Genomic DNA, 57671 nt, shown 5'->3' with positions numbered 1-57671 from the left:
TAATTTTTCAATTCCCTCCTTATGATAGGGCATTAATTGATTTGCCGTTTGGAGATCCATCCATTTAATTTGTAAGATTTCCTCTTCACGTGAAATGACTAGATCTCCACCGATTATTTTTGCACTAAATGTAATCAAGATTGCATGATGTCCTCTTTCAGGAAAAAAGGCTTCATTAATCGCTACAATATTGCCTACTTCCACTTCTAATCCAGTTTCCTCAAACGCCTCTCGTACTGCTGCCTGTTTTAACGTTTCATTATCTTCAACAGCACCACCAGGTAAAGTCCATACTTCATTTTCATTTTGTACCATTAAAACACTTTTATTTACTTCATCATAGATAAGCGTATAGACCACATTGACCTTTTTCATTTTGTCACCTCTACTAGAACCTTAATATGCTTCGCACGGAATGCCATTATAACATCAATATTCAAACTTTTCAGTAAATCAAAGTAGCAAGTATTAAGAAACCGAACTTTCTGATGGATATGTTCTTTACACAAAAGTGGTAATTGGTATTGCCACAGTGGCTGTTACGATAATGGCGCTTGTTTTCTTTTTTTAAATTTTAATAAAAAAAAGCGTTCTTCGATAAAAAACGCTTTGTGTATTTTGAATTATATAAAAGTCTGTACAATCTTACCCTTTCCACCACTTACGTCTACTTCTGCAAATGCGCCATTAATTAATGTAATTTGAGGCGGCACATGCCCACAATCAATATCGTAAATTATTGGAATTTCTAATTCTTCCTTTAACTCATTATAAACATCTTCTATTGTATAGTTATCTACAGCTTGATTTGCAGCGCTCCGTCCAAATAATATCCCAGCGCAATTTTCAAACCATCCTGCAAGTTTCATTTGTACTAAGGATCTTCTTATATCAGTTGTATTCATTTCACAATTCTCGAAATACCAAATGATTGGTTCCTCTTCAATGTATTTACTTCTAAATGAACGTACATCTCCATAAGGAGTTCCGACAAGATGTCTAATCACATCTATACATCCTCCTAGCAATCTTCCTTTGATTTTCTCATCTTTATTCGATGTAGTTTTCCACTTTGTTTTTTCGGACAAATGAAATACATATGGTGTAGGATTTTCATGTTGCCATTTTGCTTGGAATAATTCTGAAGAAGTTTGAGTGATCGAGTCACCGGATTTAGTTTCTAATACCTTCTGCCACATAGCTGTTGTTTCATCGGAATATTCTCCTCTTAAATCGATTAAATTCGTTCCGTGTGCAGTAGCTACCCCAGTTGTTAAAGTAAATGCTAATAAAATGATACTTGTATCAGAATATCCTAATATCCATTTTTCTTTGAAGCTTCCGAATGCCAATTGATCAAGAATTTCGATTGCAAGCTCTCCACCCCATGGCGGAAAAATGAAATCTATTTTCTCATCATTCATCATTACATTTAATTCATTTGCACGTTTGTTAGCGTTCGCTGATTTTGCTTTGTCCTGCGTCCAAACAACTTCTCCACATTCCACTTTATATCCACCTTTTTCCATGCGGTTAATGGACTGCTTCATCAATTCATGGAACTGTTCTTTTAAGCCTGATGATGGTGCGGTCACCCCTATCGTTGCACCACTTTTTAAAACTGGATACTTGATCATCTTACCACCCATTTTCTTTTAATTGATTCTAATAGAATACGAAGGGATATACAACCAAAATTTCTAAATTCTGGATTATTCATAATTCCTACCCGATTTTCATTTTACTTTCATAAAACTTGTTTACATTATATTTAAATCCAGTAAGGAGGATTATGTAATGGAATCAATTGAACAAAAGCAAACAAATAAGACAACAAGTGCACCAATACAAAATATATTTAAAAAAGTTCCAGAGGTAACAATCTTTTTCTGGCTTACTAAATTGGTAACGACTGGTATGGGCGAAGTTTTTTCCGATTATATTGTAAAAACTTTAACACCAGTAATAGGTGTTGCAGTAGCTTTAATCGTCCTAATTCTATCTTTATACTTACAATTTAAAGTCCGTAAATATGTACCTAGTATTTATTGGTTAGTTGTCGTAATGATTAGTGTATTTGGTACAGTAGCCGCAGACGTTGTACACGTTGGTCTTGGGGTTCCGTACGTGATATCAACCGTATTTTTTGCAGTCTCGTTGGCAATTATTTTTATGATTTGGTATAAGATGGAGAAAACTCTTTCTATCCACAGTATATACACACGACGCCGTGAGATTTTATATTGGTCGGTCGTTATGGGAACTTTCGCATTAGGAACTGCAGCTGGCGATATGACTGCCTCAACAATGCATTTAGGTTATTTTACATCAGGTTTACTGTTTGCAGCTTTATTGGCAATACCCGTTATTGGTAGAAAATTCTTCAAGCTAAATGAAATTTTCTCATTCTGGTTTGCTTACATTATGACTAGACCTGTTGGTGCGTCGTTTTCTGACTGGAGTTCTGTATCTCAAAAGCACGGTGGACTTGGATTTGGTGGTGGGCCAGTAAGTCTAGTATTATCAATTATCATCATTATCCTAGTTGGATATCTTTCTTTTTCAAAGAAGGATGTACAAAATGAAGATGATGTTGTCGCCCAATCTACAATCGCTTAATAACATATTAAAGAAAAGAGCTGATGTTGAAATATTGTCATCAGCTCTTTTCTAATTTTATTATTATATTAGATTGTGTATCGCAATCAACACCAATATAATTCCACTAATAATGGAACTAAATTGTCCAAGCGACCATCCACCAATTTTCACATTGGCGACTTTTTTTCCTAACAGGACCCCTAACCAAATTGCCAAAAAGCTAAAAATACTGGCCGCTATCGATATTGCAAATGGTGAAAGTCCAATTAATCCAACACCTAAGCCGTTCGTAAGTGCATTCATTGAAACAGCAGTCCCTAATATGATTGCTTCAAAACTACTTATATCTCCTGAATGGTCAACATCGGCTTTCTCTGGTGAACTTAAATAATTTGTAACGATATTTGAAACTGATTCGTCATCATTATTTATTATGGTCTGTTTATCTTTTCTTGGAAAAGTAAGTAGAACAATTCTAAGTCCAATTACCAGTAAAAAAAATGCACCGATTACATTCGAAAGTGTTCCTGGAAACACTTTTGAAATATATTGACCTGAAACAATACCTGCTTCACTGAAAATAAACGCTATGATGGAAATAATTAAATTCGCTAATAAACCAACCTTTATACCTCGAATTCCATAAGTTATTCCTACTCCAAAATTATCAATACTAGATGAAAAGGCAAGAAATAAAACAGTGATCCAAATTGAATAATGCATAGTATATGCTCCTTACTTCATCCTTTTTCCGACAAAAGTTATTTGCCTAGCTTTTTATAACCTATGAAGAATTTATGATTAGTCAACTTGTTCAAAGTTTAAAAATTTACTAATAAAAAGATTATGAGAGTATAGACTTTTTAATAAACCTTATAAAAATGCTGAAACAAAAAGAGGTAAATGAGCTTTTACTCATTTACCTCTTTTTTTCTATATACTGATTTAGATGTTAATATACTTAGTTCATATAATAAAATTAACGGAATTGAGACAGAAATATGTGAAATAAAGTCTGGTGGTGAAATACAACACGCGACGATTACTAAGATAAAATATGCATATTTTCTCACTTTCTGTAAATAACTAGGCTTCACAATGCCGATTTTTGTTAAGAACATGATCACGACTGGCATATCAAAAAATGCAGCAAATGGAACGACTAGATTAAAAAGAAAAGAGAAATACTTATCAACAGTGTAGTTTTGTTCAAGCATACCTTGTCCCATTATCGTTAGGAATCTAAGGATATTAGGAAATACAAAATAATAGCCAATAACTAATCCAAAAACAAACAGAAAAAATAGCGCGGGGATATAATATCCTATCCCTTTTTGTTCAGAAGGATGTAAACCCGGTTTAACAAATAACCAAGTTTGCCAAGTTGCAACCGGTATCGTAAAAACGGCCGCAAAAACGGCAGATATCGAAAAATAGACCCATAATATATCCCCAGGACTTAGCACGACTAGTTTATATGTTAAATCCTTTGTTAAGAATTTATAAATGGGTTCTACATAAACGAGCCCAATTATAAATAGAACAATAAAAGTAACTGCTGTAATGATAATTCTTTTACGCAGTTCCTCAAGATGATCGACTACTTCCATTTCTTTATTCATATGAATTCTCCGCTTTGTCATTTACTAGAACAATTGTATTAAATACTTTTTTATCCCACTATGATTATTTCAAACAAATACAATTAGTTCAAATTAAAATTTCTTAATAAAAAACATGATATAAAAACAGATGAACTAATGATAGTAAAATGATTTTTAAATATGAGTAAGTCAGATAGGAAAATTAACTCAACAAAAAATCACTAATAAAAAAATAAGTGTAATGTATTTATTTTCACTTATTTTTTTATTAGTGATATTAAACTAAAATCACAAGTTAATTATCCCTTACCTAATGGAACGACTAGTGGTGTATTGGCAACTGGATCATCAATTATTATGCACTTTAGACCGAAGACTTCTTCGACTAGTTTTGCAGTGATAATCTCCCGTGGATCTCCTTGTGCAATCACTTGGCCATCCTTCATAGCGATAATATTATCTGCATATCTCGCAGCATGATTCAAATCATGTAAAACAGCAACTAATGTATTTCCTTGTTGATTTAGATCTTTAAATAACTCTAACAACTCAATTTGATGAGCAATATCAAGGTAAGTCGTTGGCTCATCAAGTAGGAGCATTGGTGTTTGTTGGGCAAGTATCATCGCGACCCAAACTCTTTGTCTTTGTCCTCCGGATAGTTCGTCTACGTATCGATGTGACAAATCGCTCGTATTTGTAAGCTCCATCGCAGATATTACTGCTGCTTCATCTTCATCAGTCCATTGTCTTATAAGACTCTGATATGGATATCGACCATGTGCGATCAAATTCGCCACCGTTATTCCGTCTGGAGCTGTTGAAGATTGAGGTAATAGACCTAGTTTACGAGCTACTTCCTTTGACTTATAAGATGTTATAGCTTTACCATCTAGTAAAATTTGCCCTTCAGATGGTTTTAACAAATTTGAAAGTGTTCGAAGTAAAGTTGATTTCCCACATCCATTAGGACCAACAATTACTGTAAATGATCCGTCTGGAATTTGTACTGAAAGGTTTCTGGATATTACCAGATTATCGTATTTGATTGTAATGTTTTCTGTCCAAAGTCTAGACTCTGTTTGTATTGTCTTTTGGCTTTGAATTTCTGCCGCTGTTAACTTCATAATTCATTTTCAACTTCTTTCAATCAGAATATCGTAATACTTGAAACCCCTTGTGAGAAAGGTCCTACTAAACCTTGTTCATTTTTATTTCGTTTAAGTTGCTGATCGAGCTTGACGAAATAATAGCCACACTAAATATATTCCACCTAATGATAAAGTTACCACACCTACCGGAAAAATTGTTCCTGGAATTACTCTTTGCGCGAGAACATCCGCTCCAAGCAAAAGAAACGCTCCCATCATTGCTGCTGGTAAAATACTCTCCTCTGATTTGGTGATACGTTTAGCGATTTGTGGTGCAACAAGCGCTACAAAACTAACTGGCCCAATAACCGCTGTCGGAGCAGCCGTCAATGCAACTGCAATAAGAATCAGTAATAGTTGGGATCGTTCAATTCGAACACCATGAGATTTCGCAGCATCCATGCCAAACTCCATTTCACGTAATGGTCTATTCATGATCCCAGCACAAATAATGAGAATAATGACAGCAATGGCTGGAGTAACTACTTGGTTCCAATTTATCCCATTTAATGAACCAACTCCCCAAGCCGCTGCAGTTAACGCAACCTCTGCATCACTTTTAATAAGGAGCATCGAATTGATACTTCCTAAGATCGCCGAAACTGCTATTCCGACGATAATAAGGCGAAAGTTCTGCGTTCCTTTTCGAAAAGCAAGCAAATAGATAAGGAGAGCCGTTGCGAATCCACCAATCAAAGCCCCACCAGCTACACTAATGTTAGAAGTCGACTTAGAAACAAGAAGAACAATAAGTGCTCCAGTATAAGAGCCTGAGGTAAAACCAATGATATCAGGAGACCCTAATGGATTCCGAGTAATTGATTGAAAGATCATGCCACTTATTGCTAAACCTGCACCAAAAATAATCGCAGCCACCACCCGTGGTAACCGCCATTCGACCACAACTGTTCTCGTCATCCCTGTCGCTTGGCCAATTAAAGCAGAAAAAACTTCATGAACACTCAATTTCAGTGTGCCTACCATTAATGCAAACATTGCAATTGCAATCGTGGCTATAAGAAGGATTGTCGTAACAATCATGCTCCTCACATCAATTCGCGCCTTTACAGGCCATTTCAGTTGTAGATAGTGCCTTCCATAATTAATGGGGCGCATAATATTCACTCCTTCTTACATTCAAACCTTTGCCACAAATCATTTTCATTTTATAATCCACTCGCTTTTCGTCTACGAACAAGAATCAGTAGAATCGGTGCACCAACTAGTCCCGTGATGATTCCTACTGGAACTTCTGAAGGTAACAATACAACTCTACCAATAATATCTGAAAGGATGAGTATGATAGGTGCTGCTACTATTGAGTATAGAAAAATCCAGAATTGGTCTGGACCGACGAACCATCGCACACAATGTGGCACCATTAAACCTATAAAACCAATTGGTCCCGCTATCGCAGTTGCCCCGCCAGCTAATAGTGTAATTGCAATCAAACCTATTGCACGAGTCACACCAACATTTACTCCTAAAGAGGATGCACGATCATCTCCAAAGGCAATCGCGTTTAATGCAGGAGTAATGACAAAAGCTAATAATGCACCAACGATTAAAATGGGTAGAACAAGCCAAAGGTCATCAAGACTTCTCCTAGCTAATGTCCCAACACTCCAGTTCAACATTCGTGCAAATGCCTTACTATTTATTAATGTCAATGATGTAGTAATCCCACTTAAGGTGGCCCCAAGTGCTACTCCAGCAAGTGTAATTTGTAGAGGTGTGGGAGCTTTTTTACCAGCTCCTCCACTTATAACATACACAGCAATTGTCGCAATTAATGCACCAATTAGTGCAAACCACATATAGGCAGACATCGATGTAACAGAAAATACACCAACTCCGATTGCAACTGCAAAGGCTGCCCCAGCATTTACACCGAGAATACCGGGGTCCGCTAGTGGATTTCTAGTCAGTACCTGAATTAATGCTCCAGCTAGTCCAAATGCAGGTCCAACGATTAGTGCAATAAGTGTTCGTGGTATCCTCGTATTATGAATGATTGTGTGGTCATAGCTATTGTTAGGTGAAAACAACGCATCCCATACTACTCCAAAAGGTATGGATTTAGCACCAATCATTAAACTTAAGAATACTACAGCTACCAAAAGTATTAGTGCTACAATGAAGCCCAAAAATCGTTGCAACCGCATTGAAGTAATTGTCTTTTTATTTTCCTCAACTACTTGAGTCGTTTTGTTTTTTGGTTGCTTCATCGCTGTCACTGTTTTACTCCCCGCCTTCTAATGCTTTTTTAAACTGTTGTGGTAAATTATCGATTGCCCATAATAATGCAGGAACCGTTCCTGTTGAAAATGCGTTTGATGAATTTGTATCAAGAATAATTGATCTTCCATCTGCTACTGAAGGAATCTTCTGATATAGTTTATTATTTGTTATCTCTTTTGGATCAACAAAAATAGGTAAAACAATCGTAAGATCAGCATTTAATAAGTCTAACTTTTCGTCAGCAACTTTAATAAAGAAATTACCTTTAGCTAATTTTTCAATCTCTTCCTTGTTTTTGAATCCAAGTCGCGTTACAAAATCAACACGAGAATCGCCTTTTACGTATGCACCAAAACCTGAAGAATCGTAAGCACCAACAGCAACCGTTTTACCTGCAAATTCAGGATTTGCCTTAGCTGCTTTATCAAATGCCACATCTACATCCTTAAGTAGTTCTTCACCTTTATCTACTTTACCAAGGGCTTGTGCAATCATTCGCACCTGGTCTGTAGTAGTCGTTAAATAATTATCTCCACCCTTAGGAACCCCTACCGTTGGAGCGATCTCTGAAAGGCGTTTGTATCGTTCTTCATCACCTGAAGATTTTACATCAAGAATTAAATCTGGTTTAAGAGAAGCAATTTTCTCATAATCAAGTTCCATTGTTCCAAGAATCGTTGGTGATTTTTTATATGCACCTTTTAACCAAGGTCCTACACCGTCACCACCAAAAGCAAGCCAGTCACTTGCACCAATTGGTTCAACTCCAAGACTTAGTGCCGTCTCTGCATCTCCCCAACCTAGAGCAACAACACGTTTCGGTTGCCCTTTGATCTCTACTTTACCGAATTTAGTATCAACTGTGACAGCCGATTCATTTGAAGACTTTTTATCAGACTTTTTACTTGAATCTGACGAACAGCCAACTAGACCAATCAATAAAAATAAAGACATAAAAATCCCAAGCAATTTGGGCATTTTGATATTACTAATCATTTCGTTCTCTCCTTAATTAACATTGAAGTTGATAATCATTTTCAATCATTAATTATACTAAAGCGACTTTTAATGTCAATATATTCCCATCATTGTTACAGAACTTTCAGAATTATCCACTTATCAGCTTTAATTATTTAATTAAGTGCCACTATTCTTATCTTCCATTTATTTACAACACTATGTACTTTAGCATTAACTTTTTATTTCATCTCATTATATTATAATAACATTTTTTTAACATAAAAGAATCAAAATTTGCTAAAATGGACCTCCCCATTATAAATAAGAAGCATTAATTAATTAGTATTAAGTAAATAGTTAAGAGCCTTTCAGTTAAAACACAATAAAAACAAAAGTCAGTAGCTGAACGGCCACTGACTTTTAAAAACTATCGAAAAACCCTTAATATCTTTACTTTCCTTGCTTAAGCTTAATGTAGTTTTCTTGTAGCTGCTCTAAACGCAACTTACCTTGTTCACGTTGAATTTTATTTTCTTCTTCAATCGCTTTCGTTTCTTGCATACCTTTCATAATGATATTCCAAGTTTCTTCCATCGTCTCGATCTTAATGCTAGGAGCTCCTGATAATTTAGCAATATCTACACTTTGCTGTGAAATTGTATTGGCATTACGTAATAATAGTTCGTTTGTTCTCTTATCTAACTCATTCATTGATTGAGCTACTAAATTTTGTCTCTTAGCTGCTATTGCATTAATTAATGCAGTTTTAAATATTGGAATTGTTGTTACAAAGGCTGAGTTAATTTTACCAATCAGTTTCGTATTACCACGTTGTAATAAACGAATTTGCGGAGCTGATTGATAAGCAACTTGTTTTGCCATTTCTAAATCGTAAGTACGTTGTTCAAGTAACTCAATCGCATTTTTTAATGAATCCAACTCCATCATAGCAAGTTGATTACCTGATCCAGCTCGTTCAGTTAAAGCAGGAAGCTGTGTTTTTAACTCTTCTGCTTTCATTTCTGCAGCTACAATATATTTTTCTAAGTCTATATAATATGCTACGTTTTGCTCGTAAAGTTGTTCTAATGTATTTGTAGATGTTTTCATTTCGTGTTCATACTTTGTAATTTCTACATAGACTTTATCAATTTCAGTACCCATTGATTGATATTTATCAAATAATTTATCAATTAACTTTTGACCACGATTAAAAATTTTTGAAAGAAACCCTTTTTCTTCTGCAAAATCTTTCGCATCGAAGCGGTCCATAATTTTCCCTAATTGTTTTAATAGAACGCTAGATTCTTCCATACTTGAAGCCTTAATTGTATTTAATATTTTACCTGAGAAGGTTGAAATTTCAGTTGCTGGTTCTTTCCCGTACTCCAATAAAGCTATTTGGTTTTTATGATCTATTGAACTAGCTAAACGGTGTACCTCAGGTTCATTTCTTAATTGCAATTTCATATCATTTGCATTCGCTTGTAAAATTTCATCTTGCTTTTCTAAACTAGTAAGTGTATTTATCGACATTTTAAGTTCCCCTTTTATTTAACTATTTTTCTAAATAGATTTTTAATTAGTGACTGTCCTGATGCTCGCAACACTTGAAATTCAGTATCAAAAGTAACTTCATCTAGCCAATGGGAATCGAATAATTTGTCATCTACAAATAATTCGATATCATTCTGACCCGTAGGATTAAGTAATACTAGATCCACTCCAAACTCATTTAATAATAGCAGTAGTGCTGCGTCGTTTCTATTTAGTTCACCATCTCTTTCTGTATTATAAATAATTAATTTTGGAACTTGTTGGGTGTAATCAAACTGTTGAAGTAATCTTAATATTTCATTTGGTATATTCATAGATTGGCTAAATAAAAATAGTTGTGTCTGAGCCTTTGTTTCATTTGGTAATAACTTAATATTTGCTCGGTCAACATATCTAGATATAGCAGAAGCTAGACCAAACTGTAATCCGCTTGGAAGTTCTTTATATCTCCACCAGTTACTAGCCAACATCTTATGGGGGTCAAGCAGCCCGTCACGTCCTAAAGCATTTTGATAATGATATTGTTGGTTGCCTTTAACTAATTGAGTAAATGGAAATTTATCTATTTTAAGGGTTAAACTGCTTTCAGTTAGTTGGCCAACCTTTTCCCAATATTCACGGTGGTTTTTCGTCACACCTAAAATCTTCATAAAGAAAACCGGTATTTCAACACTATTGTCTTTTACTTGAAAATTAGGACGTAACATTGCTCTTTCTTTATGTAAAATGAAAAGTTCATCAAAGGTTGTTTTTAACGTAATTGATCTTGGAGCATAATTTCTAAATTGCCATGGTTTAAATAATAGTGAATCCTCAGTATGCAATAATTTCTCAATTTCCTTTGTTGCTCTATGAGCAACTGTACTCTTCCTAACTGGCTTTTCTAGTGGAAAAGGTACTAAAGATGTCGTTGAAGGTAGTATTTTAATTCCGTCGCTATTAGTGCCTAATAAATGCGCTAATAAATCTTTACCTTCAGGGTGAAATATAGCTACATCAAACCCTAAAAGGATTAGTAAGTAAAGGAAATAGCTTTCACTTAACGTTGTGTCACCATACCATAAGATCAGTGGAGAACGATTAGGAAAACCCTCAATCCATTCATTTACATGGTTATGCAACCATTTCACTAAATCAACTATGATCCTTCTAAAATTGCTATCAAGGAATCCATTTTTTTGTGAATCTTTAAAGGTAGATAATACAGATTTAATTTGCTCTCGAATATGTATATGTATGTTCTGATTTTCGTGCTTCGGAATTAATCGCTCACCTTCAAGGAATGCAATTAGTCTGTTCACTGACAATCCATTTTCAGCAGTATTTATTGTGACTATTCTTTGAACTGCTTGCAACATATCATTCGAAATTGTCTTGTTTAAATCATCGCTTAATAGAATGACATTTAAAGATTCGTCATGTGCTAGTTCATATAAGTTTTCAAAATACTCGTCTTCATCAATGTTTGTTCCTAAAATTCGCCATGCAATTTGATTAAACTGTATGGTTTCACCTTCTACTTGATAAGATTGTCTTAATTTCAAAGGTTGTTTCAAGATACTCAACCACTCATGTTGATTAATATCTATTGCTTTTGGGTTGATCGCAGACATATAGATACTCCTTTCCGATGTTATTATTTCATTTTTGGTTGTCCGAAAACTGCTAACATACCTTCACGAGTTACTACCCAAGAGGAACCAAATTTACGTATCGTACCTTCTGGAAAATCATTTATTCGTTTCCTTAATGTTGAGTCATTGATCCCCCATTCTTGACACGCTTGACGCGAACTAAGTAAACTTGGATCATTTAAATTTATCGTATTACTTTGTTTATTCAAAATCCCACCCCGAACTTCCAAATAATGCAACATTACATTAGAAAAACTTTTTAAACTTAAATTACAATCTAGTACATCTTTAGAAACTTTTTTTCTAACATCGCATTTTCTAAAGATGTACTAAACGATAATAAAGGGGAAATATAAACACTTTCCCCTTTTAACTATTAACCTACTTTTTTGTTAAGTAAAATTAAGCGTCTAAGCCGTAATCTCTAACTAGTGAAATTAAACCGCCTTGGTAGCCGCTACCAATCGCATTGAATTTCCATTCGCCGTTATGACGATATAATTCACCAACTACTACTGAAGTTTCTATTGAGAAATCTTCACCTAGGTCATAACGAATTAATTCTTCACCATTCGTTTCATTTAAAATACGAACATAAGAGTTGCTGACTTGTCCAAAATTTTGGTTACGTGCATCAGCTTCATGAATCGTAATAGCAAATGCGATTCTTTCTACTGAGGCAGGAACGCTTGTTAGATTAACTGTAACTTGCTCATCGTCACCATCGCCAGCACCAGTTCTGTTATCGCCGTGGTGTTCAACTGATCCATTTCCACCTACTGTATTGTTGTAAAATACGAAATCTTTTTCAGTAGCACATTTACTAGCTCCATTTAATAAAAATACTGATGAGTCTAAGTCAAAGTCATTGCCGCCACTGTATTTATTAGTGTCCCAACCTAATCCAACAACAATGTTCGTTAAACCTGGATTTGTTTTCGTTAAATCTACCTTTTGTCCTTTTAATAAATTTACTGTCATTTTAAATGCACTCCTTTTCAATTATGTTTTTTATTTATTGAAAACGTTGAACAATTTTATCTAATGCTATATCTTTTGTTCCCTCACCAACTGCAGAGAACTTCCACTCCCCATTATGGCGATAAATCTCACCAGGGTATAAGGCAGTTAATCCTGAATAATTTTCAGTGATATTGTAGTTTACTAACTCTGTGTTTGCAGACTTGTCTACTACTCGAATAAATGCGTTTTTAATCATACCGAAATCTTGCTTACGTTGAACACAAGCATAGATATTTACAACAAATACAAGTTTATGTACATAAGATGGAACCTTATTTAAATTAACAAATACTTGCTCATCGTCACCGTTGCCATCACCTGTTAAATTATCTCCAGAATGAATTACGCTACCGCATAAACTTTTTTTGTTTCCAAAATAGATTACATCACTTGCACTTCTTAACTTGTCATTTTCATCTAACATTAAAACAGAAGCGTCACAGTCAATGTTTTCTTGTTTACCAAATCCGAAGAAACCACCACTTTTTTTCACCGGATCCCAACCTAAACCTACAATTAAAGAGGAAAGTCCCGCTCTTCCTTTTGTAAGGTCGACTTTTTGACCTTTTTGTAAAGAAATTGCCATATGCTATTAACACTCCTTATCATGTATTAATCACGCTTGCGTGATTTATATTTTCATATTATCATATAAACTTTGGAAATACTATCAATAGCTTGGTGTTTTATGGAATATGTTACAATTTCTTGTCATGATGGTGAGCTTGTCTTGAGTAGTCTCGTAGATCTTCTATCCCTTAATAGAATACAAGTTCAATTGAAGTTGAGTGGCCCTACAAATAAGGAGTCTATATGTACTTATAAACTGTGGACTGCAATTAAATTCTGAAAATCGCAATTAAAAATACCGAAACTGCAATTAAATTCCAAAGAATCGCAATTAAAATTAAATATTACCCATACCAGTTAAGGTATTACTAGATAAATGGTAGCTACTTTTCAATGGAAACCTTGCAAATATATTCCAACTCTTACTAAATTCGAATAAAAGTCTGTTAATTTCCTATAAAAAGAGCAATGATTTTAACTACAATTGATAATCTCAGCTGGATACCTCCCACTAAGCGAGGCATCCACATTATTTTTTGAATTAAAAAGGGGGCCGCCCTCATGTCAGTTATCCTGACTTATGAGACAGCCCCAATCTATTCCAGTACATTTTACCGATGAATATTATCTTTTTAAACTTTATTGAATTTGACAACAGTTATAGTAGTCGTAGGACTCACATTTCCACTCTTATCCGTAGATGTTATTGTTAAAATCGTTCCAGCTTTTAAGGTAGAATTAATTGTAATCGTAAATTTACCACTACTACTAGCAGTAGTAGTTACTTCCCCAAATTTATTAGAATCACTCTTAACAACAACTACAGATCCTGGTTCAGCTGTTCCTGTAATAACGTCAGTTTTATTCGTTACCGTATTAACAGTTGGTGCTGCTGGAGGTGTTTTGTCTATTACTGTTACTTCAACTTTTGCACTACTATTTCCTGCTGAATCAGTAGAAACAATTGTTAATACTGTTCCAGCTAATTGTTTTGGAATTAATACGTCAAAACTTCCATTACTATTTGTCTTTGCTGAACCAATAGCTTTATTTCCTACAGAAACGATAATTGTCGATCCTGCTTCGGCCGCCCCAGTTACATGTATGTCAGAATCACCCACTACATTAACAACTGGTTTGATAGGAGCTGTTTTATCTACTACAATTACTTCAGTTATTGAACTATTATTACCTGCTTTGTCTGTTGAAAAAACTGATAATATTGTTCCTGCACTTTGTTTTGAAGATAATAAAACAGTGAAGTCACCATCTTGATTTGTTACTGCTTGACCTAGAATGACAATCCCTTTTGAAACTGTGATTGTTGTTCCCGGCTCTGCTTTTCCTGTTACATAAGTACTATTGTCTTGTACTTCATTTACGACAGGAGCATTCGGTGCTGTTTTATCTACTACAATTACTTCAGTGATTGAACTATTATTACCTGCGTTGTCTGTTGAAACAACTGATAATATTGTTCCTGCACTTTGTTTTGTTTCTAATAAAACGCTGAAGTTACCATCTTGATTTGTCACTGTTTGACCTAGAATTACGATGCCCTTTGAAACTGTAATTGTTGATCCTGGCTCTGCTTTTCCTGTTACATAAGTACTATTATCTTGTACTTCATTTACAACAGGCGAATTTGGCGCAGTTTTATCACTTACGATTACTTCTACTCCGTCGCTTTCATTGTTTGCTGAGTCAAGTGCTGTTACTACAATTTTCGTACCAGCTACTTGTTTTGTAATCTTTATTTCAAAGTTTCCAGTATTATCCGCTATTGCATTAGCAATTTCATTACCATTTACTTTTGCAATTACTTTTGCTCCTACTTCAGTTGTACCGGTAATTTTCTCATCTTGATCAGAAATAGCATTCACTACTGGAGCTTTTGGAGCAGCAGTATGAGTTCCAACTAATTCTTTCGTATCCCTTACTCGTATACGATTTCCTTCTGAGAATTTACCTGCTAGACCAGTTGCTTCTAACGTATCCCCAATATTCAAGTTTGGTACAGGTCCGCTTTGGTTTACAACGTATCCATCTGTGAATACCAATGTTGGTCCTGAACCATCATCAATCACATAGGAATTATCGTCATACTTAGAAACGACTTTACCAGTTACTTTAACTAATTGACCTTGATTTTCTTCATTATTTGAATCTTTTGTACTGACAACCTTTGCTTCGACTGGGGTTCCTTTTCCTAGCTTTACAACGCTCTCTGTAAAACTACCAAACTCTAATTCGAAGTTATTTTCAAATATTTTTATATGACCATAAATGCGTATCTTATCGCCAACTTGTAAACTTCCTGCTGGCACATCATTAAAGGCCATAATTCCACCAGTATCATCTTGAATATAAGCAGCGTCAAAGAATGAAATTGCTGTAACAGTTCCTTCAACAACTGCGTTCGTACCTTCTGTAAGCTTACGAGCATCACCAATTGACTTTACTTTGGTATCAAGATGCGCTAACCAGTTTACAACGTTTACTGCAAACGGGTCATTTCCTTTTGGATTATAAGTTTGATCCATTTGTTTATCATTAAAGATATTCATACCTGAAACGAATACTCGACCATTACCAACTTGTTCAGAAGCAATAATCGGAATACTAGATCCACCAGTAACTTGATCTAATGCTGGACCATTTTTCCCATTAGATGTCTGAACATTATATTTTACAGTATCTGATTTGATAGTAGATATATCTTGGAATGTAGACTCATTCCCTTGAGCTAGAACTGTAACAGTATCACTGTCAGTTAATGGCACTTTATTGCCCGAACCATCATTTTTAGCTAGACTTGATCCACTATAATACTCAATCGTTGGAACAAAATCTGTTAATGTTGTTTTTTGATTTGGTGTTGGGTGTAATCTAACTGCATAATTAGCAGTCAGTGGTGTTCCCCAGAAGTTACCATCATGTGTTTCATCAAAAATTCCATCATTGTTCACTAGAATACTTGATCCTACACCAGATAAAATGCTATTTATGTTTTGATTTGTAGCACCAAAGTTACTCTTTTCTGTCGTCAATAAAGAACCGCCATTTTTCACGAAATTATTAATATCAGAAATTTCACTAGCAGAATATGCTGTAGCTGGATGTGTAATTACTAATACGCTAACATTCTTTAATACTTGCTCTGTAAGCGGTGAAGAATTTTCTGCTACAGTATAGCCTTGTTGCTTCATTAACGTTGTAAATAATTTAAAGTTATCTTTATATGTGCCTGTGTCTTGTTTCGAGTTCTCATTATTGTGAGATCCATCAATCATAACAACTTTGTTTAATGGAGCTTTAATTGTAAATGATTGCTCGTATTTGTTATTACCAAGATCATGTCCATCAGCTGCTGATAAAACAACAATGATCTTATGTGTACCTGGAACTGGATCCGTCCATGTAACACTAGCACTTGCTGATGAATTTGATGGAAGCGAATCGATTGAAGCATCTGCAATAAAATGATTAGCATCTATACTATCATAATAGAAATGAGCAGTTACTTGTTTAACATCTAATGATCCTTGGTTACTTATTCCCGCTGTTAAATTAGCTGCAAGTCCACCAATAATCGCGCCATCTTTTGTCGTAACATCACTAACTTTTACTGCTAAGTCTTTTTGTTGTGACCAAATTGGTGAAGAGTAAATTTGGTCGCCATCCTTTTGTGTAACTTTAACAACGAACCATTGTTGTCCGCCAACTACAGTAAAGCTTGGCTTCCAATTAAATGAAGTTGAATCGTTTGTTGGAACATATTTGTCTACTACTGTTCCATGATTTGTAATTAATTCTACTTTAGCGATTGCATCGTTAGAAGCAGTTTTAATATAACTATAATCAGGATCACTAGCCTGTTCTAAAACTGGGTCTTTACCTGAAATATTAAAATCTAACGTATCAGTATCCACTGTTGATCCCATATAAAAGCCACTTGCAGATACATCTAATGAAAAGTTTGGATCCTCTGACATATAAACACGTCTGTTTTTCATTGCATCAAGTAGAGCATCTTGACTTAAATCTTTTGCTACGATTACAGTACGTTTTTTGGTTTGACCCCATGTTGCATCATGGTTATCTTCACCATAAGTTGGTGCAACATGCCAGCCGATATCAAGCGCACCATAGTAGCTATCTTCTGCGTTCGCATAAGAGTATTTTCCTGATCCATTCCCTACTTCAAGCATTGTAAATAGCTTGTCTAAATTTTTGTTATAAGGGATGAAGTTATCAAAGGCATTTGCAGACATTTTTGGATGGTTAAATTGAGCAACGATATTGTCATATGTTAATACCCATCCATAATACTTTTGTAAATTTTGATAAGCGCCACCATCTACAACACGATCAATGAAATTTTCAGTTCCGAATACATTTGAGTGACCCCATGTAGTTGATGTCATTTCAAAAGCTGGGAATACAACAAATTTACCATCTTTTGTATACTGTTTTGCTAAATCCTTTGTTAACTGCCAATCAGTGCCACCTGTTCTCTCTTTAAAACCTTTATGATCAACAGTATCTTTATTAACAAGATTTGCATCGATATCGTGAGAGTGATCCGAGAATGCAAAGAAATCATAATGATACTTTTCAGCAGCTTTTAATGCTTCTTCAGGAGTACCTGCTGCATCATGTGAAATATTCGTATGGTTATGTGTCGTTCCACGGTAATGATTCCCACCAGTAAATCTTTCTGTAACTGTGAATTTCCATGTAAAGGTAGAAGGATTATTTAATTTATCCTTTGCAGACACTGTTATTGTATGCTCACCTTCAGTTAATTCATTAGCAGTTGTAAGATTTAATTTAATTTCTGTATCAGTAATTGTTGCATTTGAAGTTTTATCTTGACCATCGATTGAAATAGTTGCTGACGAAAGATTGATTCCACTTGGATCATCCATTTTCACAACGATTTCAGGATGTCTTGAATCAGTTTTATCACCATTTGCAGGTAACTCATTAAAAAACTTAGGACCATCCTGATCATCTACTACATTCACTTCAAATGGTTTTGAAGAACTACCTACAGCTTGTTTGCCTTCTGCATTTTCCGCCTCAATATAATAGTAGAAATTTCCTTTTGGAACATCTGCTTCTAAAATTTTTCCATTGTAATTAATATGGTCTGCAGTGTCCATGATTACTGAATGATAAGAAGTCTCGTTTTCTCCTTTATAATAAAGCGTAACTGAATCTGCGTTCTTTGCAGTCGCATTAAACGAAGCGTCCATTCCTATATAAGCTTTTGTAATCGGAGTATGAGTTAACACTAATTGACCTTTTACATCATTTGCGTTTCTAGGTATAAGTAGATATCCACTAGTAAAAGGTGCAGCTTTTTTATACTGATTAACAATACCTGTAAAAGTGTAAGTCTGACCTTGTTCAATATTCCCTAGAGATCCTTTAATACGTACGATCGCTAAATTATCGCCTGATTCATCGCTTACTGTAATATCATAATTTGGACCATCTGATGGAATATTTGTTACTTTTCCAGTGAATGATACTAATTTGCCTTCAGTTTCTTCATTTAACCCACCGATTGTAATATTTGTAGTTGCCGGTAAATGATCATTTCCAACAAAATGAATAGCTGTTGGAATAAATTGTGTCATCCCCGCCGTAAATACTACTCGTCCTTCAATGCTATATTTATTTCCTGCTTGAATCGTAGTAGAAGGATTCAAATGATTAATAACATTGATTGCGCCTGCTGAATCTTGAATAAAGAAATTTGTATTCACATCGCCATTAGGGAGATTATCTGTAGTCGCTACTCCCTCAATTGTAGTTGAGTAACCATTGTTGATTGGAAATCCTTTTTCATCATTTTTTCTTAAATCACCAATTGAAGTAACTGTTGTTGACTTACCAGCCACATCTACTCTCGTGTAACCGCTTTCTTTTGGAGTAGGTTGTGCAGAATCCGTTTCCGTTAAGAAGATAGATGTCTGATCACTAGAGTCTTCAAAACTTAATGTAAAAGAGCCATCTGCAGCTGCTGTTACTTGTTGCCCGTTTGTTAATTTGCCTTCATTCTCAAAATAAGCTTTTACAGTAGATGAAGCAGGTACTGATTCAGCTTGACCTGTTACAGTTGCTGTACCATTAGATTTTGTAAAAGTTATTTTAGATCCATCTGGAGAAGACATAAATTTTGAGTTATGAACAGCCATTTCATCAGCATAGTTGGCACTTGATGGTTTATTCAGTACGAAATCTTTTGAAGGGTCTTTTGTAAACCAACCGTTTCCAATTCCGTATGCCGAACGTGGGTCTGTCCCAATATTTGTTTTACGTTGAATCGTTCCTCCACCAATTGTAGAGTCCGAAATTGGACTTCCCCAATATAAAGGATTTTTATAAACTGCTGTACCATTCGTAAATGCTAATAAATCAATTGCATCTTGATCATCAACACCTGTTACAGCTGTCGTTTTCTTTGCAAGTACTAAAGCGCCCCCAGTTGAACCACTTGGATTTAACGTAGTTGTTACATCTGGAGTCACAGGAAGCGCTTGTCCTGTCGTACCTGTACTACCTGCTACTAAGAAGTAACTATGTGCTTTAATTACACCGGATAGTGGTTGCCCTGCACCAAAGCTCATTGTTGATGCCGAAGTATAAGCAATTGACCAGCCTGTTAAATTAATATTTTTATCTGTATTATTATAAAGTTCGAAAAACTTTGTTTTGTAGAATGCTCCCCCATTACCACCATTTACATAGATTTGACTAAATACTACGTCACCTGGTGAAATACCTTTTGGGTTTTCAGTTGGACCAGAGTAGTTTACTGCAGTTCGATCACTAGGAGCTTTTTCAGCTTCCTGAGCAACTAGATTAATGACTGACTTCGATCCAGGATTTGCAAATGTTACGTTAAATGAACCATCTGCTGCAGCTGTTGTAGTTGCTACTACAGTATTGTCATCAAAATAAACATTTACAACCGCATTGCTAGCCACTGCTCCAGCAGTACCTGATACAGATGTATACGAATTATAAGAAATTTTTGTAGTAATCGGAGCAGCTGTTTTCTGAACGACAGAACCCGAGAAATTTACTGAAACTTTATCACTTTCAGCTTTTCCAGTTTCTTGTGCAGTAACATATACAACCGATTGTGAGTTTGTAATTGTAGCAGTAAATGAACCATCTGCTGCAGCTGTAGTAGTACCAGCAAGTTTATTATTATCACTATAAACCTTTACAACGGCATTACTTGTAACTGCTCCAGCATTTCCAGTTACTGTTGAGTTTGTAGAATAATTGATTTTTGTTGCGTCAGGTGTAGCGGTTTTTTCTAACGGTGTTGATCCTGTTGCGTCACCGTTAATAACGATATCAGCAATACGACTTGTACCTGTTGTCGTACTAAAATTAGTACCGTCATTTTTTGCAGCTAATGTTGAATTGACGATCCATCTTAAATAAACTAAGTTCTTATCGTTTACCTCACTTGGCAACGCTACATTATTTAGCTGTCCCCCACTTGCCCATGTAGCATTTCCAATTGAAACAGAACCATTAGTTACATCAGCCCATGTAGTTTCATCCAAACTATATTGAAGCTTGAAATCTTTTGGCCCCGTTGAAGAACTATATTGTTTAGATGAAAGAGTTATATTTTCGTAGTTTTTTGTTGATAATGAAACTTCCCAATATGAATTATTATTTGACCACGTATTTGCGTTAATAACTGTATTTCCAGATGGACCGGCATTATAACCAGTAACTTTGGAAGCAGTGGTCGTTATATTACTATTCATATTTTCAGGTATTCCAGCTGATGGTGTAGTTACTTGTCCATTGCTAAAATCCCATTTCGCTAAAGTAGTTGTAGTGGCTGCTTTAGCCATTTGTGGACTAATTGTTGATAATAGCAATAGTATCGTTGCAAAAAGACCAAAATACCTTTTGTACTTATGCATTATTTTGTGCATGAAAATTTCCCCACTTTAATTTATTATTTCTAATTAACCAAAACCTTCTTTCAAAAACACAAGACTATTTTACCATCGAGTTATTTCTAAATAACCAAAACCTTTTCTCGCAAACACAGGACTATTTTACTACTGGGAAATAATTACAGAATTCTCTCCTCTCCTCATTTGAATTTTAGTTAACGCCAGTTAACTATATAATGTATATCATAGAAAATTCTACAATACTAGTCTAAATATACGAACTCTTTACAATTTAAATACAATTCTGTAACATTTACTTTGTACGATAACTATGTCTTTCTTACTTTTATTTCCCGGAGGAAACAAATGAATAATAGTATTTTTTACTTACCAAAAAATAGATTCAGTCGTGCTTTTCCCCTAGTTTTCTGCTTTCTCATTTTTTTTAGTACATCTTTTCGAACTGCAGAAGCTCATTCATTAAGCGCTAGTTACACTACATTAAATCTCTTAAAATCAAAAACTACAATGAACTTTGCATTAGATGAAGTCTCTGTCATGGAATTAACAGGCGGGGATGTTAATAAGAACGGAATGTTAGATCCAGATGAATTTGAGGCAATAAAGAATAAAATAGAATCTACGCTCCAGAGCAATCTAATTCTGAAAATGAATGGCGAAAAACAAAACTGGACAAAGGTAAATAAATTGGAGCTTAATCGTAAAGGTGATGCTACTCAGCTCATCCTTGAAGTTGATTATCCTGCAATCCAACCTTCACAATCTATTAGTCTTGCTGATCATTTGTATGAAAATGATAAAAATACTAGTACGACCTATGTTGATTTGTTGAAAGTGAACTACGGCAAAGAAAATAGTACTGCCGCTCTTTCAGATCAAAGCCGTGCTTGGTCTATGATTCTTAGTGACAGTGCTTATGAGGGATTAAGCAATCATCCAAATAATATTCAACCTGCACAACAACAGCAACAGGCCGTAATAAAAAAAGAATCCAATTCGGATTCTTCTACAAATACTTCATCTAAAGGATGGGTTACATTTTTAAAGCTTGGTATGAACCATATACTTACCGGTTATGATCATTTGCTATTTTTACTATCACTACTAATTGCAAGACAAAGCTTTAAGCAGTTTGCTAAAGTAATTACTGCATTTACAGTCGCACATAGTTTAACTTTAACACTCACTGTTTTAGGGATCATTTCAATTCCTTCTTATATTGTCGAACCTGCAATAGCACTTAGTATTTGTTACGTAGCAATTGAAAATATATTCCGTAAAAACATTGGTCATCGTTGGGTATTAACTTTTATTTTTGGATTAATTCATGGAATGGGTTTTGCAGATTTATTAACAGCTATGCATCTTTCAAAAAGCGAATTAGCAGCTGATTTAGTTAGCTTTAACCTTGGCATTGAAGTGGTCCAGCTTTCGATTGTACTATTATTATTACCACTATTAACTCAATTACATCGCTCAAAGTATTCGAGGAATGCAATTATTTCCACATCTACGATTGCTTTTATATTAGGTGGAATTTGGTTATTTGAACGCGTCATATCTTAAACAGAAAGAGTGAATCCTTTGCGAAGCATTGCTACTGAGAAACAATCGCCAGTCAATTCAAATCGACATTTTCTAATCATTATTTGCTTACTATTTGTATGCCTATTATATATTTCATCTACAACAGGATTAAGTTCAGTTTTTTCAACTACAAAACTACAAGTCTTTAAGATGATCTTTATTAGCATTATTATTGAAGCTCTGCCTTTTATTTTAATTGGTGTATTCGTTTCAGCGATCCTTCAGGTTTTCGTTACAGATCAAATGGTCCAACGATTTATACCAAAAAATCCTTTATTAGGTATAATCGCAGCAAGCGTGTTAGGCATCATCTTTCCAATATGTGAGTGTGGAATGGTACCTGCTATTCGTAAACTAATAAAAAAAGGAATGCCATTGTATGTTGCGGTCACTTTTATATTAGTAGGACCGATTTTAAATCCAATTGTATTTCTATCAACATTAACAGCTTTTCGTAATCAACCAACCGTTGCATATTATCGTATGGGACTTGCTTTTGTAGTTGCACTAATCGTAGGACTGATCGTTTTTCAATTTGTTAAGTCAAATCAGTTACGGGAACAGGTCGATCAAACGAAGCAAGATCACCACCATCATGACCATAAACACAATACTGCTTCAAATAATAAATTCATTGCAATCGTAGGCCATGCAGTAAATGAGTTTTTTGATATGGGAAAATACTTAGTTTTCGGTTCGATCATTGTTGCTCTACTTCAAATTATCATTTCTCAAAGCAGTTTAATTGAATTGGGAAAAAGTGGTCCATCAGCAAACTTCCTGATGATGGGATTAGGCTTTATTTTATCTCTTTGTTCTACATCAGACGCCTTTGTAGCTCAATCACTTCAAACAATTTTTACAAAGAGCTCTTTAGTTGGATTCATGGTTTTTGGGCCAATGATCAATATTAAAGGGATCCTGATGATGCTAGCTGTTTTCCGATCTCGATTTGTTTTATTACTTAGTACACTAGTTTTCATTTTTGTTTTTATTGGAACGCTTGTTTTACAGTCTATTAATTTATAAAAGGCAGTGATCTATTTTGAAAAATAAAATCAATTCGACTTCGATTCATCATTTTACAAAAGCTGTTATACTCTTAGGACTTGCTGTCTATATTTTTCAATTAACACTTACAGACGAGATCCTGCAATTTATCGTACCGGAGCTTGTCATTTATGTAAAAATTGCAACTGTTATTCTTTTGGGTGTCTCAATCGTTCAAATCTATATAGCTGTTCTCTCATTAAAAAGACATGTCATTATTTGTGATTGTGGTCATGATCACAGTCACGACCAAGTTTTTAGTCATGAGCATCATCATTTTTTAAAAAAGTCAGTCGTAAAAGACGTTTTTATTTACAGCCTATTTTTATTCCCTCTATTACTCGGATATATTTTGCCAAACCATGCGAGTTCTAGTTCGCTTGCTAATAACAAAGAAATGAATTTTAAAGGACTAGCTGTTCAGGCTTCTTCGAATGGTCAGGCTGTTGAAGTGAAAGGTCATGAAGACCCTGCTTTAAAAAAAATGTTCAAAACAAATGTGTATGATCAAGATTACGCTAAACTTGGAATGTTACTGTACAAACAGAGTACAATCGAGATGAAGGACAAGTGGTTTATTGAAAAACTACAATCAATGAATACATTTGTCGACAATTTCCAAAATAAACAAATTAAAATTAAAGGTTTTATCTATAGAGACCCTAAGTTAGCAGGTAATCAATTTATTATTGCAAGAATGGGTATGACTCATTGTATAGCCGATATTTCACCATTTGGTATTATTGCAGAATCAACCGATTCACAGCAATTTATGAATGATTCTTGGGTAACAATTACTGGAACAATCGGCAAAACAAACTTTAATGGTCAAACAGTTATTAAAATAAACGTTCAACAATCAGAGCCAGCTAAATCTCCAAGTGTTCAATACGTGTATCCAGATTGGAACTTTGGATCAAAGCTGTAGCTTTAAAATTAATTTAGAGGTGTTTATATGGTATTAAAGTATGGAAGTCTTTTCTTAGTACTCCTTCTTACGTATTATAGCTTTAATCATTTTTATCGAAATAAAGGGAAATTTCCTACTACTTTAAAATCAGTTATCTCTTTATTAGTCGGTGTATCTTCAGCTACAATTAGTTTCTTAATCATGTTAAATACAAATTATAATGTACTACTATCGATCATTCTCAATCTATTACTAGTTTTATTATTTTTGTTTTTATCGAAAAAACTATTTAATAATGGCATTACTGAAATGTTAGCGTCCTTGCTCGGTGCATTTGTAGGGACTATCATCGGATATATGACATTTAGTTCAAGCATAAGCGTCGTTATTGTGGATATTCTGTTTATAGTTTTCATTTATCTATTATTATTTTTCGTTGATCGAAAGCTAGTTTCAAATTTAAATCAAAAAAATAAGATTAAGAGAGATCATGCAAAATCATCAAACAGTACTGTAGTATTAACTTCAATCCTACTTATTTTGGTCATCATATTTACTGTTAATATGAATAAAGTAAAAGTTGGTGTAATTGGGCAACCACAAAAGCAAGCTGCAAAACAAGATGATCAAAATGACCTACAATACGCAACAATTCACGTAACGCCATCAGGTTTTAGTCCGAAAAATACAATCTTTAAACCTGCGACAATGACTAAAATTATTGTTGAAGTTGATCAAGATGCCGGTGCCAATGCAAGATTAGCCTCTACTGACTTAGGTATAAACATTCCGTTGAAAACTGGAAAAAATATTCTCTTATTAAATAATCCATTAAAAGGAGAATATAGCATCTCTTTGGAGCCTTCTAACTCTGTTGGTAAGTTGGTTGTTAAATAAATAATTAATTAAGAAAAATCCACAAGTAATTGGTTTTACTTGTGGATTATTTTTTTGTATAAAGCCTAATACACCGTTGAATAATCTTACTATCTAATCCAAATAAAATTTTAAAATTTATCACATTTCTATCACAATTTTACTTTAGAATTTAGAAGTTGTTTTATTTTCTAATTCACTCTAATAGATATGAGGTGACATAAAAAAATGAAAATCCGAGTTATAGGGTTTTCTTTCTTACTATTATTGATTGCTGCTACTTTATTTCCATCCTTAGCATCAGCACATGCTTATATCATCAAATCTACGCCTTCAGAGAACCAAGTTTTTATGAATTCTCCTCAACGTATTCAAATACAGTTTGATGAATCAGTACAGTCTGCATTTCATTCTTTACAAGTTTTAGATGAATTAGGTAATCGAGTTGATTTGCAAAATGGAAAAATAAATAAGGAAAATCATTCAATTTTAGAGGGGAACTTAAAACCTAATTTACCAGATGGAAATTATCATATTGCATGGAAAGTGATATCCAGTGACGGACATTCAGTAAACGGTGTAATTCCATTCAGAGTTGGAAAGGTTGATGGTTCATCAACGATTTCCAATAAAGCAAGCCAATCCTTACCAAACACAGACGTAATGGGAACCTACTGGATTGAATATATGAGTTTACTTTTATTTGTTGGACTCTTATTTTTTTGTTTATTCGTTTTCAAAAGCGATCAGAAAAATAGAATGATTGCCTTTAAAAATTCTAAAGCTTTATTGTTAATCTTCTATTTTGGAATTTTATTTAGTATTCTGTTCAGCCTTTTGGTTGAAACAAAAAACTATGCAAATGGTTCATGGCAAAGTATTTTCCACAAAGATTTGTTATTGGAAACAGTAAAGAGTACGAAATTCGGAAATGTATGGGTAATCCAACTTCTTCTGCTTATTGTTTTAGCTAATTCGTTATATATGGCATGGAAAAGTGAGCAAAAATCTTCATTTTATTGGTGGTTAAGTGCTTTATTGGTTAGCTTTTTCTTACTAATCTCAAAACCTTTCATCGGTCACGCATCAATGCAAAATGATTTTTTACCAATTTTGCTTGATTGCATTCATTTACTCGCGGTTTCGATTTGGCTAGGAGGATTAATTGGAATCAGTTATTTACTTCCTAAAATTCAAAAGAAACATGAGGGAAATGAGAATTATTGGAAAACCATTCAAAGATATTCTATTTGGGCGACTATATCTGTAACTTTACTTATAGGAACAGGAATTTATGCAAGCTTAAAGTATGTACCTAACTTTTATGCTTTATTACATACAACCTATGGCAAAGTTTTATGTGGAAAAGTTATCTTATTTGTTATCATGCTAATTTTAGGGTTTATTCATTTTATCAAAGGAAAACGTAGCAAAAATAAACTAGGAAAGTCAGTATGGCTTGAAATAAGTATAGGAATCATCGTTCTAATCCTAACGTCCTTATTAACAAACCTACCTACAGCAATGGAATCCCCTGGTCCTTTTAATGATACAAAGCAAAATAAAGGATATTCAATTTCATTGCATGCCACTCCGAACATAGTAGGTAAAAACACATTTAAAATAAATATACGTGACAAAAACAATAAACCTGTGTCTTCTATCCAACAAGTCACGCTTACCTTTAAAAACACGGACATGAATATGGGAACTAACACAACTCAAGTTAAAGAAACTTCGTCAGGTGTTTATGAAACGCAAGGATTTTTTACAGATATGGCAGGTCATTGGAATGTAAAAGTCCATATTTTAACGAATTCCCTCGATTCAGTAGATGCAGATTTTAAATATATAGTAGGAAGTAAATAGTTAATCACATTCAAAGGAGACTAACAAAAAATGAAAAAATTCATTTCAAAAACGGCTAAAATTATCGCTTCAGCGTTCGCAATGACAATGTTCTTTACTGGAATTGCGAGTGCGCATGTTGTAGTAAATCCTAAAATTTCAACCCCTGGTGCTTGGGAAACATACACAATGAAAGTACCATCTGAAAAAGAAATAGCTACAACAAAAGTTACACTTAAAATCCCTTCAAAATTTGAATTTGTTTCATATCAACCAATCCCAGGATGGAAGTTTAGCGAAACAAAAGATGCAAACGGTGTTGTTAAGTCCGTTACTTGGAGTGCACAAAATGAAGGTATTTTAGCGGGACAATTTCAACAATTCGTATTTATGGCAAAAAATCCAGACGCTGAAGTAAATGGAGCTTGGGACGCATACCAATATTATAAAGATGGCAGTATTGTTGAATGGACTGGTGACGAAAAATCAGAAGCACCACACTCGATTACGAATATCGTAAAAGATACAACTGTTAAAGGTGAAACTGTTAAAGCTACGGAAGTTAAGAAATATACGGAAAAATCAAATTCAAGTAATACTTCTTTGGTTATGTCAATTGTGGCAGCTGTTCTTTCATTAATTGCTTTATTGGTTGCGATTCTTAAGAAGAAATAAGATAAAATGAGGGTGTCCCAGAGACCCCTCATTTTTTTAATGCTTATGATGTAGCGAGTTGAGGCTCAGCTACAATTGAGTTTGTTAGAATAGCAAATAAATGAAGATATGCTGCAAATAAACAGTGGACTGCAAATAAAATCTGAAAATCACAATTAAAATTGACAAAAGTGCAATTAAATTTTGAGAATCGCAAATAAATTTGGCAGAACTGCAATTAAGCTCAGATGAATCGCAAATAAACTCTACAATTACCCATACTAGTAGAGGTATTATGACCTTGAATACACTAAAAAAGAAGTTCATTTCAAATGGAAAACTAGCAAATATGCTCTGTAGAATAAAAACTTGATAAAAATCGGCTAATTATCTTTAAAAAAGAACAATATTATCAACATAAAATAATAAGCACTGGTGAAATACCTTGCGCTTTAGCTATATTACAATAAAAAGATCGCTTATGTGGTAGTAAACTGACTTATGAGACCTCCCTTTTTATCAACCTTTCCAAAATTTTTATAAAAAATTAAAACCTGTTCCCGATAAGAATCAGGAACAGGTTTTGTATTATATATTAACCAATTTAAAAAATCTTCCGCTGTTGTCGATCATCTTTCAAAATTTCCACGGCTTCTCTAAATCTCTGAGAATGAACAATTTCACGTTCTCTTAAAAATCTTAAACTATCATTTAAATCAGGGTCATCAGAAAGATCAATGATCCATTGATACGTTGCCCTAGCCTTTTCTTCAGCTGCAATATCTTCATACAAATCCGCAATTGGATCACCTTTTGCTTGAATATACGCAGTAGTGAACGGAACTCCATCTGAATTATGGTAGAACAATGCACTATCATGAGATGCATAATGGGTATCTAATCCGGCAGCTTTCATTTGGTCTGGAGTTGCGTCTTTTGTTAGCTTATAGATCATCGTAGCAATCATTTCTAAATGAGCAAATTCCTCTGTTCCGATATCTGTTAAAAGTCCAATAACTTTATCTGGAATTGAATATCTCTGATTTAAGTATCTTAAAGCAGCTGCTAGCTCACCATCTGCTCCACCGTATTGTTCAACTAAAAATTTGGCAAGCATAGGGTTACAAGTACTTACTTTAACTGGATATTGTAGTTTTTTTTGATAAACCCACATAAATATTCCCTCCTTCTATACCTGCCATGGCCATGGGCCTTTATGCCAGTTCCAGTTTTGATCTGAATAACTGCCACCAAATTGATATAGTGGTCCATATTTTGATTCGAAATTAGCTTCGATTTGTTTTTTATATTGGACGTATTGATTAAATTGGTTAATTGCATTTTGATCACCTGGATGAGTATCTAGATATAAAGTTAGTTCTACAAGTACGAAATCAACAGCTTGCAGTTCCTCTAAATCCTGATAATACTCTGGAGGAAGTTGCTCAGTCATTTTTAATCCCTCCTAGGTTTATATGGATTTTCATAAAAGTCATAAAACACTTTCCATAAAGTACCTTTTTTCAATGCCTCTTTGTATGAAAATTGCTCTAGTCCTGGTGGCTGAAATCCTAAATATAAGTGTGGAGGTGTAGAGTAATATTTTGTACCAATTGGTGGACACGGGTCATTTGGTCCATGAAAAACATTCCATGATTTCACAGGGGTAAATTGTAGTCCTTGATTACTTTCGTTCAAACTGATCACTCCCTCAAATAAAAAGACATCCACTATTTTCACTATATTCAACAGAATTATAAAAAATGAATTTTTATCGTTCAACGAAAGATCGGCTATTTACTTCAAAAGCGGACCGAATGCCTGATTCGATTGCCCCTTCTATCCATGCAGGCGCAGAAGATGTATGTTCACCAGCAAAATGAACTCTCCCCTCAGGAGTGGAAATATAAGGCGTTAGCTCTCTATTTTGTTCTGGCTTGAACATAGAAAACGCTCCCCCAGAATATGGATAAAGAGCCCAACTATGCGTGTAACCTGTAATAAATTCTGTATAAACTTGATTACCATGGATCGTGGCCAAATTACTTAAAGCATTCATTATCCGATCATTTTCTGACATACTATCCCATATCAGTGCATCATCTTCCCATGTATAACTAGCTAATACGATTCCCGAACCATTTTTACCATTACGATTACTTGGATAATATGCAAATCGGATAGGTAAATCTGTGGTTAATTTTCCACCTAATGTCCCATCTTTTTCCCAGAATCTACTTTTAAACTGAAGTCCAATTTTAGTAGACGGAACATAGTGTAATTCTCGTATTGCTTTCCATTTATCATAAGAAAATGAATTTCTTGGAACCACTTCTATGAAGTTTAATAACGAAAAGGGGATAGTAATAATGGCATAGTCAGCAGTAGTTTGATAAGGCAGATGGCTTGTATAATGATCTGAGTGAATCGTTACTTGATTATTTTCTTGCACAATCTTATTCATTTTTTGTCCAAAGAATAGATTATCCTTCAATTGTGTTAAAAACTTTTTAGGTAGTTGATCATTTCCACCTGTAATCTCATAAAACTTAATTTCCTTTGAAAATAATACAATGAACTCTCTTAAAATAGCCGTAAAGGCAAGCTCAGGAAAACCTTCCATCCCTTGAAGTACCTTTACTTTCTCTACAGCACCAAGCGACAAGGGTGTTCCGATTGGATTATATCTTAAAAATGAATCCATCGAATGCTGATCATAATTTTCAATAATAGTTTTCCAATTTTCATCTGGGTTTTGTTTAATAAAGTCCATTGCGGACTTTAGCGATCTTTCAATTAACTGGTCAACATTTACCCCTTTTTCATTGGCTGCTACACGATAACCTAAAATATCAGGATTTTGCTCATATTGCTTCTGAGTTGTTTTTATCCCGTTAACGAAGATAATATCCTCTGACTTCCCATTTACAAATTCATTTACGTTTAAGTTGAATTTTTTTATATATTCAAGTACAAGCTTGTGATTAGAAGCAATACGCATTGCACCCAATTCTAAGTATTGATCATTAATAAAAGGTGCTCTCTTCGTATAAATCCGACCACCTACTCGACCATTTGCTTCTAAAATCGTTACTTCATGTCCTGCTTCCTTTAATAAAGAACCTGCTACTAATCCTGAAATTCCCGCTCCTACTATAACAATCTTTTTCGGATTATTTGTCCGCTCTAGTCCATTTTGTATTAAAGTAACCATTTCATCCTTCGATAAACGCCTACCTGATGTACTATTCATGTTCCCTCTCCTAAAAAATTATTTTAGTTCATAAGATTTTTATTCGTTGAAATATTTCATTAGAATAACAAATCGTTTTATGCATGAATTTTTTAGGAAAATTTTTACAGTTAAGTTTAAGAAATTTTACTAAAAAAACACTCACTTCAAAAGTGAGTGTTTTCTGACATTATTCTTTCACAAATTCCTTCGTACTTCTTACAGTATCAATTTGGCGAACCATTCCTTCAATTTCATCGCGTTTAGGTTCTAAGAATGGAGGTAATGATAACTTTTCTCCAAGTGTTTCGTAAGGCTCGTCACCCATAAATCCTGGTCCATCTGTTGCAAATTCGAATAAGATTTGTGGAGCAACCCTTGCGTATAATGACTCGAAGAAGTGACGATCTACATAGCCAGAGTTTGGTAAACGGAATGAGTCAAGACGTTTAATCCACTCTTTTAATACGGATGTGTCTTCTACGCGGAAAGCTACATGGTGAACAGTACCGAAGCCTTGGAAAGCTTGTGGTAATATTTCATTATGCTCTGCGATAATTTGTGCCCCGTTTCCACCTTCACCGACTTCGAATAAATGGAATGAACCTTCTTTATTAATCTCTTTAAATAAAAGTACTTTTTCAACTACTTCTTTAAAGAATGCGAAATTAGCTACACGAATAAAAATTGGACCAAGTCCTGTGATTGCATATTCTAATGGGATTGGCCCTTTTTGCCATGGTGTACCTGAAGCAATCCCTTTATTGTGTTCATCTGAAATTAATTGATATTGCTGGTCGTCGAAATCAACAAATGATAATGTTTTCTTACCAAATTGTGTTTTTATTCCTGAGTGCTTTACTTCTAATCTGTCAAAACGCTTTACCCAATAATCTAATGCTGCATCAGTTGGAACTCGGAAAGATGTTTTTGAGATTTCATTTGTACCATGTGCTCCTTTAGGAATTCCAGGAAAATCGAAAAATGTCATGTCTGTTCCGGCACTTCCCTTATCGTCTGCAAAGAATAAATGGTAAGTTTGAATATCATCTTGGTTGACCGTTTTCTTTACTAAACGCATCCCTAGAACATATGTGAAAAATTCATAGTTTTTTTCTGCACTACTAGTTATAGCAGTTACATGATGGATCCCTTTTAAGCCGTTCATACTTATTCCTCCATATAATTTATTTATATAAGCTTTTTTATTTTGTGAATCTATTGATGAAGAATACTGAAAAAATTTATTAAAATTTATTTTGAATTCAAGATATCTCGAATTCGAGATAAATATATCATGTAAATCATTTACCGTCAAATTGTTTTTAATATGTAAAAAAACTCTGGCAATTTTGCCAGAGTCTCCAGATTATCATCTATTCAATTACTCTAAATGGTCGATCTAGCTCAAAAAGGTTGCGATATCGGTCCTCAGTTTTGAAAAGTTCTCCATGTGAGCCTTTCATAGCGATTTTGCCTTTGTCTAAGAACAGAATTTGATCAGCCATTTCTGCACCGATTAAATGGTGAGTGATCCATAATACTGTCTTTCCTTCTAATACTTTAAAGATCGTATGAAGTAGTTTTCGTTCTGTTATTGAATCTAACCCGACAGTTGGTTCATCCAAAATAACAATTGGTGTATTTTGAAGAAGTATTCTGGCCAAGGCAATTCTTTGACGTTCTCCACCTGAGAATCTTACACCGGTTTCATGCATAGGTGTATGATAGCCTTCTGGAAGTGATGCTATATAATCATGCAGTTCAACCATCTTCGTAACTTCTATTACCTCTTCATCACTTGCTGTCGGATTTCCTAAACGAATATTATTAATAACTGAAGTATCAAATAAATAAGGCTTTTGATTAAGTACTGATACAACTTTCGAAATATTATCTCCAAAAGCAATACTTTCAATCTCATTTATTTTAACACTTCCATCTGTAGGAGTTTCAACTCCTTCAATTAGCTTTAGAATAGTCGATTTTCCTGAACCACTCGGACCTAATAAAGCTGTTTTTTTGTTTTCCTCAATTGTAAAAGAAACATTATTTAAGATCGTTTCGTTTTCCGAGTAATGAAAAGATACATCCTTAAAATCGATTTTTCGATAATCATCGATATTACCTTCTATACTAGTTAAATTCTGATCACGATTCACTTCTTTAATCTCTTCTAAACGACTAATAGAATCAGCATATAAAGGAACACTTCCAAGAGAATTTGATAGTGGAATAAAAGCTTCTGTTAAAGGAAATAAAACTAAAACAAATGCGGCTATAAAAGTTCTTGGAATTTCTCCAGCTAAACTTTCATTCCCCGCCCAATAAAGCATCATTAAAACTAAAATTGCTACAATACATTGAGCTATTAAATCGCGTCGTCTTCTAAATCCTTTTTCCTTGTTTTGGATGTTTCTTAACGATGCATCCATTTCTCTATAATTTTTAATAAAGCTACTTTGTTTACCACTAAAAAGCCAATCACTAATACCCATAACTGCATCAGTTAAATTTTCATATAAATGACTCTTTTCCTTTTTTATTTGGTAAGTTCGTGCTTTTTCAACTAATAATGAAAAATACGGTAGGACACCTACTAAAACAAAGGCAATGACTGCTGCTAATATTGCAAATGGAATAGAGAAGAATCCAAGTGCTACTACGGATATAAAATAGATAAACAATGAAGCAATTCCAGGGAAAATAGTTTTTAAATAAATATCCTGTAAATATTCAATGTCATTTGCTAAAAGACCTAAAATATCTCCTGTTTTAAACTTCGAATTGATTGTAAGTGCATATGGTTCCAGATTACTAAATAATCTTGTTCTCATTCTAGATAAGATTTTCAAAATTGTATTGTGTCCGACTAATCTTTCAACATACTTAGAAGCCGACCTTAAAATACCAAAAGTACGTACAGCAACGATTGGTACATATATCATTAAAATATTTTCAGGTCTAGTTGCTGCTTTAGAGATTAAATAGCCGGAAGTGTACATAAGAGATGCCGCTGCAAATATAGTCAGTGCACTTAAGAAAATCACACCTATAAATAAACGACGATTTTCTTTTATATATGGTAAAATCCATCCATTTTTATTCAACATATATTAACCTTCTAACTATGAATTAATCGATAATAATGACCCTTTTTCATTAATAGTTCTTCATGGGTACCTACTTCAATGATGCTACCTTCATTCATCACAATAATTTGATCCATTTCTTTCATCCAATGTAAGCGATGTGTAGCCAAAAACACTAATTTACCAGAGAATAACTGCAGCATTGTTTGTTTTAATTCAAACTCAGTTTCAATATCAAGATGACTAGTAGGTTCGTCTAACAAAAGGATCGGACGATTTTCTAGATAAGCTCTAGCGAGCGCGACGCGTTGACTTTGCCCCCCGCTTAACGCTCTTCCACCTTCACCTATTTTTTCTTCTAATCCTTTTGGTAATTCTTCTATTAAAGATGTTAATCCAGCTTGAACAGCTGCATTTTCAATTTCTTCTGTAGTAGCATTAGGTTTATAGAAGCTTATATTATCATTTAATGATTTTGAGAAAATATAAGGACTTTGTGGAATATAGATTAACTGTTTATGCCAATCTTGTATTTGCAGATGTGAAACCTCTTCACCAGAAATATGGATAGTCCCGTTTGCTGGCTCTAAAAATCCACCTATTAAATCAATAAGCGTCGACTTACCAGAACCACTTTCTCCAACAATCCCGATTTTATGAAACCCTTTAATACTCATATCTATATTCTTTAAGATCGTTTGACCATCTTTTTCGGGTTTTACTGATATATCATTAAACTTAATTTCGCTAGCATGATTCCAATCTGAGATCGGGGCAATTTCTTGAACCTTAAATTCTTGCTCATCTAAAATATCCTGCATTGCTTTACCAGCTTCTTGACCATTTAATGTAGCATGATAATCTGCTCCAACCTCTCGAACAGGTAAGAAATATTCAGGAGCTAAAATTAAAATTGTTAGAGCTGGGCCTAATAAAATTACTCCGTCAATCAAACGAAGTCCTAAAAAAACTGCAACTGTAGCGATTGATAGCATTGTGAATAAATCTAGTGCAAAGGATGATAAAAAAGCTACTTTTAATGTGCCCATCGTTGCTTCTCTGTATCTTTCACTTACACTTTCTATCTTTTTAATATGTTTTCTACTTAATCCTAAAAATTTTAATGTTTCCAGACCACGTAATGAATCAGTAAAATGGTTCGATAATATACGGTAAGCCTTCCATTGTTTATTTGATTTCTTTTTAGCTGCCAAACCGAGTAAAATCATAAAAATAATAATGATTGGAAATGTTACGATTAGTATTAGTGCAGAAACCTTATCAACAAAGAAAATATAGATTACGATTACTGGTGAGACAATTGCTAAGTTAATCATTTTCATTGGAACAATTTCTAGGTAATTTCTTAGTTGTGTAGTTCCTTCCATAATAAGCGTTACAATATTACCTGTACCTGATTTCCTTGCAAATCTAGGTCCAAGTTTAAAAAGCTTTTCTAAAACTTTCATTTTCATTTCGGATGAAGCAATATCTGCAAAATGCTCTGAACATTTCTGCTTTATAGTCGAAATAATATAACGACAGATAAATGCAAGGATGAAGAAAATAGTAGCATATAAAATATCGCTACTATTTTTTCCATTGAACAATCTGACAATAGCTTGTGAAAGCATATATGCCTGAATAATAATTGCCGTTACTTGTATAATTGTTAAAAAAGATAGGATCATTAATAAACGATTTATCCCTTTATATTTAATAAGATCTTTTCCCATTAATAAGTCAAATCCTTCTCATCCACTCTTTTTCTAAACACATAATAACTCCAAATTTGGTAACCTAATACGAATGGTAATAATGTACATGCAACTATTGTCATTACTTTTAACGAATAAGGACCAGATGAAGCATTATAAACAGTTAAATCATACGTACTTTTGATAGAACTAATCATGACTCTTGGGAACAGAGATGTAAACATTGTCCCGACTGTTAGTACAATCCCAAGTCCTGTCATCGTAAATGACCAGCCATCTCTTTTCTTAAAAATGAATATTGTAGCAAGAATATAACTTACTACGATTAATAAAATTAGCGGAACTGTTATTTGTGCTTTTACTTTAAACATATCCGTTTCAAAAAATGCCATGCCAGTAAATGCAACTAAGAAAAGGAATACTGGTATGATCACCATACGTGCTAGAGAACGTGCACGGTTTCTTAATTCTCCAACCGTTTTTAAAGTTAAAAACATTAATCCGTGTAACAGGCATAGTAATGTTACCGTTACACCGCCTACTACTGTGAATAAATTTACATAATCTGTAAAACCAGCAGAGATATTCATATTTTTATCGATTGGCATTCCTCTAAGGATACTTGAGAATAAGACTCCGAATAAAAATGGTGGTAGTAAACTACCGAAGAAAATTACCCAATCCCAAGCTTTTGCCCATTTGGAACTTTCAACTTTTCCTCTAAATTCAAATGCAACACCACGTCCGATTAATGCCATTAGTACAAATACAAACGGAATATAGTATCCACTAAACATCGTTGCATACCAATTTGGGAATGCTGCAAATATTGCTCCACCTGCCGTTAATAACCATACTTCATTTGCGTCCCAAAACGGTCCAATTGTATTTATTAAAATTCTTCTTTCAGTATCATTTTTGGCTAGTAGCTTTGTAGATATACCTACACCAAAATCGAAGCCTTCTAAGAAGAAAAACCCAATAAATAAAACTGCTACAAGTAAAAACCATAATTCATTTAACTCAATCATACAATGGTAGCCTCCCTTTCAAACGGATCGACCGTAGGAACTTTTTCCGTTTCAACATCATGGTGTGTTCCTTTTTTAATTTCTTTCACAAACAAGTAAACTAAAACAGCTGCTAAAATTGCATACATTGTTGTAAAAGTTGTGATTGAAAAAATGAGTGATCCTTTTGAAACATTTGGTGATACAGATGCAGCAGTAGTCATTAAACCAAATACAGTCCATGGTTGGCGTCCTATTTCCGTCATAACCCATCCAGCTGTATTTGCAATGAACGGTAAAGAAATTAATAAAATTGATGCCTTTAAAAATAGATTTTTTGATTCTAATTTTTTACGATAGCTAAAATATAAACCTAGCATCGACATTAAAATCATAACCATTCCTGCTCCTGCCATAATTCTAAAGCTCCAGAAGGTTGTATTAACTGGTGGAATATAATTTCCAGGACCATATAATTTCTCGTATTGCTTTTGTAACGTATTCATACCAGGTACTTTACCTTCAAACTTCTCATAAGCTAGATAACTTAATAAATATGGTACTTCTACCTCGTATTTATTTTCTTTCTTTTTTGAATCAATTAGTCCAAAGACCATCCAACTTGCAGGGTCACCGCTGTCTTTCCATAGACCTTCACTTGCAGCCATTTTCATCGGCTGTGTTTTCATTAAATGCTTCGCTTGAGAATGTCCACTAAATGCAACACCAATTCCTGCAATTAGTGCGAACACCATTGCAAGATTAAACGCTTTTTTAAATAATTCCGTTTCCTGTTTTTTTAAGATTTTATACGCACTTACACCAGCAACAAATAACGCTCCAGTTGCTAATGCCCCAGCAATTGTGTGAGGAAACTCAACTTTAAGCTGTGGATTTGTTATGATTGCTAAGAAGTCGGTCATTTCTGCACGACCATTTTTAATCGCAAAGCCTACTGGCTCCTGCATGAAAGAATTGGCTGCTAAAATCCAAAACGCAGACATTACAGTTCCGAAAGCAACTAACCAAATGCACATTAAATGAATTTTTTTATTAAGTTTTTCCCAACCAAATATCCAAATTCCTAAAAATGTAGACTCCATAAAAAATGCTAAAAGTGCTTCAATTGCAAGTGGTGCTCCAAATACATCCCCTACAAAACGGGAATATTCAGACCAGTTCATACCGAACTGAAACTCCTGGATAATACCTGTCACAACACCAACCGCAAAATTAATTAAAAATAAGTGCCCAAAGAATTTTGTTAACTTTTTATAAGCCTCGTTATTTCGAAAAACATACAATGTTTCCATAATTGCAACCATAAATACTAAACCTATTGAAAGTGGCACAAATAAAAAATGGAAAATTGTAGTCGAACCAAATTGTATTCTTGCAAGCTCTAATACACTCACAGTACATCCCCCTTAGGATAAAAATCATTTCAAAAAAATTTTCATTAAGTCCGAGCAAAACTTTGAACATTTTTTCACAAATAATTCATTAAGTAAATTTTAGAGAACCACTCAATGGTACTCCTGTTACTTATAGTTTACTTTTCCAAAGGGGTTTTTGACTTAATCTTATTTGTCTAAATCGTGTCTATAAATTGTCTATTTTGTGACATGATTCACAATTACTGTTTAAGTTAATTTTTTATGATAAAATAATCGTCACTTTTTTATTCCTTAGCTTTGAGGTGATTAAACGAAAAAAAACATTATTGAAAACAACCCCATATTGGCATTGTTTCAATAATGTTCTGGTTAAACAAAAAGGCAGTTCATTAATTAAGATAAAAATACTGCACCATAAACAAGTGCCCCTCCAATTACATATGCAGGGTGAATTTTCCAACGTTCTAAAAATAACAGGGAAAGTACGCTAATAATAATTGTTTGTGTTACACCTACCCCATTATATGAATCGTTAAAAAAGTCAAAGGCCATAATGCCAAGTAAAACGGCGATTAAAGGCCTAACTAGTGAAGTCATCTTTTTGACTTTCGGTGAATTTTTATGCTTCATTAATATACTTAATAAAGCAATCATCAAGATTAGAGAGGGTGCGATTGATGCGAATAATCCGACAAAGGAGCCAAATACGCCTCCCTCAACATATCCGATATATCCAGCCATCTTTGTAGCAATCGGTCCTGGGAGGGCATTGCCCAGTGCAAGTACGTTACTAAATTCAACTGAAGTTAACCATCCATACTTATCAACAACTTCATTTTCAATAAGAGGGATCGAAGCTGGTCCTCCTCCGTATCCGAATATACCTGGTAAGAAAAATGCTAAAAATATTTTCCAATAAATCATGATGCCTTCACCTTCTTCTTCTTTTCATTTTTGCTTTTAGAGAAAAAGGCATATCCAACTAAACATCCAATTAAGATAGCAGGATGTACATTTAAAAAGTATAAAAGGATAAAACTAGCAACCACGATCAAACTAGTGATTTTCCAGCCAAGAGATTCTTTCGATTTCTCAATAAATTCCCATGTTAAAGTTGCTAACATTACTCCCACTACTGGAACAACTGCATTCGACATGCCTTGTACCCAGGCAACACCTTTAAAGTGATTTAGTGTTGATAATAGTAGCATAAGTAGGAAAACAGTCGGTAGAGTTGTTGCTATGATGGCATTTAACATACCTACTACGCCACCTGTTCTCCAACCTACATATCCTGCAAGCTTTGTTGCGATTGGTCCTGGAAGAGCATTTGCGATTGCTAGTACATCTGAAAAGTCATCTTTATTTAGCCATTTATACTTGTCGACAACCTCAGTGTGGATTAGTGGTATAGAAGAAGGACCTCCTCCGTAACCTAGCATTCCTACTCTAAAAAAAGCTAAAAAAAGTTTCCATTGATTTATCATTGAATCATTCCTTTACCAAACTGCAATTGCGCCATCTGTTCTAGATTCTGTTCCCCCCATTAGCACCCCAGTCTTAGGATTGCGCCAAATAATTTGACCCCTTCCGAAACTACTACAATCTGTAGCCACTTGAATTTGATGGCCTTTTCTTGCGAGTGCCTGGGCAAGGTGATTTGGAAAATGCGGTTCTACGACCACTTTTTTTCCTTCCATCCACTGCCATCTAGGTGCATCTAATGTACTTTGAGGATTTAAGTGGAAATCCACAGTATTCATCACAACCTGTGCATGACCTTGTGGCTGCATATATCCTCCCATTACGCCAAATGGTCCTACCGCTTCACCATCTTTTGTTAAAAATCCTGGAATTATTGTGTGATATGTTCTTTTACCAGGCTTAAGTGCATTAGAATGCTCCGGATTTAAAGTAAAATCATGACCTCTATTTTGAAGAGCAATTCCTGTATCAGGAATTACGATCCCTGAACCAAATCCCATATAGTTACTTTGAATAAAGGAAACCATATTCCCCTCGCCATCAGCAGTCGCTAAATAAACTGTGCCACCTTTTGGAGGAGTATAGTTTTCTGGCTCTATTGCTTTTTCACAAATTAATTCTCGTCGTGACCCTGCATATTCTTCTGATAATAGCTCATCTATATTAATGTCCATATGCTCAGAATCTGTAATAAACGATTTTCCATCAGTAAAAGCTAGTTTCATAGCCTCTATTTGCTTATGATATGTATCGACATCATCTTTTGTAGAAAAGTTAAAACCTTTTGCAATGTTTAATGTCATTAAAGCTACCAAACCTTGCCCATTCGGCGGAATTTCCCAAACATCGTATCCACGATAATTTGTCGAGATTGGGTTCACCCATTCTACTTTATATTCACTTAAGTCCTCTGAACTAAGGTATCCGTTATGTTCTTTCATAAAGGAAACGATTTTTTCTGCCAAGTTACCGCGATAAAAACTCTCAGCATTGGTTGCACCGATTTCACGTAATGTTTCTGCATGTGCTTTTGATGACCACAGTTCGCCAATCTCTGGTGCACGATCATTTGGAGCGAATGTTTTGAACCACTCATCAAATTCAGGTGAAGTAAATTGCTTTTTAAACTTTTCGTATGCTATATTCCAAAACTTCCCTAAAATCGGCGAAAGTGGGAAGCCTTCTTCTGCAAGCGTAATAGCCGGTTGTAAAACCTCTTCTAATGGTAATTTACCAAAACGTTTTGATAATGCAGCCCATGCAGCAGGTACTCCAGGCACTGTAACTGGAATAACCCCATGAGTTGGCATCTTTTCAAGTCCTTGTTCTTTTAGCTTTTCAATCGAAATTGATTTTGGAGCAGGACCACTACCGTTTAACCCATGTAGTTCCCCATTTACCCAAACTAGTGCAAAGGCGTCTCCACCAATACCATTTGAAGTTGGTTCAACTACCGTTAAAGCAGCAGCTGTGGCGATTGCAGCATCAATTGCGTTACCACCTTTTTTTAAAATATCTAACCCCGCTTGCGCCGCTAAAGGTTGTGAAGTAGCTACCATTCCATTTTTTCCAAATGTCGTATGGCGTTGTGCTGAATATGGGTTATTTAAATGATCAAACTGCATCTGTATCTTCTCCTTTAAGCATCTACATGGTGACATGCAACAAAATGATTTTCTTCAATTTCCTTCCACTCTGGTTTTACTTGCCCACAAAGCTCTGTTGCTAGTGGACAACGAGTACGGAATGTACAACCTGAAGGTGGGTTTGCTGGATTTGGAATTTCTCCTGTCAAACGAATTTTCTCAGATCTTTTTCCTACCTTTGGACGTGGAATCGCAGATAGTAACGCCTTTGTATAAGGATGTAGTGGGTTATTATATAGCTTGTCAGCAGGAGCAAGCTCAACTGTATTTCCTAAGTACATTACTAAAACTCGATCACAGAAATATCGTACAACTCCTAAATCATGCGAGATAAATAAATAAGTTAGATTATATTTTGCTTGTAATGATTTTAATAGTTTTAATACTTGTGCTTGTACAGACACATCAAGTGCTGAAACTGCCTCGTCACAAATAATTAACGATGGGTTAAGCGCAATCGCTCGTGCAATTCCAATTCGTTGACGCTGTCCACCACTAAATTCATGAGGATATCGATCATAATGATCTTCATTTAAACCTACCTCACGAAGTAAACCGATTACTTTCTCTTTTCGTTCTTGTTTTGATAGATTCGTATGGATGACAAATACCTCTTCCAAGGCATCTCCAATTCTCTGTCTTGGATTTAATGAAGCATATGGATCCTGGAAAATCATTTGCATTTCTTTCTTAAAATCATTTCGACTCTTATTGGATAAATGTTGGATTTCTGTATCTTTAAAAAATACTTTTCCGTCAGTAATTTCTTCAAGTCCTAAAATCGTTTTTCCCAATGTAGATTTACCGCAACCTGATTCACCTACAACGCCTAAACTTTCACCTTCTATTAGTGTTAAACTAACTTCTTCAACTGCTTTGACATGACCTTGAACTTTTTTTAGTAAGCCTCCACGAATCGGATAATATTTTTTAACATTTCGTAGCTCTAATAAAGATTTACTTTTTGTTAGAGTCATATCGCATCCTCCTCACTCAGCCAACATTTAACTGTATGTCCTTCCTTTATTTTAAATTCTTTAGGGACTTCAACTTTGCAACGTGCTAATGCGTGTTCACAACGTGGATGAAAACGGCAGCCAGTTATTTGTTCATTTAGGCTCGGCGTCGAACCTGGGATTGCTTCTAATTCAAAATCGGGATCATCTACATTTGGTACAGAGCTTAATAATCCCCTAGTATATGGATGACATGGATGATTAAAAATCTCTTCAACTGGACCTTCTTCTATCTTTTCTCCTGCATACATAACCATCACTTTATCAGCAATTTCAGCTACGACTCCCATATCATGTGTAACCATGATGACACCCATTCCGAGTTGTTCTTGTAGCTCATGGATTAAATCTAATATTTGAGATTGAATCGTAACATCAAGTGCAGTCGTTGGCTCATCTGCAATTAAGAGTCCAGGTGTACAAGCTAATGAAATAGCAATCATAACCCTTTGCCTCATCCCACCACTTAACTCATGGGGATATTGAGTCATGCTTTTTTCAGGATATGGAATCCCGACTTGCTTTAAGAGTTCAATTCCCTTTTGATTTGCTTCTTGTTTAGAAAGCTTTTGGTGGATCATAAGTGGCTCGCGTAGCTGATAACCAATTGTGATTACCGGGTTTAATGCAGTCATCGGCTCTTGAAAAATCATCGATATTTTATTGCCTCTTATTTTTCTTAATTCATCAGTTGTTAACTTAGTTAAATCAGTTCCTTCTAATTGAATTGAACCGCTTTTTATTGATCCATTACTTGGCAATAATCCCATAATAGATAATGAAGTAATACTTTTTCCGCAACCTGATTCGCCAACTATACATAAGGTTTCACTTTTATTAACTGAAAAAGATATGTTTCGAACAGCCGGGATTTCTCCATCAGCTGTTCGAAACGTTGTTACTAAATTATTTACAGATAGAAGCTCTGTTGACATACTATTACCTACTCTCTGTGTACGTTGTATAATGACCATTGGCCAGTAGGATCAATTTCAATACCTTTCACCGATTGATCAACGGCAGATGTTACTACACCTTGATTCATAACGATTACAGGAGCATCTTTTACTAATAATTCATTTGCTTCTTTTAATTTTTCTTTTCGTGCATTTTGGTCAATCGTTTGACGAGATTCATTAACTAACTGATCAAATTGCTTATTACTATATGAAATTCGGTTTGATGATCCAACGTTGTCTGAGTGGAAGTTTGGATATAATAATTCACTACCATCCGCTGTACTATTTGCCCATCCTAAGAACGTTACATCGTATTGACCTTTCGTTGCTGCATCTAAGAAAGTTCCCCATTCCATCGTTTCAAGCTTAACTTTCAGACCAATTTCCGTCATTTGAGATTGAGCAATTTCAGCCATTTTCATATACATATCTCGATTTGGTACTAGCATCTTTACTTCTTTTCCTTCAAATCCATTATCTTTAATCAGCTTTTTAGCTTTTTCTAAATCATAAGAATAGCCCACTTTTTCTTCAGATTGATCATATCCGAAAACTTTTGGTCCAATTACACTATTACCTTCTACACCTAATCCATTTAGCTGATTAATATATGCTTTACGATCTAATCCATAAGCTACTGCTTGACGGAATGCTAAATTATTCATTGGTGCTTTTTTCATGTTAAATCCTAAATAATAAACAGGTGTTCCTTCTGCTTTTGTCACTTTTACATTTTTAATTGATTCTAGACGCTTAATTTGTTCAGATGGAAGAGCATCAATAAATTGTACTTTTCCTGTTTGTAGCATTGAAATTGCTGTGGAAACTTCAGGTACTACTTTAAAAGTAACCTTTTTCAATTTAGGTGCACCATTCCAATAATCTTTGTTTGCCTCAAGAACGATTTGGTCACCAGGTGTCCAGCTAACAAACTTAAATGGCCCAGTTCCTACAGGTGTTTTCATTAAATCACTATTTTTATCTGCCTCAGGGCTTACGATTGAAGCAGCAGTATGAGCAAGTGCAGCTAATAGTGGTCCATATGGATATTTCGTTTTAATTTCTACTTTATAATCATCAATTACATTAACTGATTGAATTGGTTCTAATAATGAAGCACGAGGAGCAGCAGTTTTTGGATCACGGAATTTATCAAATGTGTATTTTACTGCTTCTGCGTTAAAATCTGTTCCGTCTTGAAACTTAACCCCTTTTTTTAATGTAATTTCCCAAGTTTTATCATCTGGATTCGTATAAGATTCTGCTAATAAAGGTTCGATTTCCATTGTTTTTGGATTTCTTTTAAATAAAGTTTCATAAACTTGCATGATGACATTAGCTGATACAGAATCATTTGTTAAGATTGGTGACAAACCTACTACATCTGATGTTGAAGCATATGTAAGTTCTTGCGAAACATTAGCGCTATTTGATCCAGTTGTTTTACTAGAACATCCAGCAAGAAGTAGAATTGCACTAATTACGATAACCATCCATTTTTTCATTTACCCATCTCCTCAGTCATTAATATTCATATTTGGATCTAAAGCATCTCTTAATCCATCACCTACGACATTAAAAGAGAAAACGATCAGCATAATTGCGATCCCTGGTACGATTGTCATATGTGGGGAAGAAAACATATAATCTTGCCCCCCGGAGATCATTGATCCCCATTCGGCTGTTGGTGGTTGTGCACCAAGACCTAAATAACTTAATGATGCCGTTGATAAAATAGCAGTAGCCATTCTCATTGTGGCAAAAACTATGATTGGTGCCATACAGTTTGGTAAAATATGCTTCACCATAATTCTTAAATTACTTGCACCTAAAGTCTTCATTGCTTGTATGTATTCTTGCTTCTTAATAGATAAAACCGAACCACGAACAATTCTTGCACATGAAGGAATGGACCAAATACTAATCGCAACTGCTACATTTACTAGACTTGTCCCAAGAATTGCGATAATTAGCATGGCTAGTAAAATTCCAGGAAAAGCAAATAATAAATCTACTATTCTCATAAGCAAGCCATCTAGTTTTGAAAAATAGCCAGCTAGCATGCCTATTGTAATACCACCAATTAAACCAAGAATCACTGCACTGAATCCAACAACGAGTGATACTCTTGATCCGAATACAATTCGGCTCCACATATCTCGACCATAATTATCTGTACCTAACCAATGTCCACTTGAGAATAATGGCAGTTCTGTTGATGCTAAATTTTGTTTAATCGGATCGTGGATCGTAATTAGTGGTGCAAATAATGCCATTAAAATTTGTAAAATAATAATGATTAATCCAAAAACAGCTAATCTATTTTTGATTAAACGTTTAAACGTTTGGATAATAAATTTTTCTTTCTTTTTTGTACTAGCTTGCTTTGCACTTATATTATTAATGACAACTTCTGTAGACAAAATCCTTCCTCCCTTCTAGCCGATTAATCGTAGCTAATTCTCGGATCGATAAATACATATAAAATATCAACAAGTAAATTCACGATTACAAACAAAGATGCTACAAGTAATACTGCCCCTTGAACCATTGGAAAATCTCTAGCTGCAATTGCATCGATCATAAGTCTGCCGACACCGTTAATCGCAAATACTTGTTCTGTAATGATTGTTCCTCCAAGAAGAAATCCGAAGTTTAAACCAATAACAGTTATGACTGGAATCATCGAGTTTTTTAAAGCATGAATCCAAACAATTGATTTTTCTTTTACACCTTTCGCTCTTGCAGTTCGTATGTAATCAGCTCGAATTACCTCTAACATAGATGAACGACTCATTCTTGCAATCATTGCAGCCGAGGCAGTTCCAAGTGCAATGGCAGGTAAAATGATTTGCTTAAATCCTTCTACCGTCCAAATTGGTGAATCGAGTCCTCCAACGGGAAGAATTTGTAGATTAACTCCGAAAATAAGAATAAGGATGGCACCTAGCCAAAAATTAGGTACTGAAATACCTGCAAGGGCTATTATTGTACTTGATACATCCATCCACGAGTTTTGCTTAAGTGCAGAGACAATTCCAGTTATTACCCCGATTATTACTGCTACTACCATGCTCGCGATTGCTAAACTTAAAGTATTAGGAAAACGGATTGAAATTGCCTCTGCAACCGACTGTTTCGTTTGAAAGGAATATCCTAAATCCCCATGTAATACGCCTGATAAATAATGCCAATATTGGACAAAAAACGAGTCGTTCAGTCCCAAACTTTCTCGGATGGCATTTAAATCAGCTTTTGTTGCTGTAGGTCCGCCAATGATTGCAGCTGGGTCACCAGGTGCTAAATGCATAGAAGCAAAGACTAAAAAGGAGATACCTAGCAATAATAAAAACAATTGAAACAACCTTCTTAATATGAGTGACGCCATCTTTCCACCTACTCCACTTGTAAGTATATTAACTAAAATTACATACGTTTGTTAACCTTAATCACCGTATAACCTAACAATGTAAATTTTAATTATTTCCGATTATACCCCCGGTAGACAGAATATTCTATAATTTTATGAATTTTTACAAAAAATAGTAAAAAAAGACGAGGGATTACCAATCCCTCGCCATGACAACTATAATTTTAAGCCATTTCTACTCTTAAATCTTCGTAATAAAATATGACTTTCTACCCTTGTTATTCCTTCTAAAGCATATAATTCATTATTTATAAATTGTTCTAAGCTGACAAAGTCATCAACTAATACATGCATATGTAAAGTGCTTGGACCTGTCATTTGATAACAACTCGCTACAACAGGATTATCTGCAAGTGCTTCGGCTACGACTACTAAATAAGCTGGTTCACAATCTACTTCAAAGAATGCAGATACACCTTTACCTATTTTTTCTGAATTAATAACTACTGAGAATCTCTCAATAACCCCGTTTTTTATTAATTGGTTCACACGTTCACGGATCGAAACTCTTGATAAATTAAGTTCTTTTCCAATATCGGCGTATGACATTCGACCATTTTTTGTGAGCATCTCTAGAATTTTTTTATCGATGTCAGTTAGTTTCATTTATTCACCACTTTTCTATTAAATGAAAACGCTTCCTTATTTTTTTATATTTTATAGTAAAATAGAAAGTATTAAGCGCTCATGATGTACGAATATCAGATTAACCACGTTAAAATTTTAACGATAATTCCCTTACAATGTAAAGGGATTCTATACATTTCCCTTCATTATTCCCATATTCCATTACTAATTTTACAATAAAAGATTGACCTAAAGATACTGGATTTTTATTTCACTAATAGTAAAAAAGGATTGAAATCTTTTTTTATTAGACTTCAATCCTTTTTATTATTTTATCGCTTTAAGCCTCAATTTCACTTAATTGTTTTTTCTTTGATAATTTAACACGAACTGCAAAGGTTACATTTGTTAGGATAATGAATAACGCTGCAAATCCACATAAATAGTAGACTTGATCCCATACAAACCCTTTGCTAACAGAACTAGAGATTAATTCTCTGAATCCTTTTATCGCATAAGTCATAGGTAAATATGGATGAATCGTTTGGAAAAATGTTGGTGTTAATGAAATTGGGAAAGTACCTGAAGTTCCACCAATTTGTAATAACATCATAACAAATACTAAATATTGCCCTATATTTCCTAATGTAACAGTTAAGAATTGTATTAATGAATAGAAAGTCAAGCTAGTGATAATTGTAAACACTACGAATAACCACACGTTTTTCACGTCAAGCCCCATACCGTAAATTAAAACCAGATCTGCTACGATTGATTGCATGATTCCCACGAAGATTAAAACACTATATTTACTAAAGAACCAAGCTAAACCAGTAGTCGGAGCAATAGAATTCTTTCTCATTGGATAAACTGAAGTGAACATTAACCCACCAGCAAATAGTCCAATAGATAATATATAAGGTGTTAATCCTACACCATATTCTTTTACATTATTCAATTTATGAGAAACTAGCTCTGTTGGTTCTGCAAAGAATTTATCAGTTTCATCACTTGTTTTAACTTTATTTACTTCATCTCCACCATCTTTCAGGGATTTATGAAGTTCAGTTGTTCCTTTTGTTAAATCTGTTGCTCCTTTTAATAAGTCTCCAGACCCATCATATAACTTATTCGTTCCATCAGATAGTTGTTTAGAACCATCATTTAATTGATTGATCCCTTGGACTAATTGGTCCCCACCTGTATTTAATTTACCTAGGCCAAATGAAAGTAACGAACTTCCTTCACTTAATTCCTTTGTACCATTGTATAAATCATTACTTCCTTGAGCTAATTGATTTGCTCCATTAGATGCTTCTTGCAATTTACTATTAAATAAACTTAAATTTGTATTTAATTCTTTTTGTCCAGCAACTAGATTATTCGAACCTTCATATAATTGACCTTGTGCTGCTGCAATTTGATCAACACCAGTTTTAATTTGATTACTTCCTTTTGAAAGTTGATCTAAGCTATTTGAGATTGCTTTTAATTTCTGTAAATCTTCTTTACTTAAAGAACCATCCTGCAATCCATTAACAATTGATTTAAGAGCATCATTAGTAGCGCCAAGATTCTCATTAAATCCTGCTTCATTTTTTTGCAATTTGGTTGCACCAGCATAAGATTGTTTTAGTCCAGCATTTAATTGGTTACTTCCAGCTTCTAGCTTAGAAGACCCAGCTTCGATTTTATTACCACCTTCAGCTAGTTGCGAAAGTCCATTATTTAAATCACTTGAACCAGCTTTTAATGTACCAGTTCCTTCTAGAAGAGCATTTAAACCAGTATTTAATTTATTAGCACCATCTTTGGATTGTTTAATACCATCTGATAATTGTGTCGCTCCACTTTTCAGTTTTGTACTTCCATTCTCAAATGTGATCATGCTGTCATTTAATTTTTTTAAATTTTTATTTAAAACATCAGTTCCATCTGTTATTTTTGCTGCACCATCATTGATTTTACCAGCACCATCAGATGCTTTTGTCATGCCATCTCCAATATCTTTGAAATTATCAAAAACTGTTTTAGCATATTGTTCTGTAATTTCCTTTGAGATAGAAGCATTTACTTCTTTCATTGCATTTGTACCAATTTGCGCGCCTACATAGTTTTTACCCGCATTCGTGTAATAATTTAATTTCATTTTCTTCGGTTTTTCGTCTAATAACGTAGCGGCATTTTTAGAGAAATCAGAAGGCAATTCGATGACTAAATAATATTTTTCATCATTTAATCCTTCCATTGCTTGTTTTTTACTAGTAACTTTCCATTTGAATGAGTTATTATCTTTCAAACCATCTACAAAATCTTTCCCTACATTAAGCTTTTTATCATTAAACTCAGTACCCTTGTCATTGTTAACAACTGCCACCGATAGCTTTTCTGTTTTATTATAAGGATTCCAATAAGCTGATAAGAAAATTAATGAATACAGCATTGGTACAAGACCAATTGCAATGATTGTTGCAATTGTCATTGGCTTCTTTAAAATATTTTTCCATTCTTGTTTAAACACATTCTCACTCCCCTTTTAGACCAATTGACCAAATATGTATTTTGGTCAATTTATTACATTTAAATAGTTTAATACTCCCTTTTATAAAAAAATAAAAGGTCATACTAAACCATCCTCCCATTAAACTCATTTTCATGTTTATTCGGGATTTTTATTTCCTATTAATCCAAATAAAATTAATTGCACCATTTTATTTATAGCGTCATCTGTAATATGCATTGGATCTTTATCTAGAACACTTTTTTGTAGATTTAGAATCGCTATAATTGTCGTAATCATACTTAAACTTAGTATCGGAATTTCTAAATGAAAATTCGTTTCTTTTGCAAGCATTCTTGACTCTATTTCTTCTTCAATTGGTGTTTTACGATAAATCTGTTGAAAGAAAATTTCTGATAACTCCGGATGTCGTAAAGTTTCACTGATCAAGATCTCAATTTGATTTCGATTCATTTCCACCCATTTAATCCTTTTCTCAACATATAATCTAAGCAATTCTTCAATCGAGAGTTTACTAAAATCTTCTTCCATCCATACGTCTTGTATATCAGGCTTCACACAAGTAATTAATACATCCAGTTTGCTTTTAAAATACTTATAAATCGTCGCTTCGGAAATTTTACTTTCCTTTGCAATTTGATTAATTGTCGTACCATCATAACCATTTTTCGCAAAAAGTTGGATAGACTTCTCTAAGATATGATGTTTTGTTCTTTCTCCCTTATTCACTACTTACCTCCTTAAAAACCGTTTTTAAAAAGGAAACCAATTACTTCGTTTTAGCATAATACAAAAAAGTAAGTGTTTATTTACTTTTCTAGTATATTAACCGAAATGGATTTCGTCAACAAAAAGTAAGTGAACACTTACTTTTTTAATCTTTTTTTAATATTAACTTTTTTTAATCAACAAAAACTAAAAAATTGTTGCCTTTGTTAACAGAATAATTTATCATTACACTTTGTAGTCGAAATTATCGAATAATTTCGCGAATATTCTTACAAAGGAGTTGGATTCATGACGGAATTGGTTTCAGTACTCAACGACTATCTATGGGCTAAATTAATTGTTATTTTATTAGTAGCAATCGGCCTATTTTTAACGGTTTATTTAGGATTTATTCAGTTTAAATTCTTTCCTGAAATGATTCGATTATTATTTGTTGATGGTCGAAACAGAGACAAAAGCAAAAAAACTGTTTCATCATTACAAGCATTTATGATCGGAATGGCTGCTCGTATAGGTACGGGGAATATTGCCGGTGTTGCAACAGCAGTAGCATTAGGTGGACCTGGTGCAGTTTTTTGGATGTGGTTAATGGCTTTAATTGGTTCAGCTTCAGCATTTGTAGAAAGTACATTAGCTCAGCTATATAAAGTGAGAGATGGTTCTTCATGGCGTGGCGGACCTGCTTATTATATGGAAAAAGCTTTAGGTAATCGAAAGCTTGGAGTTATTTTTAGTATTTTAATAACTTTATCTTTTGGTCTTATTTTTAACGCAGTACAAGCAAACACGATTGCTGCTTCTATCAATAATGAATTTGGTGTAAATACAAAAACAACTGCGATTGTACTAGCTGTTATTACAGCACTAATTATTTTTGGTGGCGTACATCGAGTTGCAAAATTCTCAACTGTTTTAGTACCAATTAAAGCTGGGGTTTATATTATTTTAGCTTTATGGGTTATGATTTCAAATTTCGATATTTTACCAAATGTTTTTGGTGCAATTTTCTCTGATGGTATTTTTACGTTTAAACAAATGTTTGGCGGTGTAATGGGTGCTGCAGTACTTCACGGAATTCGTCGTGGATTATTCTCTAACGAAGCTGGTATGGGTTCTGCTCCAAACGCGGCTGCAACGGCTGACGTAACTCACCCAGTAAAACAAGGTTTTATTCAAGCATTAGGTGTAATTGTTGATACATTTATCATCTGTTCGTCTACAGCAATGATCGTATTAGTTTCAGGCGTTTATAAAACATCTAAGCTATCTGGTATTCCTTTAACACAAGAATCTTTACGTGTAAGTATTGGAGACTTCGCTGCAACATTCGTTGCAATCTCAGTATTCTTATTTGCATTAAGTACAATTATGGGTAACTATTACTACGGTGAATCAAATATTAGCTTCATGAAGCATTCGAAAACATCAATTTATGTATACCGTTTTTCAGTGATTGGAATGGTTTTATTCGGTGCATTATATAGCGCTGAATTAATTTGGTCTTTAGCAGATATCTTCATGGGATTAATGGTACTAGTTAATCTTTACGCTATTACGCGTTTAGCAAAAATTGTAAAGGCTTTATTAAAAGATTATGTTTCACAAAAGAAACAAGGTTTGGATCCAGTTTTCTCTGCTGATAAAATCGATAACTTACCGGGTCGTGATCAGTTAGAGGCTTGGGTTGATGAGAAGGACGTTAAGAAAGACGTTGACGTTGGATAATATATTTTGACCGAATACCCTTCATCTTTTAAAGATGAGGGGTTATTTTTATAATTTTTTTATTTAAGTTCAAAAAAAAGCCACCAACAAAGTGGAGTTAATTCATAAACAATAACTTTTATTAAGCTTTCTACCATTTTTCAAAATAATTTTTAGATTTTTTGTCCCCTGCTCCTACTAAAATTTTTATCCCTAAATAAACCCCAAGTGAATTTAATAGTATATCATCAATATCAAAACTTCCTACAATATACTTTTTTTGTAGGTATTCTATAAGTATTACAAATAAAATTAAAATAAAAATACAAATAGAAACTTTTATCTTTCTATAAAAATAATAATAAACTATACATCCTAGAGGGATAAAAATTATAATATTCCCCACGATATTCGAGAAGATGTAAATAAAGTCAGCTTTGCCGAATATATATCCAAATATCGTTTTAAAAGGTACATAATTGCTTGTATAATTATTCCCTAATGAGTTTCTTGAAAAAAGAACTGAAACTAACAAAACTATATAAGAAAGTGAAAATACTCCAAAACCAAATTTACTAATATAGATTTTTTTGTTTTTCGCATAATATAAAATCATATTTACCATCGTATTAAAAATTAATACTAGACACACAAATAAGCTATATCCAAATATTACGTTTGCATATGGAATAAGTCTTGAAATAAATTCTCCTAGAAATGCTCTCATTACATATAATACGAATAATGTGGATAGTAATAGTGTAGATAGATTATATAGAATTTTTTTCATAAAAGCTAAGTTCCTTTACCAAAATTCACCTCTAACACCTACATACGATTTATCCGCTCCTTTAATAACTTCAAATGAAAGTTTATACTGACCATTACTAACTACTTTTTGATTTGTTAATGAAGTATCTCCTTTAATTGTTTGTGAAGCACTAAATACAGGTGAGTATATTCCTATTATATTTTTCTTTAATGGTGTTATTTTTATTGATTTCCCCTTTGCGCTATATTGATTGTGTTTTACATGTAACCACCCTTTTGAAGTACTGAATGCATTTTTGGATTCTAAATAACCTGTTAGTTTCCCATCATACTTCTGAGTCGCTGATGCTGATTCTACAGATTTTGCGAAAATTGGAAGAGCCAAACAGATTAAACAAATAATTTTCTTTTTCATACACAACACTCCTTGTTCATATTTTTTGTTATATTAATTTAGTATTAGTTTCAATTTAAAATCGAAATTAATAAAATATTAATATATTTTTAATGTAACATCTAAAGTAGGACATTAACTCAAAATAATCCGAAAAATTTATGTACATTCCATATTTTTCATAATTCAGTCACAATAAAGAAGTAATCCCCTCCACTATCAAATATCTCCCTAATAAAACCCTATAAATTATTTCAAAAAATCAAAAGACCGTCCAAAATATCAGACGGTCTTTCCTATTTTTATAAAATTCTTAATCTTAATAAGCAGTCCAACCAGCATCACCCGTAATCACAGTACCATTAACAAAGCTAGATTCATCTGAAGCAAGGAATAAAGCAATATCTGCAATCTCTTCAGGTTTACCTACACGTGGATTAACTCCTAAACCTGCTTGAATACGTCCCATACCAAAATGATTGATATTTGTCATGGAAGAACCAATATTTGTTTCGACTCCACCTGGGGCAATCGCGTTGCAACGGATTCCATTCGTTGCGTACATGAATCCAGTATTCTTAGTAAAACCAACAACGGCATGTTTAGAAGCTGTGTAAGCAGCTCCTGCTCTAGCTCCTTGTAGGCCACCTGCTGAAGCCACATTGATAATCACTCCATGTTGTTTCTCTAAAAAGATTGGTAAGACTTTGCGAGTTGAGCGCATCACACTTGTTGTGTTTACCGCAAAAACTCTTTCCCACTTATCATCTTCAATATCACCAGCAGGTTCAAAATTATCCATAATTCCTGCATTATTAACTAGAATATCTACTGTGTCAAAAGTATCTACGGCAGTATCGATTAAGTTTTGAATATCATTTTCGTGCGCAACATTTGCCATAACAGCTATAGCTTCCCCACCGTTTGATTTTATTTCTTCAACGGTACTATTTGCAGCATCTACATTAATATCAGATACAACCACTTTTGCACCTTCCTTAGCATAAAGTGCAGCAATGGCTTTCCCCATTCCCGAACCAGCTCCAGTTACTACTGCTACTTTGTTTTGAAGTCTCATGAAAATATTCCTCCAATAAATTATGATGTATTAAGCTTTAACTGTTACTTTTTTTAAGTTAACTGTTGCCTCTTCTGAAGCCCCTTGTTTAACCTTTTTAATAAAGAAAGAAAGTAGTAAGCCAAGAATCCCTATTCCGACAATCACAAGATAGGCGTCGTTAATTCCATTTATTGAAGCTTCTTTTATAAGTTGAGCTTGAGTTAAACCTTTAGAAGCTGCAGTAGGAATTAATTCTTGTATATGTGTTTTTGTACGATCTGTCATAACTGTAACTAGAAGTGATGTACCAACTGCTCCAGCAACTTGGCGAATTGTATTCGTAATTGCTGTACCGTGTGCATTTAATTGCTTTGGTAGTTGATTTAAACCAGCAGTCTGTATTGGCATCATCATTAATGCCATACCGATTCGGCGTCCTGTGGACATTAGAACTAGATAAGTGTAACTCGTCGAGTCCGTTAGGTTTGTAAAGCCAAGCGTTGTTGCGATTGTAATAATCATTCCTACTATTGCTAGCCATTTAGCACCGACACGGTCGAATAATCTACCTGTAACTGGCATAAGGAATCCCATTACTAATGCACCTGGTAATAGTAGAAGACCAGACTCAACTGGTGTGTACCCTCGAGCATTTTGTAAATATAGAGGAAGTAACATCATGTCTGCATACATTACCATCGTAACTGCAACATTAATAACTGTTGTTAATGAGAATATACTAAACTTGAATGCACGCAAATCAAGTAAAGGATTTTGCGAAACCAATTGTCTCCATGCGAAGAGTACAAGTGATAATACGCCAATAACAATCGTACTAATCACTTCTGAATTTGACCAACCTAGACTTCCAGCACGGCTGAATCCATAAAGCATTGCACCGAAACCAATTGTAGATAGTGTAACGCTAAGAAGATCAAATTTTGTTTTGATACGATCAGATACATTTCGTAAATAAATGAAACCAAGTACGATAACAATAATCGCAAATGGAATCATCCCGTAAAACATCGTCTCCCATTTGTAATTCTCCATAATATAGCCTGCAAGCGTAGGACCGATCGCCGGTGCGAAAATAATCGCTAAACCTACCATCCCCATTGCTCCTCCACGTTTTTCTGGTGGAAATAGTGTCAAAATAACGTTTGTTAGCAATGGCATAATAATACCCGCACCTGCTGCCTGTATTAAGCGTCCCGTTAACAAGACTGGAAAATCAGTCGCTAGTGCAGAAACAATGGTCCCTGCTAAAAAAATAATCATAGATGCTTGAAATAGTTCACGTGTAGTAAATCTTAGCATCAAATAAGCAGTTATCGGGATTAACACACCATTTACTAGCATGTATCCCGTTGTTAACCATTGCGCTGTTGCTGCCTTAATATGAAAATCAACCATTAACTCAGGAATTACAACACTCATAAGCGTTTGGTTTAAGGTTGCAATGAAGGCACCTAAAATCAAAATGAACATAATAGGACCTTTTTTTATCGAATTTGTGTCTGAAACAGAATTTTTACTCAATCCCCCATCAATCCTTTCTCTCTTTATCATGGACATAATTTACAAAGTGTTTAATAATTAACATGATATAAATTACATTATAATTCGTTAGTTCATTCTTACAACCGACAATAATTGAAGAAATGTATTGTAGTTATCACACTTATTAGTTCTGTAGTTAAAACCAAACATAATAAACACATTTAAAAAAATTGTAAATTTCATGGAAAAGGTGATTTGATTTGAAGGATAAAACAAAAGTAGATCCTAGGATCATTCGTACGCGCCAATTAATTAAAGACGCTTTTATCGAACTACTTCAAGAGATGGATCTAAACAAAATTACAGTTAATCGAATAGCCGATCGTGCAACAGTTAATCGAGTAACATTTTATCTTCATTATCGTGACATACAGGATATGATGGAGAATATGGCTTTGGAAATGGGTGAGAGGCTTGGACTTATTATGAGGGGTTCAACGACCCTTAAGTCTATAGATGAAACTGACTCAGTGCGACTTCTAAATCTACTTGAACATATAGCGGAGAATGCAAAGTTTTATAAAGTAGTTCTTGCTTCTACTAAAACGCCAATCTTCACAGAGCAATTATTAAAAATCATTACTGAAACAATCACAAAAAGAAGAGAAATTGATTCTTTACACATTAAGACGGATATTCAAAAGGATATTATTATTTGGTACGGGTCATCAGCACTGATTGGTACAATTGTATCTTGGTTAAGAAATGACATGCCTTATACTCCTCAATATTTAGCTAAGCAGTTATCTTTGCTTTTTAGAATTGGTAATAAGATCGAATAAAAAACTGTAAGCCAATTTGCTTACAGTTTTTTGTATGGACCATCCTCCTCCTACCTTTAACTCGAAAATCGACAAATTTCCTACTATTATAGAAACCTTTTGAAATAATACAATTTTGCACACATGGTCTTCCTAATAAATGTAATTAATTGAAGAATAGATAAATATTGTGTAATCAGCCCTATTTCACTCTTCATTTTCTCTTAAATTTATCGTAATTTTATTTTTCCTTAACATATCTTTAAGTATTACTTCACATACTATACGGCTTTTCTAAATATACTATTTTTGTTGTTAAATGTAGAATTTTAGTATTAGGCACTATTTTTAACATCCTGGAATGGGAGGAGGACTTAGTTATGTAT

48 protein-coding genes (2 of these 48 running past the window's edge) are annotated in these 57671 nt (G+C 34.2%); 10 read left to right on the top strand and 38 right to left on the bottom strand.

Translation table 11 applies throughout. The annotated features are described in order from the left end of the window. Positions 1-375, bottom strand: partial view of an NUDIX hydrolase gene (locus BM319_RS15185; protein WP_069034872.1) — the 5' portion only. Its footprint begins 36 nt before the window's first position; 375 of the gene's 411 nt are visible here — the first part of the coding sequence; the start codon lies at positions 373-375; its stop codon lies off the left edge, out of view. 248 nt (positions 376-623) lie between these two features. Beyond that, on the bottom strand, positions 624-1637 hold the full coding sequence (locus tag BM319_RS15180) for a S66 family peptidase (RefSeq protein WP_091023467.1): 1014 nt from the start codon (positions 1635-1637) through the stop codon (positions 624-626). A 160-nt stretch (positions 1638-1797) separates the two neighbouring features. Here BM319_RS15180 and BM319_RS15175 point away from each other — a divergent pair, with 160 nt between their 5' ends. After that, complete coding sequence (locus BM319_RS15175) at positions 1798-2619, top strand: COG4705 family protein (protein WP_069034874.1); 822 nt, start codon at positions 1798-1800, stop codon at positions 2617-2619. A gap of 63 nt (positions 2620-2682) precedes the next feature. Here the strand turns inward: BM319_RS15175 and ytaF are convergent, their stop codons facing one another. The 12 genes from ytaF to BM319_RS15115 form a co-directional block, all read right to left on the bottom strand. After that, positions 2683-3324: a sporulation membrane protein YtaF gene (gene ytaF / locus BM319_RS15170; protein ID WP_091023466.1), complete on the bottom strand. Its 642-nt coding sequence runs from the start codon at positions 3322-3324 to the stop codon at positions 2683-2685. Positions 3325-3512: 188 nt separating this feature from the next. Next, entirely contained in the window at positions 3513-4223 is a 711-nt protein-coding gene (gene tatC / locus BM319_RS15165) for a twin-arginine translocase subunit TatC (protein WP_286143781.1), read from the bottom strand. Between the two features lie 281 nt (positions 4224-4504). Further along, positions 4505-5332 (bottom strand): ABC transporter ATP-binding protein, encoded by an 828-nt coding sequence (locus BM319_RS15160; protein ID WP_091023463.1) that lies wholly within the window; start codon positions 5330-5332, stop codon positions 4505-4507. 93 nt (positions 5333-5425) lie between these two features. After that, the gene (locus tag BM319_RS15155; RefSeq protein WP_091023461.1) at positions 5426-6472 is read right to left on the bottom strand and encodes a FecCD family ABC transporter permease; all 1047 of its coding nucleotides are present in this window, start codon (positions 6470-6472) and stop codon (positions 5426-5428) included. 50 nt (positions 6473-6522) lie between these two features. Then, a complete protein-coding gene (locus BM319_RS15150) occupies positions 6523-7584 on the bottom strand; it encodes a FecCD family ABC transporter permease (RefSeq protein WP_286143794.1) in 1062 nt (353 codons plus the stop codon). Positions 7585-7597: 13 nt separating this feature from the next. Next, positions 7598-8593 carry an iron-siderophore ABC transporter substrate-binding protein gene (locus BM319_RS15145; protein ID WP_069034880.1) on the bottom strand — a complete coding sequence of 332 codons (996 nt, stop codon included), beginning with the start codon at positions 8591-8593 and terminating at the stop codon, positions 7598-7600. A gap of 414 nt (positions 8594-9007) precedes the next feature. Beyond that, complete coding sequence (locus BM319_RS15140; RefSeq protein WP_069034881.1) at positions 9008-10093, bottom strand: toxic anion resistance protein; 1086 nt, start codon at positions 10091-10093, stop codon at positions 9008-9010. Positions 10094-10107: 14 nt separating this feature from the next. Next, complete coding sequence (locus tag BM319_RS15135) at positions 10108-11727, bottom strand: YceG family protein (RefSeq protein ID WP_069034882.1); 1620 nt, start codon at positions 11725-11727, stop codon at positions 10108-10110. Positions 11728-11750: 23 nt separating this feature from the next. After that, positions 11751-11957 carry a helix-turn-helix domain-containing protein gene (locus BM319_RS15130; RefSeq protein ID WP_254664621.1) on the bottom strand — a complete coding sequence of 69 codons (207 nt, stop codon included), beginning with the start codon at positions 11955-11957 and terminating at the stop codon, positions 11751-11753. 193 nt (positions 11958-12150) lie between these two features. Beyond that, positions 12151-12729 (bottom strand): TerD family protein, encoded by a 579-nt coding sequence (locus BM319_RS15125; protein WP_069034884.1) that lies wholly within the window; start codon positions 12727-12729, stop codon positions 12151-12153. A 34-nt stretch (positions 12730-12763) separates the two neighbouring features. Next, positions 12764-13357 (bottom strand): TerD family protein, encoded by a 594-nt coding sequence (locus BM319_RS15120; protein ID WP_069034885.1) that lies wholly within the window; start codon positions 13355-13357, stop codon positions 12764-12766. A gap of 616 nt (positions 13358-13973) precedes the next feature. Next, positions 13974-21320: an Ig-like domain-containing protein gene (locus BM319_RS15115; protein ID WP_091023457.1), complete on the bottom strand. Its 7347-nt coding sequence runs from the start codon at positions 21318-21320 to the stop codon at positions 13974-13976. Between the two features lie 330 nt (positions 21321-21650). On the opposite strand from BM319_RS15115, the gene BM319_RS15110 reads away from it, so the two are divergent. From BM319_RS15110 to BM319_RS15085, 6 genes are all read left to right on the top strand, one after another. Next, positions 21651-22871, top strand: a complete 1221-nt coding sequence (locus BM319_RS15110) for a HupE/UreJ family protein (protein ID WP_069034887.1) — start codon at positions 21651-21653, stop codon at positions 22869-22871. 18 nt (positions 22872-22889) lie between these two features. Beyond that, complete coding sequence (locus tag BM319_RS15105; protein WP_254664622.1) at positions 22890-23921, top strand: permease; 1032 nt, start codon at positions 22890-22892, stop codon at positions 23919-23921. 16 nt (positions 23922-23937) lie between these two features. Next, positions 23938-24870: a TIGR03943 family putative permease subunit gene (locus BM319_RS15100; protein WP_069034888.1), complete on the top strand. Its 933-nt coding sequence runs from the start codon at positions 23938-23940 to the stop codon at positions 24868-24870. Positions 24871-24897: 27 nt separating this feature from the next. Beyond that, entirely contained in the window at positions 24898-25749 is an 852-nt protein-coding gene (locus BM319_RS15095; protein WP_069034889.1) for a hypothetical protein, read from the top strand. A 207-nt stretch (positions 25750-25956) separates the two neighbouring features. Continuing rightward, positions 25957-27597: a copper resistance CopC/CopD family protein gene (locus tag BM319_RS15090; RefSeq protein WP_069034890.1), complete on the top strand. Its 1641-nt coding sequence runs from the start codon at positions 25957-25959 to the stop codon at positions 27595-27597. A 30-nt stretch (positions 27598-27627) separates the two neighbouring features. Continuing rightward, positions 27628-28251 (top strand): YcnI family copper-binding membrane protein, encoded by a 624-nt coding sequence (locus BM319_RS15085; protein WP_091023454.1) that lies wholly within the window; start codon positions 27628-27630, stop codon positions 28249-28251. A gap of 583 nt (positions 28252-28834) precedes the next feature. Here BM319_RS15085 and BM319_RS15080 read toward each other — a convergent pair. From BM319_RS15080 to BM319_RS14985, 20 genes are all read right to left on the bottom strand, one after another. Continuing rightward, positions 28835-29404 (bottom strand): manganese catalase family protein, encoded by a 570-nt coding sequence (locus BM319_RS15080; protein WP_025569244.1) that lies wholly within the window; start codon positions 29402-29404, stop codon positions 28835-28837. 15 nt (positions 29405-29419) lie between these two features. Continuing rightward, entirely contained in the window at positions 29420-29683 is a 264-nt protein-coding gene (locus BM319_RS15075) for a spore coat protein CotJB (protein ID WP_025569246.1), read from the bottom strand. A gap of 2 nt (positions 29684-29685) precedes the next feature. Next, positions 29686-29892: a spore coat associated protein CotJA gene (locus BM319_RS15070; protein ID WP_029715400.1), complete on the bottom strand. Its 207-nt coding sequence runs from the start codon at positions 29890-29892 to the stop codon at positions 29686-29688. A 109-nt stretch (positions 29893-30001) separates the two neighbouring features. Then, the gene (locus BM319_RS15065) at positions 30002-31483 is read right to left on the bottom strand and encodes a flavin monoamine oxidase family protein (RefSeq protein WP_091023452.1); all 1482 of its coding nucleotides are present in this window, start codon (positions 31481-31483) and stop codon (positions 30002-30004) included. A gap of 169 nt (positions 31484-31652) precedes the next feature. Next, the gene (locus tag BM319_RS15060) at positions 31653-32630 is read right to left on the bottom strand and encodes a ring-cleaving dioxygenase (protein WP_091023450.1); all 978 of its coding nucleotides are present in this window, start codon (positions 32628-32630) and stop codon (positions 31653-31655) included. 208 nt (positions 32631-32838) lie between these two features. Further along, positions 32839-34572: a thiol reductant ABC exporter subunit CydC gene (gene cydC / locus BM319_RS15055; RefSeq protein ID WP_091023570.1), complete on the bottom strand. Its 1734-nt coding sequence runs from the start codon at positions 34570-34572 to the stop codon at positions 32839-32841. A 14-nt stretch (positions 34573-34586) separates the two neighbouring features. Then, entirely contained in the window at positions 34587-36290 is a 1704-nt protein-coding gene (cydD, locus tag BM319_RS15050) for a thiol reductant ABC exporter subunit CydD (protein WP_069034895.1), read from the bottom strand. After that, on the bottom strand, positions 36290-37303 hold the full coding sequence (gene cydB / locus BM319_RS15045) for a cytochrome d ubiquinol oxidase subunit II (RefSeq protein WP_069034896.1): 1014 nt from the start codon (positions 37301-37303) through the stop codon (positions 36290-36292). The genes cydD and cydB overlap by 1 nt, the downstream gene beginning before the upstream one ends. Continuing rightward, a complete protein-coding gene (locus BM319_RS15040) occupies positions 37300-38697 on the bottom strand; it encodes a cytochrome ubiquinol oxidase subunit I (protein WP_069034897.1) in 1398 nt (465 codons plus the stop codon). The genes cydB and BM319_RS15040 overlap by 4 nt, the downstream gene beginning before the upstream one ends. Positions 38698-39072: 375 nt before the next feature. Beyond that, the gene (locus BM319_RS15035) at positions 39073-39603 is read right to left on the bottom strand and encodes a chromate transporter (protein ID WP_069034898.1); all 531 of its coding nucleotides are present in this window, start codon (positions 39601-39603) and stop codon (positions 39073-39075) included. Next, positions 39600-40163, bottom strand: a complete 564-nt coding sequence (locus BM319_RS15030; protein WP_069034998.1) for a chromate transporter — start codon at positions 40161-40163, stop codon at positions 39600-39602. The genes BM319_RS15035 and BM319_RS15030 overlap by 4 nt, the downstream gene beginning before the upstream one ends. 15 nt (positions 40164-40178) lie before the next feature. Continuing rightward, positions 40179-41789, bottom strand: coding sequence for a gamma-glutamyltransferase (ggt, locus tag BM319_RS15025; protein WP_069034899.1), 1611 nt, complete (start codon positions 41787-41789; stop codon positions 40179-40181). Between the two features lie 14 nt (positions 41790-41803). Beyond that, a complete protein-coding gene (locus BM319_RS15020) occupies positions 41804-42787 on the bottom strand; it encodes an ABC transporter ATP-binding protein (protein WP_091023448.1) in 984 nt (327 codons plus the stop codon). After that, positions 42784-43761 (bottom strand): ABC transporter ATP-binding protein, encoded by a 978-nt coding sequence (locus BM319_RS15015; protein ID WP_091023446.1) that lies wholly within the window; start codon positions 43759-43761, stop codon positions 42784-42786. Before BM319_RS15015 ends, BM319_RS15020 begins: the two co-directional genes overlap by 4 nt. Positions 43762-43769: 8 nt before the next feature. Next, positions 43770-45290: a glutathione ABC transporter substrate-binding protein gene (locus tag BM319_RS15010; RefSeq protein ID WP_091023444.1), complete on the bottom strand. Its 1521-nt coding sequence runs from the start codon at positions 45288-45290 to the stop codon at positions 43770-43772. A gap of 12 nt (positions 45291-45302) precedes the next feature. After that, positions 45303-46208, bottom strand: coding sequence for an ABC transporter permease (locus tag BM319_RS15005; protein ID WP_254664623.1), 906 nt, complete (start codon positions 46206-46208; stop codon positions 45303-45305). A 23-nt stretch (positions 46209-46231) separates the two neighbouring features. Next, positions 46232-47173, bottom strand: a complete 942-nt coding sequence (gene nikB / locus BM319_RS15000; RefSeq protein ID WP_091023442.1) for a nickel ABC transporter permease — start codon at positions 47171-47173, stop codon at positions 46232-46234. Positions 47174-47371: 198 nt separating this feature from the next. Beyond that, the gene (locus BM319_RS14995) at positions 47372-47821 is read right to left on the bottom strand and encodes an Lrp/AsnC family transcriptional regulator (protein WP_069034904.1); all 450 of its coding nucleotides are present in this window, start codon (positions 47819-47821) and stop codon (positions 47372-47374) included. A 301-nt stretch (positions 47822-48122) separates the two neighbouring features. Beyond that, positions 48123-50303, bottom strand: a complete 2181-nt coding sequence (locus BM319_RS14990) for a YhgE/Pip domain-containing protein (protein ID WP_091023440.1) — start codon at positions 50301-50303, stop codon at positions 48123-48125. A gap of 138 nt (positions 50304-50441) precedes the next feature. Then, positions 50442-51032, bottom strand: coding sequence for a TetR/AcrR family transcriptional regulator (locus BM319_RS14985; RefSeq protein ID WP_069034905.1), 591 nt, complete (start codon positions 51030-51032; stop codon positions 50442-50444). Positions 51033-51320: 288 nt separating this feature from the next. On the opposite strand from BM319_RS14985, the gene BM319_RS14980 reads away from it, so the two are divergent. Further along, positions 51321-52757, top strand: a complete 1437-nt coding sequence (locus BM319_RS14980) for an alanine/glycine:cation symporter family protein (RefSeq protein WP_069034906.1) — start codon at positions 51321-51323, stop codon at positions 52755-52757. 130 nt (positions 52758-52887) lie between these two features. Here BM319_RS14980 and BM319_RS14975 read toward each other — a convergent pair whose 3' ends face one another. From BM319_RS14975 to BM319_RS14960, 4 genes are all read right to left on the bottom strand, one after another. Next, on the bottom strand, positions 52888-53352 hold the full coding sequence (locus BM319_RS14975) for a VanZ family protein (RefSeq protein ID WP_175403523.1): 465 nt from the start codon (positions 53350-53352) through the stop codon (positions 52888-52890). Between the two features lie 189 nt (positions 53353-53541). Then, positions 53542-53922 carry a hypothetical protein gene (locus BM319_RS14970; RefSeq protein ID WP_069034908.1) on the bottom strand — a complete coding sequence of 127 codons (381 nt, stop codon included), beginning with the start codon at positions 53920-53922 and terminating at the stop codon, positions 53542-53544. Between the two features lie 298 nt (positions 53923-54220). Then, positions 54221-54979: an SDR family oxidoreductase gene (locus BM319_RS14965; protein WP_091023438.1), complete on the bottom strand. Its 759-nt coding sequence runs from the start codon at positions 54977-54979 to the stop codon at positions 54221-54223. Between the two features lie 30 nt (positions 54980-55009). Next, positions 55010-56452: a DHA2 family efflux MFS transporter permease subunit gene (locus BM319_RS14960; protein WP_502686152.1), complete on the bottom strand. Its 1443-nt coding sequence runs from the start codon at positions 56450-56452 to the stop codon at positions 55010-55012. Between the two features lie 272 nt (positions 56453-56724). On the opposite strand from BM319_RS14960, the gene BM319_RS14955 reads away from it, so the two are divergent. Both BM319_RS14955 and BM319_RS14950 read left to right on the top strand, forming a co-directional pair. Further along, positions 56725-57306: a TetR/AcrR family transcriptional regulator gene (locus tag BM319_RS14955; protein WP_069034911.1), complete on the top strand. Its 582-nt coding sequence runs from the start codon at positions 56725-56727 to the stop codon at positions 57304-57306. Positions 57307-57665: 359 nt separating this feature from the next. After that, a protein-coding gene (locus BM319_RS14950) for a helix-turn-helix domain-containing protein (RefSeq protein WP_069034912.1) crosses the window boundary here: on the top strand, positions 57666-57671 show its 5' portion. 1215 nt of this gene lie beyond the right edge of the window; 6 of the gene's 1221 nt are visible here — the first part of the coding sequence; its start codon is at positions 57666-57668; its stop codon lies beyond the right edge, outside the window.

Origin of the sequence: Bacillus sp. UNCCL81 (assembly GCF_900112535.1) — a bacterium.
Taxonomy (GTDB): Bacteria; Bacillota; Bacilli; order Bacillales; family Bacillaceae_G; genus Gottfriedia; species Gottfriedia luciferensis_B.
The sequence above is the reverse complement of the archived record's forward strand: the minus strand, read 5'-3'. Positions and strand labels throughout refer to the sequence as shown.

Bases quoted from the DNA above. Each gene is read 5' to 3' on its own strand.
- BM319_RS15135 (WP_069034882.1), bottom strand. From the start codon at position 11,727: ATGTCTGCGATCAACCCAAAAGCAATAGATATTAATCAACATGAGTGG.
- BM319_RS14970 (WP_069034908.1), bottom strand. From the start codon at position 53,922: ATGAAAAAGAAAATTATTTGTTTAATCTGTTTGGCTCTTCCAATTTTC.
- ggt (WP_069034899.1), bottom strand. From the start codon at position 41,789: ATGCAGTTTGATCATTTAAATAACCCATATTCAGCACAACGCCATACG.
- BM319_RS15090 (WP_069034890.1), top strand. From the start codon at position 25,957: ATGAAAATCCGAGTTATAGGGTTTTCTTTCTTACTATTATTGATTGCT.
- BM319_RS15015 (WP_091023446.1), bottom strand. From the start codon at position 43,761: ATGTCAACAGAGCTTCTATCTGTAAATAATTTAGTAACAACGTTTCGA.
- ytaF (WP_091023466.1), bottom strand. From the start codon at position 3,324: ATGCATTATTCAATTTGGATCACTGTTTTATTTCTTGCCTTTTCATCT.
- BM319_RS15095 (WP_069034889.1), top strand. From the start codon at position 24,898: ATGGTATTAAAGTATGGAAGTCTTTTCTTAGTACTCCTTCTTACGTAT.
- BM319_RS15065 (WP_091023452.1), bottom strand. From the start codon at position 31,483: ATGAATAGTACATCAGGTAGGCGTTTATCGAAGGATGAAATGGTTACT.
- BM319_RS15110 (WP_069034887.1), top strand. From the start codon at position 21,651: ATGAATAATAGTATTTTTTACTTACCAAAAAATAGATTCAGTCGTGCT.
- BM319_RS15075 (WP_025569246.1), bottom strand. From the start codon at position 29,683: ATGACTGAGCAACTTCCTCCAGAGTATTATCAGGATTTAGAGGAACTG.
- BM319_RS15035 (WP_069034898.1), bottom strand. From the start codon at position 39,603: ATGATTTATTGGAAAATATTTTTAGCATTTTTCTTACCAGGTATATTC.
- BM319_RS15080 (WP_025569244.1), bottom strand. From the start codon at position 29,404: ATGTGGGTTTATCAAAAAAAACTACAATATCCAGTTAAAGTAAGTACT.
- BM319_RS14965 (WP_091023438.1), bottom strand. From the start codon at position 54,979: ATGAGACTTCAAAACAAAGTAGCAGTAGTAACTGGAGCTGGTTCGGGA.
- BM319_RS14960 (WP_502686152.1), bottom strand. From the start codon at position 56,452: ATGTTCATTTTGATTTTAGGTGCCTTCATTGCAACCTTAAACCAAACG.
- BM319_RS14975 (WP_175403523.1), bottom strand. From the start codon at position 53,352: ATGATTTTATATTATGCGAAAAACAAAAAAATCTATATTAGTAAATTT.
- BM319_RS15140 (WP_069034881.1), bottom strand. From the start codon at position 10,093: ATGTCGATAAATACACTTACTAGTTTAGAAAAGCAAGATGAAATTTTA.
- BM319_RS14980 (WP_069034906.1), top strand. From the start codon at position 51,321: ATGACGGAATTGGTTTCAGTACTCAACGACTATCTATGGGCTAAATTA.
- BM319_RS15160 (WP_091023463.1), bottom strand. From the start codon at position 5,332: ATGAAGTTAACAGCGGCAGAAATTCAAAGCCAAAAGACAATACAAACA.
- nikB (WP_091023442.1), bottom strand. From the start codon at position 47,173: ATGGCGTCACTCATATTAAGAAGGTTGTTTCAATTGTTTTTATTATTG.
- cydD (WP_069034895.1), bottom strand. From the start codon at position 36,290: ATGGGAAAAGATCTTATTAAATATAAAGGGATAAATCGTTTATTAATG.
- BM319_RS15115 (WP_091023457.1), bottom strand. From the start codon at position 21,320: ATGCACAAAATAATGCATAAGTACAAAAGGTATTTTGGTCTTTTTGCA.
- BM319_RS15175 (WP_069034874.1), top strand. From the start codon at position 1,798: ATGGAATCAATTGAACAAAAGCAAACAAATAAGACAACAAGTGCACCA.
- BM319_RS15085 (WP_091023454.1), top strand. From the start codon at position 27,628: ATGAAAAAATTCATTTCAAAAACGGCTAAAATTATCGCTTCAGCGTTC.
- BM319_RS14995 (WP_069034904.1), bottom strand. From the start codon at position 47,821: ATGAAACTAACTGACATCGATAAAAAAATTCTAGAGATGCTCACAAAA.
- BM319_RS15020 (WP_091023448.1), bottom strand. From the start codon at position 42,787: ATGACTCTAACAAAAAGTAAATCTTTATTAGAGCTACGAAATGTTAAA.
- BM319_RS15060 (WP_091023450.1), bottom strand. From the start codon at position 32,630: ATGAACGGCTTAAAAGGGATCCATCATGTAACTGCTATAACTAGTAGT.
- tatC (WP_286143781.1), bottom strand. From the start codon at position 4,223: ATGAATAAAGAAATGGAAGTAGTCGATCATCTTGAGGAACTGCGTAAA.
- BM319_RS15125 (WP_069034884.1), bottom strand. From the start codon at position 12,729: ATGACAGTAAATTTATTAAAAGGACAAAAGGTAGATTTAACGAAAACA.
- BM319_RS15010 (WP_091023444.1), bottom strand. From the start codon at position 45,290: ATGAAAAAATGGATGGTTATCGTAATTAGTGCAATTCTACTTCTTGCT.
- BM319_RS15180 (WP_091023467.1), bottom strand. From the start codon at position 1,637: ATGATCAAGTATCCAGTTTTAAAAAGTGGTGCAACGATAGGGGTGACC.
- BM319_RS15155 (WP_091023461.1), bottom strand. From the start codon at position 6,472: ATGCGCCCCATTAATTATGGAAGGCACTATCTACAACTGAAATGGCCT.
- cydB (WP_069034896.1), bottom strand. From the start codon at position 37,303: ATGATTGAGTTAAATGAATTATGGTTTTTACTTGTAGCAGTTTTATTT.
- BM319_RS15145 (WP_069034880.1), bottom strand. From the start codon at position 8,593: ATGATTAGTAATATCAAAATGCCCAAATTGCTTGGGATTTTTATGTCT.
- BM319_RS15120 (WP_069034885.1), bottom strand. From the start codon at position 13,357: ATGGCAATTTCTTTACAAAAAGGTCAAAAAGTCGACCTTACAAAAGGA.
- BM319_RS15150 (WP_286143794.1), bottom strand. From the start codon at position 7,584: ATGAAGCAACCAAAAAACAAAACGACTCAAGTAGTTGAGGAAAATAAA.